We start from the raw sequence: 57671 nt of genomic DNA on the forward strand, positions 1-57671 counted from the left end.
CCGATTTTTCAGCTACTTGATTCATATACCATTCTCCTAATTAGACTCTAGCGCGAGCCGACTGCATCAATGCCAACATCTCCACCATCGCCTGACGAATCCCGACAAAGATCGCCCGCGCCACCATCGCATGCCCAATATTGAGTTCACGCATTTCAGGAATTTGGGCAATCGCTACCGTATTTTGATAATCCAAACCATGCCCTGCATTCACTCGAATCCCTAAACTATGCGCAAGTTCTGATGCTTTTTGAATACGCTCTAATTCACGTAATTGCGCATCTCCTTTAGCATTCGCATAAGTCCCCGTATGTAACTCAATCACCGGAGCACCAATATCCGGTACGCGGCGAATATGCTCTAAATCGGGTTCAATAAATAGTGACACCCGCATACCTTCATCTAATAAACGCTGAGTACAATCCTGAATCCGCGCAAAGTGATGAATCACATCTAGCCCCCCCTCGGTCGTCACTTCCTCACGTTTTTCAGGCACTAGACAAATATCATGGGGCTTGACATCACAGGCAATACGCACCATTTCTTCAGTTGCGGCAATTTCAAGATTAATACGTTTAGTGCAGAGCTGTTTAATGTCATACACATCTTTATCCTGAATATGACGACGGTCTTCGCGTAGATGAATAGTAATCGCATGCGCCCCCGCATCTTCGACTAAACGCATCGCCTCCATTAAATTCGGATAAGGCGTGCCGCGTGCTTGGCGTAACGTAGCGATATGGTCAATATTGACCCCTAATTCGAGTGGATGAGTCATTACAATAATTGCCTTGCATAAAGAGTTTTACCATTGAGGTGATAATACATCATTTGATCGAGTACTTGGCGCAACTCACGGCGTTGTTCGGTATTTAAACTATCCGGTTGCCTTAAAGCGCACAATAGCTGTCCTGAAATAGTAAATCCTTTGTCCTTAGTCACTGCGTGTAGCGGCACTATGCCGTGATTAGGATGGAAGCGATAAACACTTTGCGGATTCAACCTTTCACCGCTAAAGTCATCCAGCTCTAAATTCAGTAATTGATTATGCTGCTCTAAAAAAGCCAGCTCAAATTGATTCAGCAACGACACATTAGGCTGAGTATGTAGGGCTTCTAACAGGGTATGATACAGATGAAATAACTCTGGCAATGCCTGCCCTATTTCTAAACCGCGCAATAAAATTTCAGTCGCATACGTGCCCTGAATCAAGGCAGCCTCTTTTAAAGGAAAACGTTGTATTTCATCGACATCAAATAAAGTAAACACCTCACCACGTCCGCGCCAACGCACATCCAATAAACGTAAGGGTTCAAACACCGCGCGTAATCGATCCGCTTGCGCTTTAGAATATTTAGCAATACAGGTAATTTTGCCGTGTGATTCAGTAAATAAATCCAGCAATAAACTTTGCTCTCGAAAGGGTTTACGGCGTAACACAAAGGCTAGGGATTGAACGTCTTGTGACACAGCACTCGCCTCTTAAGAAATAATGTCATACCCATCAGAGCTAAGTAACAACCTAGGGGTATTGTTTTGGAGAAGTCTAGGCGGCATGGATGCCGCCTTGAAGCGTACAGGGATGTATTTACAGCGTCTTCGGAAAAATAATGCCCCTAGGTTGTTACGACTGTGTATACCTAACTAACGTGAAATACCCAACTGCTGCAAATGCCTTGGGCTATTTTCCCAGTTTTCCTCTAAGCGCACCCAGAGCTTCAACATCACTTTACGCTCTAAAAAATTCTCTATCGAAATCCGTGCCGAGCTACCGATACGCTTTAAGGACTCACCCTTATGACCGATAATAATACCCTTTTGACTCTCACGACTGACCCAAATCGCCGCATCAATCTCAATGATCTTGCCCTTATCCTCAAAACGTTCGACTTCTACCGCCGTAGAATAAGGCAACTCCTGATGCAAATAAGTCATTAACTGCTCACGCACCAATTCACCACAAATAAATTTGGTAGACTGATCGGTAATATCATCATCCTCATAGGCCCACTCACTTTCTGGCATCAGCTCTAATAAAGTGCGCTGTAATTGAGGAGTATTAATCCCTTTAGTCGCTGAAAGCGGAAATACTTCCTGAAAATCACGCTTAGTATGTACCATTTCTAGCCAAGCCAGCAGCATCTCTTTATCCGACACCCGATCCACTTTATTAGCAATCAAAAACACCGAACATTTCACATGAGCTAAACGTTGTAAGACCAAATCATCTTCTTCTGTCCAGCGCATCGCCTCTACCAGCATTAAGACCGCATCGACTTCTTCTAGCGCTGCCACCGCTTCCATATTAATGGTCTTATTCAGCAAACTTTTACTGGTTTTATGAATACCCGGCGTATCCACAAACACAATTTGCACCTCACCCTCGGTCAAAATACCACGAATATTATGGCGCGTGGTTTGGGGCTTATTAGCAATAGCAGATACTTTCGCCCCGATTAAATGGTTCATTAAGGTAGATTTACCGACATTAGGGCGACCTGCAATCGCTACTAATCCGTATTGCTTCATAAAGTTCTCACTATTTCAAAGGCAAGACCCGCAGCATCTTGCTCGGCTTTGCGACGACTATTGGCTAAGCCTTCAGTACGAATTTTCAAGGCGGGAATCACACATTCGGCACGAAATGACTGCTTATGCGCCTCGCCCGTCACATCTAATAAATGATATTGGGGTAAGTCCATACTACGGGATTGTAAATATTCTTGTAGACGGCTTTTGGGGTCTTTTAAATCGTCCTCGGTAGGTAAGTCTCTCAGGCGCTGCTCATAAATTTTAAGCACAAACGCTTGTGCTTCAATCAAATTACGCTCTAAGTAAATACAGCCAATTAAAGCTTCTAAAGCATCCGCTAGAATCGACTTACGCCTAAACCCACCACTTTTTAATTCACCCGGCCCTAAACGTAAAAAATCACCCAAACGAATATCACCTGCTAATTGCGCTAAGGCATTTTCATTCACTAAAGAGGCCCTAAGCCTACTTAAATAGCCCTCACTAGCACGCGGGATGCGTTTATAAAGCTCCGTGGTGATAATAAGCCCTAGCACACTATCACCAAGGAACTCCAAGCGTTCGTTGTTTTTGCCGTCCGCACTACGATGAGTAATGGCGCGTTTAAAACTATCCGTCGCCATTAATGCTTGATCAATTAATTTATCCAGTCGTTCCACACTCACTATCCTAGATGAGAGGGTGGGATATTATTCAATCCCACCTACACGCCCTAACGAAGGCCAAGTACTGCCAATATTCCAATGCAACCACACAAATACCGCTTTACCTACTAAATTTTCTTCGGGCACAAACCCCCAATAACGGCTGTCATTACTATGATCACGATTATCGCCCATCATAAAGTAATGCCCCGCTGGAACCATTAAATCTTGAATCGGGCTAGGAACATTGGGATCAATTAAAATATCGTGTTGTTTGCCATTTAACGTTTCTTTGAAACGTAAAGCCACATTATCCCCCTGATCACCGCCCGGAATAGGAATATAGTCCCCTAACTCAACGCGCTCCACCGGAATACCATTCACACTGAGTACTTTATCGTTAATGGTAATACGATCTCCGGGGACACCTATAACGCGCTTAATAAAGTCGATATTAGGGTCTTGTGGAAAACGAAAGACCGCTACATCGCCTACTTTAGGCTCACCCGTTTCCATAACTTTATTGTGCACTAAAGGTAAACGCACGCCATAGGCAAATTTATTCACTAAAATAAAGTCACCAATTTCTAAAGTCGGCAGCATAGATCCCGAAGGAATGCGAAACGGCTCCATCACAAAGGAGCGTAATACTAAAACGACGAGCAGCACCGGAAAAAAAGATTTCGCGTAATCAACTATAATCGGTTCGGTTTTAGCAGGGGGTTGTTTGCGTGTTTTGAGCCAATAGCCTAACCAAATTAAACCCGATACTACGGTTAACGTGACTAGAATTAACTCTAGATCCAATAAATTCATACTCGTTTCCATTATTAATTACTTATCGCCGACTTTGAGTACTGCTAGAAACGCCTCTTGTGGGATTTCAACATTACCCACTTGTTTCATGCGCTTTTTACCCGCTTTTTGCTTTTCCAATAATTTACGCTTACGGCTCACATCGCCACCATAACACTTAGCCAATACGTTTTTACGTAAGGCTTTGACGGTCGTGCGGGCAATAATATTAGTGCCAATCGCGGCTTGAATTGCTACTTCAAACATTTGACGCGGGATAATATCCTTCATGCGCTCGGTTAACTCGCGCCCGCGTTGCTGGGCAAACGCTTTATGTACCATAAGAGATAAAGCATCGACTCGATCACCATTGATTAAAATATCTACTTTAACCATAGGTGCTTCTTCAAAACGGTCTAGTTGATAATCAAACGACGCATAACCACGACTTACTGATTTCAAACGATCAAAGAAATCCAGTACTACCTCATTTAAAGGCAAATCATAATTCAGCGTGACTTGATTACCGAGGAACTGCATTTGAGTTTGAGTACCACGTTTTTCAATACACAGATTCATGACATTACCCACATATTCTTGTGGGACTAAAATCGTGCCTTTAATAATCGGTTCGCGGATTTCTTTAATACTGGTGACCGCCGGTAACTGTGCCGGATTATGAATCTCTAGGGTTTCGCCTGCGGTGGTGATCACTTGATACACAACAGTAGGGGCGGTAGTAATCAGATCTAGATCATACTCACGCTCTAAGCGTTCTTGCACGATCTCCATATGCAGCATCCCTAAAAAGCCACAGCGGAACCCAAAACCTAAGGCTTGAGAGGTTTCAGGCTCATAGTATAAGGCTGAGTCATTGAGATTGAGCTTTTGTAAGGCTTCACGTAAATCTTCATACGCATCGGACTCTACTGGGAATATACCCGCAAAGACGCGCGGCTGAATCTCTTTAAATCCGGGCAAAGGCTTATCAGCGGGACGCTGCGCATCGGTGAAAGTATCACCGACTTTAGCGCCGTCTAGCTCTTTAATGCCTGCAATGAGAAAACCCACCTCACCTGCACGTAAGATTTCCGTATCCGTCATTTTGGGAGTAAAAATACCCACCCGCTCGACTTGGAACTCACGTCCGGTCGCCATCGCTTTAATTTTTTGCTTTTTGCGAATCTCACCATCTTTAATACGAATCAGCGACACTACACCCACATAGTTATCAAACCATGAATCGACAATAAGGGCTTTTAGAGGAGCTTCAGGATCACCTTTAGGCGGTGGGATACGCTCTACTATTTGTTCGAGCACCTCTTCAATACCAATCCCTGTCTTAGCACTACAAACCACTGCATCATGGGCATCTAGGCCGATGATTTCTTCAATCTCTACCTTGACACGTTCAGGATCAGCAGCAGGTAGATCAATTTTATTGAGTACCGGAACCACCTCAAGGTCTAAATCAATCGCGGTGTAGCAATTGGCAACACTTTGCGCCTCCACCCCTTGAGAGGCATCAACGACTAATAATGCTCCCTCACAGGCTGCTAAAGAGCGCGATACTTCATAAGAAAAATCCACATGCCCCGGCGTATCAATGAAATTTAGCTCGTAGGTCTCGCCTGTTTTTTTACTGGTGTAATTGAGGGAGACACTTTGTGCCTTAATAGTAATACCGCGTTCACGCTCTAAATCCATTGAGTCGAGTACTTGCTCCGACATTTCACGGTCAGTTAAACCACCACAGACCTGAATAAAACGATCCGATAAGGTGGACTTACCATGATCAATATGGGCAATAATGGAGAAATTACGGATATTTTGATTCGCTTCACTCATGCTGCAATGCTAGCCTCAATGCCTGCTCATCAAAAAAGTGATAACACAATACTTCACCTTCGTATTCCACCACAGGAATATCTACATGATAACGTTGGCGAATCATTGGTTCGGCTTGATCAATGTCAGACAGTTTAATGTCAAAATTCAATTCACTTTGCAGACCTTGCAAAGCGGCTATCATATCATCACATAAATGACAGCCGGGGCGATAATACACGGTTACGAGGTTTTTTGCTTGAATCAATCGTGGACTACTCGGTTTAATTTACTTTCAAGGCAATAAAACGCGCCGCGCCCTGCCGATTGACTAATAAGGGAATCATGCGTGCGCGGGGCAAGTTTTGGACTAAAGTGGCTAATTGTGCGCGAGAATGAATAGGTTTGCCATCGATTAGCGTCAGAATATCACCCGCCTCTATTTTGGCTGAAAGAGCAGGCTCACTCACTACTTTATCGACTGCCACTCCCTGTTTGAGCTTCAGCACTTGCTTATCTTTATGATTTAATTCACTTAGCTCCATACCTAATAAGGTGCTAGCTGACATAGGTTCAGGTTGTGCAGGAGGCATTAAATCCTCGACCGGTAATTCAGGAGCGGGTAACTCACTCACCACTAAGCTCAGTGTTTGGCGTTGTCCATCGCGCATAATAGTGAGATAAACTGGCGTTCCTGCGGCAGTCATACCCACTATGGAAGGTAATACCGCAGCATTCGGTACCGGTTTACCATTAAACTCTAAAATCACATCTCCAATATGGAGTATCCCTTCAGCAGGTCCACCTTCGGTCACCTGTGCAACTAATGCACCGGTGGGCTTTAATAAATTAAAAGACTCTGCCAGTTCTTGATCTACATCTTGGATATAGACTCCCAACCATCCGCGTGACACATAGCCCTGAGTTTTAAGCTGTTCAATCACACTCATAGCCACTTTAATAGGGATAGCAAAGGACACCCCCATAAAGCCTCCCGAACGACTGTAGATTTGCGAGTTAATACCCACTACTTGACCGGCTAAGTTAAATAAAGGACCACCAGAATTGCCCGGATTGATGGCTACATCGGTTTGAATAAAAGGTACGTAATTATCGCTCGGCAAATTACGCCCTAAAGCACTCACAATCCCCGAGGTGGCACTGTGATCAAAGCCAAACGGGGAACCAATCGCTAATACCCATTCCCCCACTTCGAGACGATCTGAATTACCCAATTTAACCGTTGGTAAATTTTTAGCACTCACTTTAAGCAATGCGACATCAGTACGTAAGTCACTACCAATCAACTGCGCCTTAAATTCGCGTCTATCACTAAGTTTTACCGTAATTTCACTCGCCTTAGCCACGACATGATGATTAGTCACAATATAGCCATCGGCAGATAAGATAAAACCAGAACCACGCGGATTGGTATCAAAGGGGACTGATTGTCCGCGCTCATCAAAAAAGCGCCGATATAATTCGTCAAATAACTGCTCGGAATTAAGGGGATCGGTTTGATCAGGGGCGAGATTAGTACTTTGCGTCGTAATATTAACCACCGCCGGACTGGCACGCTTTACTAGCTGTGTAAATTGCGGGAGATTATGCGCTCCTACAGAATGGGTAAACAAACATAACCCTAGAATCAACCCAAACCAACGTTGATACATCAAACTGCTCCTGACTGCCTATTCGTGCTCTAATACTTTCGGCTTATTATTATTTTATGCTGTTACTTCAGGTTAGCGCTATGAAAGTGTATAGAGTGAATCTCATTTTGTTTACGCAAAATAACGGGTTGAAAGTGTTCTAGGTGTTTCGACCAACTTGCTAAATAATGAGCCAATCTCAACCCCACTCCTAACCCAATAGCACCTGCCAGCATAGCCCCTATATCGCTATTCCAATCTAATAGGCTAAATATATAAGATCCTAATAAAGCAGCGATTAACAAACCCAACAAGGGTAGTGCATAAGCCAGTAATGAGTAAAATAAAAAAGCTTCACTTTTTAAACCTACCACGACTTGCTCACCCACTTTGGCATACACCGGATTCATTACCTTGACGGCTTGCTGTTTAGGGCGTAGCCATTCGGTTAAGGATAAACTAGAGCAAGTGCTTTTGGCATTGGTACAGGTTTGGCAAGAGTGGCTATCTTGAGGCATTACCCAAGCATAACCCGGTTCATTAGCGATGATGACCGCATGTTGTTCAATCATGGTCAGCGCCCCCATATTGTTGTTATTAGCAAATTGCCCACAGGCTGACTCAGAGGCTGAGATAACGTTTGAGTATTGAGCAATTCTATAGGTGATTAAGGGGTATATTTAAGCCCATCTACAATAGCTTCTAAAGTTGACTCTGGCACTTCCCCCATCAATGTGATCATATAGTTGCCAACTTCACGGGTCAATATATTCATCGCCCCCGAAGTATAGATCGATTGCGCCGCCAAACCCTCATCCTCTCCTTTGCTATCCGCAAAGATAGAAACTGAGGTCATGCCATCAGAAACAATAATTTGCGTTCTAGTGGCAGACTGTTGAATTTCAGCAATTTTCTCAAAGCCTAAGGGTAACTTAGCAAAGCTCCAACTATGGGTATTGTTTTGTTCTAGAGGCACTGCATCTAAGACTGGAGCGGCGGCTAATGCAACTGCATCTACCCTCCCTTCTGACTCAGCAGCGGTAGCGGTAGGCTCTGTGGTCAACTCAATTTCGGTAAACATTAATTGCTCAACCACAGCTTTATTGCGATCCATCAGCGAATACTTTAATAACATGCCCGTGTGTGGATCGATGCAATAGCGATGTAAATAACGCATTGCATCTTTAGGACGTGCTACCACCACTTGGCATTCAATATTAGCTACCCACTCCTGTGCACCTAAATCAAATGAGTAAGCTTTTTGAGTTTGAGGCTGGAGTTTATTATAAGTAGACAAAGAAAAGCTTTTTGCTTCCTCTGGAGTACTAGCTACATCTCGACCCGTTTTAGGATCTAGATAAACTACACTTTCTTCTCCACCTTGTGAGGAGTGCGTAATTCTAAAGGTAGCTAAATTACTATCTTGTTGATAAACCAGCTTACCTTGATAATTCAGTTGCCGCGCCGAGGATTGCATCAGCTCTAATAAATCCAAAGCAGAATCAGCGGCTGCTACCTCAACTGTACTCATACTCAGGCACAAACCTAGCTTGGCTAACAGAGATATTTTATTCACACTATTGCTCATTGGTTGTAAGACACGGCGCGTACTGTGGGAACTACACTGGTAGTCGAAGCATAACGAATATGATCTTTAATATACGATCTCAATAAGGCTTGCGTTTTAGGATCGAGACGGCTAATAGAACGGGCTGTTTTTGCAGAGGGCGCTACAGGAAGTTCAGCCGTATTGAAGGCAACCGCTTGAACGACTACGGGCGTAACGGGAGCACTAACAGCTACCTCAGCCACAGGGTTAGGAGTGTTTGCAGCGTTATTGAACATCAACCCTGCCGCCATGATTACCGCCCCTAAACTAGCGGCTGCCCCGTACTGCATGACCGTGCGCCACATCGGTGTGACTTTGGCTAGGTTGGCTTCTGTTACTATCGGAGTAGGGACAATATTAGGGGTGGCAATCTCATCATCAATAGCCGCATGAATACCGGCTAGGAAATCTCTTTTTTGCACAGGGGCATGGCTCTTACGCAATACCTCACCCGTTAAAGCATAGCGCCTCCACGTCGCTACTAATTCATCATCTTGTTTGAGTTCGTTTAATAGGCGACGGCGCTCAAAATCACCCGCCTCATCATCTAATAAGGCCGATAATAATTCGTATTTAGTCACATTCATTTGCATTTCACCTAAGCTTTCCAGACCACTTTCTTTAATCTTCCAAGAGTGGTTTCAGTACTTTATCAATTGCCTCTCGAGCACGGAAAATCCGCGAACGCACCGTACCAATAGGACAATCCATCACCAGCGCAATCTCATCATAACTCATACCCTCAATCTCACGCAGTAAAATGGCGGTCTTAAGATCTTCGGGCAAAGCTTCGATAGCAGTACTTACCGCTAGTTCAATTTCCTCGCGTAATAACTCATGCTCGGGCGTCCCATACTCTTTTAGAGCAGACTCACCCTCATATTGTTCCGCTTCATCTGCATCAATATCGACACTCGGTGCACGCCGTCCCTCGGATACTAAATAATTTTTGGCGGTATTTATAGCGATTCGATACAGCCACGTATAAAACGCACTTTCACCACGAAAATTTTTTAATCCACGATAGGCTTTAATAAAGGTTTCTTGCGCCACATCAAAGGCTAAATCATCATCACGCACATAGCGATGAACTAGACTAACGACCCGATGTTGGTATTTCAAAACCAGTAGATCAAACGACTTTTTATCACCCGCCTGAACTCTCATTACCAGTTCCAGATCGGTTTGGCTTTGCTCCATTAGGAGGCTACTCCTTAATTACTTATAGTCATAACATCGTAGGCGGGATTGCTAATAGTCAAGAGACAAATAGTAAATGCACTCTAATGCGCAGTGCGCTACTGGTTTGACTCTTATCTGCAAAATCAACATGCTTATTTATAGGCGCTATATGCTAACCTGTCGTCACAAGGAATAGAATACAATCCCCCACCCAGTTGAGGCATAAAATATATGTATGATGTATTAATCATTGGTAGTGGAGCTGCTGGTTTAACACTAGCATTGAGCCTACCTAGCTATTTAAGTATTGCCATACTGAGCAAAGAAGAGGCTACAGAAGGCAGTACGGTTTATGCTCAGGGGGGTATATCGGGGGTAATGGATGAAGATGACAGTTTTGCCGCGCATATTGCTGACACTTTAGATGCGGGAGTTGGCTTATGTGATCCAGAGGCAGTGCGTTTTATAGTAGAAAATAGCCGCCGTGCCGTACAGTGGCTGGTTAATCTAGGTGTTCCTTTCACCCGTGAAAATAATCAATCCAATGCTCCTTTGCATTTGACTCGTGAGGGAGGGCATAGCCATCGGCGTGTGGCACATGCGGCTGATGCCAGTGGAGCCGCTATTGAAACTACTTTACTCACCTCCGTCCGGCAACGTTCTAATATTGAGGTATTAGAGCACCACATTGCTATTGATCTGATCACCACTCGAAAATTAGGCAAACGCGTCAATCGTTGTGTAGGTGCTTATGTCTTGGATAAACAACAAGACCTGATTAAATCCATGGGTGCACAAGTCACTATTCTAGCCACTGGAGGCGCTAGTAAGGTGTATCTATATACCAGTAATCCAGACGGAGCCAGTGGTGATGGCATTGCGATGGCTTGGAGAGCAGGCTGTCGGGTGGCTAATATGGAATTTATGCAGTTCCATCCGACCTGTTTGTATCATCCCCAAGCCAAGTCACAACTGATTACAGAAGCGGTACGAGGTGAAGGTGGTCTATTACTTTTGCCAGATGGTACGCGTTTTATGCCACAATTTGATCCGCGTGCCGAACTCGCTCCACGCGATATAGTGGCGCGTGCCATTGATCATGAAATCAAGCGCTTGGGCATCAATAGTGTTTTTTTAGATATTAGCCACAAATCGCGTAATTTTATTATTCAGCATTTTCCTAATTTGTATGAAATGTGCTTAAGCTTTGGTTATGACATGACTAAAGAGCCTATTCCGGTAGTACCTGCTGCACACTATACCTGTGGGGGCGTTATTACTGACCTCACGGGGCGCACAGATTTAGCGCAATTATATTGTATCGGTGAAAGCGCCTACACCGGACTACATGGCGCCAATCGCCTAGCGAGTAATTCGCTTTTGGAATGTATTGTACTAGGTCAAGCCGCTAGCCAAGATATTACTAAACAGTTTCACGATAAGGTATTCCCTCCCCTCCCCCCCATACCTGCTTGGGATGATAGTCGTGTGATTGACTCTGATGAGAATGTAGTTATTCACCATAACTGGGATGAGGTAAGACGCTTTATGTGGGATTATGTGGGGATAGTACGCACGACCAAACGCTTGCAACGGGCGCAGAATCGTGTGCGCTTATTATTAAGTGAGATTAATGAATACTATGCCCATTTCTCTTTAACCAGTGATTTAGTTGAGTTACGTAACCTAACCTTGGTAGCATCCTTAATTATTCGTTCCGCTCTGATGCGGCATGAAAGTCGAGGCTTGCATTATACACTTGATTATCCTACGCGTGATCCACAATTAGATGGTTTACCTACAGTGCTTGATCCACTTAGTGCTTACTATTGGCACTGAAATTACTGTATGATGCTGCCCCCTAAACTTAAGTACATAGGCTAAGGTATGAATCTCAGTGCACTCACGGCAATCTCTCCCCTAGACGGACGCTATGCTGATAAAACAGCCGCCTTACGCCCTTGGTTTAGTGAGTATGGGTTGATTTATCATCGTGTATTAGTGGAAATTCATTGGCTGCAAGCCCTCGCTGATTGTGCCGACATTCCTGAAGTACCTAGTTTCAGTGCTGATGCTAAGCAGTTTTTACAACAAATCATCGCGCAGTTTAATAATGCCGATGCTGAGCGCATTAAAACTATTGAACGCACTACCAACCATGATGTAAAAGCCGTTGAGTATTTTCTAAAGGAAAAAATCGCAGCTCAACCAAAATTAGCTCAAGTTAGTGAGTTTATTCACTTTGCCTGTACCTCTGAAGATATTAATAATCTGTCACATGCGTTAATGCTTAAAGGCGGCATAGAGCAAGTGATTAAGCCTATATTGCAGGCTACTTTGACTAAGCTCACTTCTCAAGCACACGATTATGCGGCGATTCCTCTGCTTTCTAGAACCCATGGACAACCTGCATCCCCTACCACTTTAGGTAAGGAATTTGCCAATGTGGTGTATCGTTTACAGCGTCAACTCCAACAGTTAGAGCGCATAGAGTATCTGGGTAAAATCAATGGAGCCGTCGGCAACTATAATGCACACTTGAGTGCCTACCCTACTATTCAGTGGGCAGAATTTGCGGAAAACTTCGTCAGCAGTTTGGGGCTAAAGTGGAACCCCTATACTACTCAGATTGAACCTCATGATTATATTGCTGAGTTATTTGATAATGTAGTGCGTATTAACACTATTCTAATCGATCTGAGTCGTGATATTTGGGGCTATATTGCTTTGGGGCACTTTAAGCAAAAGGTCATTGCAGGCGAGGTGGGTTCATCCACTATGCCACATAAAGTAAACCCTATTGATTTTGAAAATGCTGAAGGTAATTTTGGTATTGCGAATGCTCTAATGACTCATTTAGCACAAAAATTACCCATTTCGCGTTGGCAACGCGACCTAACAGACTCCACTGTATTACGCACACTGGGCGTGGGTTTAGGGCATAGTTTAATTGGTTATCAGTCCCTACAAAAAGGCTTAAATAAACTGGAAGTGAATCAAGCGCATCTCACAGCTGAATTAGAGCAAAACTGGGAAGTATTAGCCGAACCCATTCAAACCGTCATGCGTCGTTACGGGATTGAACAGCCCTATGAAAAACTCAAAGCCTTGACTCGTGGGCAAAAAATTACGCCCGCCCTACTCCAGCAATTTATAGCAGGCTTAGCCTTACCAGATACCGTCAAAGCAGATTTATTAAAGCTAACCCCCTCTACTTATTTAGGTAGCGCTATTCAACAAGCACAAATTCGATAGCTTAAATGAACCCCACTTGATCTGAAGAGGTTTTAATTAAATGAATTTAAAACCTCTTTTATTAGGTTTTTATTAAATTGTTTTAACTTTTCTATTGTGCACTTATTTGTTAATAATTAACTAACTCACCTATTACCCTATAAGCCATGGGTCTTATACACGCTCACCCTAAAAGCAAGTCATTTAGCCTCATCCTGCATTAGAACCCCCCTTCCTAGGCATGCTAAATCTACCCCTATTTTGATTAAATGTTGATATTGACAAATATATTTTTTATTAAAAAAGGTTTTATAAAAACAACAAAAAAATCATAGGGTTAAAATTAAAGCTCTCTCACCCTAGCTGATAGTTAATTCACTTTTATTGCTTTAATCATCTAGCTTAATACTTTTTCTAAGCGGGTCTCTTTAAGCATTGATACTTAACAACCATCAGCTAAAGCTGAAGGGTTCGCTAAAAGGACTAAAGTCCGGATACGGGTCGAATAGACCCGTCTAGCCTTCTGTCTTAAAGTTATCCTCTAACCTCGGTTCAAAGTGATGCTCTAAATACGCCTTAATCATCTCAGCACTCAATTCCCCTGAAGTCGCACAAAAATAACCCCGCGCCCAAAAATGCTGTCCCCAATACCGCTTTCTTAAATCCGGGTAGCTTTCAAAGATTTTTGCCGCACTTCGACCCTTAATTCGGCGCATGATCTCGCTCGGTGCTAGCTCCGGTGGCACCGATAACAACAAATGCACATGATCCTTGCTCACCACCCCTTCACTATTTCTATCTCAAAGGCTTGACAGGTTTGACGGATCAACTCCCGTATCTTTAACCCCACATCCCCTTTCAGTACCGGATAGCGGTATTTCGTCACAAATACAAAGTGATACTCAATCCGGTAGACGGTGTGGCTTCCATACCGATACTCCATCTCTCACGACCTCATGCCAACCTTCATCCAGCTAGTATCGCAGATAAATCTGACCGTCTAAAGACGGTGGTTTTAACCTTGAAGACGGACTAATAAAAATTTATCTTTAAATAAGAAAAAAATATGACCTAGTGGTCAACTTGAACTATTAATGTTAAATTAAGGTAAATTTATTTACCATTCACTACTTTATAATAGTTTTTTTGATGCTACCTTAATTTAACTTTTGAACTTTAAAACAAGGGCATCAGGGCTAAATGCCATTTAAATCTTGCTGACAGGGGAATGTTATGAAGCATAACTTAGTTATTCGCTCTACGGTTGTATTATTGCTGTTGGGGTGCAGTATTTGGCACACTGCACAAGCAATAGATGCCGGAGCGGAGAAAATTGATCTAAAACGAGGTCCTGGTGGCGCTGCCTTAACTAAAGGGGACGTAGTAGTAGAAATAAAACGCCAATACGACGGTCGTATTTTATCCATTAGTAAAGATAAGAAAGGAGGTGAGGATTGCCACGTTGTGAAATTGCTTACCGAGAAAAGCGAGTTTAAAACCATCCATGTTACTTGTACTTTCTAAATCAACGGATCTCTCTTAAATTTATTATTGAGCCTAGGTATTCATCTGCGGCCTAGGTTCACTGCCTAGTACTCTTAATGAGGTAAGGCTATTATTTATACTTTATAGCACTATCACTAGAGCGCTGGTTTTAATAACTTATTTACTGTTAATCATCATGTTAAGATCACTACCTAGCTCTAGATTAAGGTTAGATTACGCTATAAATCATGCTTGGTAGTTTTTTATTCTGAATCAAGCGTGTATGATTAAGTTCAATACAGACCTTTCAAGGGGTGAAGGCTGTGTTGAACGAACTATGCCAAAAATAAACTTTTTATTAGTAATAAAGATATCAAGCTATGCGCGTACTTGTTGTTGAAGATATTGCCCTCTTACGGGAAAAAATCGTAGAAGATCTAAAACGGGCGGGATTCACAGTCGATGCTGCGGCTGATGGTGCTCAAGGTCTTTATATCGCCACCGAATATCCTATTGACATTGCTATTGTGGATCTGGGCCTCCCTCATGTATCGGGAATAGATATTATCCGCAATGTCAGAGCCAAAGGTCTTGATTATCCGATTGTTGCCCTGACGGTGCGGGAACGATGGGAATCTAAGGTTGAAGTATTAGAGGCTGGTGCTGACGACTATCTAGTAAAGCCAGTACATGCTGAAGAACTTTCGGTGCGTTTGCGAGCCTTATTACGCCGCAAAACGGGCTGGACTCAAGCAGAACTCTGTTGTCCTCCCATTCGCCTTAACACTTCAGAGCAGCGCGTCTATATTGAGGATCGTGAAATCATTCTCACGGCCTATGAATATCGTGTTCTTGAGTATTTGATGCTACATGCTGGTGAAGTAGTTTCTAAAACACGTCTCACTGATAGTTTGTATGAAGAAGATACTGATCGAGATAGTAATGTCATCGAGGTCTTTATTCGTAGACTACGCCTTAAACTCGACCCTGACGAAATCATTAAACCGATTGAAACGTTAAGAGGTCGTGGTTACCGCTTTACTCTAGAAAGGACTAACCCATAACTATGAGTAGTTCACTGCGTAGCCGCCAGCTAGTCAGTGGCTTTAGTATTATTGTGGTCGGTATTTTAGTGTTGGGGGTATTACTGCACTTAAGTCTTTATGAGCGCAAAAAAGAAGATTCCAGCCAAGAGCTACAACGTACTGCTTTGAGTATTTTAGGTTTTCTAGAGTTTGATCACGGGCGCTTTAAAATAGTGGAGAATCTGGCTCAGGAAGCTTCGCATTTTATCGGTGGAGAGCGCTTTGGTATCACGGGTGAGCGTGAGCACTTTGCTTATATTTATGATCTTACTACACGCAGTATTGTTTGGAGTTCACACTATGAAGACTATGAAAACAACTTAAATGCTAATGTCAAAGCATTAGTGGCTTATTTTGATTTTGATGAAATTCGTAACGATGAAACCTTAAAAAATGCGGGTGCTAAATCCATCGTGCGTATTTTACGCCCCATTGATACCCCCGAAACTAAAACGGATAACCCCTCTTCCTCCCCTAGTACTACCAGAAATAAATATACCAATGACGAATACCAAGTAGCCTTACAGCGCTTTACCTACAACTATGGTGATTATATCTTTGTTGTCGCTCAATCCTTGGAGGCGGTTAATAAAGAGATGAGCGATCTTAGGGTACGTTTCGCGGTACTCTTCTTCGTTTCTGTAGTATTGATTTTAATTGCCCAATTAGCCTCTAGTTTCTGGGTAGTCTCTCCTATTAAAGAATTTGAAGAGGAAGTGCACTCTATTCAATTAGGCGAGCAAGAATTAATCGTAGATGATTACCCCGAAGAGCTCACGCCGATCAAAAACACCATTAATGCCTTGATTAGCCATGAATCAGGACAAAAACAGCGCTACAAAGACTCATTAGACGATCTAGCTCATAGCCTGAAAACACCGCTAGCGGCTATTCGCTCTCAGATTGATGTTGGCAATCAAGACCCTAACCGTTTACAAGCTGTACTAACGGATATAGCCGGTCAAGTCGACTATATGCAGGAAATCATTTCACGTCAGCTCCGCAAAGCTATGGTTACCAGCCAAAGCGCTATCATTATTTCTCAACCAGTCCGCCCCGTGTTATTACGTTTGGCTGAGACGATGAAAAAGGTTTACCGCGATAAAGCCTTTGAAATTCGTATTCTGGTCGATGATTACGCTAAATGCCGCCTTGATGCTGAAGATTTAATGGAGTTAATGGGTAATCTACTCAGTAATGCTTGCCGCTTTTGCGATCAATTGGTAGAAGTCTCTGCTCATATTAGTGAAGGCATGTTGATTATTGATATTGATGACGATGGCATGGGCTTCCCGAGTGAAAACCCTGCAAAACTATTGCAACGCGGTATTCGTGAAGACAGTAAAAGTGAAGGTCAAGGTATCGGTCTAGCTGTGAGTACCGAGATTATTTCAGCCGTGGGTGGAAAAATCGAACTGCTGGTATCCCCTCAAGTAGGTGCACGAGTACGTCTCCACTTACCTATTTAATCCCATTCCATCAGATAAGGACATTAGCGCCAGCCGTTAATGTCCTATAGTTGAGTGAGGTCAGCTACTGATCTGAACCTGCACTGTTAATAACAAAGCGTTCTACTCCCACACCAATCCCTAAACGCTCCGGATAGCTCATATCTGTGACTAAGCTAGGTGGCTGTCTAAACTCACCCTCAGAGGCAACCCGCGCTAAATACAACACATGATGCGGTACTTTCTTGTTCAAAGGTAATACCGCCCAATAACGGTCTTGGGCTAACTGCTCAGTAAGTAAAGGTGTGGTTTCTAGCAACTGACCAATAGGTTTGTCCCGTCCCTCTAGCGTTAAACTCACTACCTCCGGTACAGCACTCACTAAGCGTTGATCTAATACCCAGCCTCCGGGTAATAAATCGACTACCAATGCCTGAGCTACTTCCTCATTGGCATTCAACTGTAAATGTACTACCACTAGATCACCTACTTGAAAGGAGGCTAAAGGTTTTTTCCTACCCGTAATATCATATAAAGTGCGCTGAATTTGGAAAAAATCCTTTTTTTCAGCTAAAGGTGGTTGTGGATAACCCTGCACTTCTAAAGTGGCATGCACCGATGAGTTAGGTTCTGCTTTTACTGCTACTCCGGCATTTAATTCACGCGCTGAAATATCTAAACGATAGGCCCCTTTCTGATTAACGCTTAAGCCCCTAGACTGCAACATAAATTGCGCACTCCACGTAGGTAAACTTTGAGTCGCATTTAACTGCTGCCCTAGCTGGAAAAAAGCCCATTGCTCTTGAGTAGTATAGTAATTACGTACATAGATTTGGCGATTGAGTTCTTTAATGCGCTCCGCTAAAGCAGGAATACTGTGCTGATACTTAAGCAATAAAGCCATCAGCCAAGCCTGATCACGGATAGCACTGCCATAATCACCTAACTGTAAGGTATCATCACGCTTCAGCTCTAAAGCTAAGTCAAATGCTTCTCGGCTACGCTGCCCATCCGTGCGTTGATAAAGTGCTAAACCCAGATGCACTAGAGGTAAACCTGATAGCGCTTTTTTATGATCTTGATCGTACCAAGCCCTGAGATTACCCAAACTCACACGATTCATACGCGATAATACATAAGCACTATACGCTTTAATGGCAAACGCTAAATGCTCAGGATTATCCACTCCCTTAGTAGCTACATTAACTACCCCTAAGGACAATTGAGTTTCTAAATAATCCAAGACCCCATTTAATAAATAATCCGGTACTACAAACCCTTGCTCCTTAGCATCTAATAAAAAGTCAGCGACATAAGCGCTTAACCAAGGGTCAGCGATCATATGACCGCTCCATGCAGCAAAGCCCCCATTGGTTAATTGCAGGCTACTTAACTGTGCCATTGCATTTCTTATGTACAGCTCTCGACTCACTAACGACAAAGGTATTAGCCCTAGATTATTAGCCCAACTAGGATCTAAAAACAGATAAGGGTAATTTTTGCTAACCATTGCCTCTAACGAGACGTAAGGATAAGTGAGTAAATCATCTAGCCCTGCCCGCACACTAAGTTCAGGTGTGCTACTTAACGTCAGGCGTGCGCGTAGTGAGTCGGTTTGTAAATTTTGAATAATGGTTTTGTCTAAGGTAACTGCACCATCCTCACTACTAATGGTATACAAGCGTGAGCGCTGTAAACGCGGATAAGCTGAGCGTACTAATACATTAAATTTACGATGCAGCGTAAATCCCTTACCCTCTAAAGCAAACTCAATAATCCCCTGCCCAAAACGCCGACTGGCTTTAATAGGTAGCACTACAGTCTTAGTAGCTCCCTTATCTAGTACATATTCATGATCTGAAGTCGTGGCTAAATATAGGAAATCATTCGTGCCAATCCGCAAGTTAACGGTTTGGCTTTGGTCGGTTTGATTGACCAAAAGTACTTTTAATTGCGTAGTATCCTCAGCCGCTAAAAAGCTGGGTGCTTGCGTGGTCATTTCCACGGGTGCTTCTAGGGTTAACTCTTGACTCGTAGCGCCTAACTGCTCCTCGCCTAAGGCTACTGCGGTGAGAGTGAACGATCCTGATTCACTCGGCATAGTTAACTTAATATCCGCTTCGCCCTGCTCATTAAAATGAACTGTGCTACTCACTAGATGTTGAATAGTGGGTTGATTAAAGGCACGTTGAGAGTTAAGTAGGTTAGGTATTTGATGACTAACAGAACTGCTATAGGAGCCAGCTTGCTGAGTGGTTAGTAATTTGGCATAACTATCATAGTGCTCCACACCATAGCGCTTAGGGGAGAAATAATAGGTAGCGGGATTCCAAGCTGCCTCTTGCTTATTAGGCATGACCTTACTATTCACCGCCGCCAAAAATACTACGGTACTTTTATCCTTTAAATTATGTGCTTTCACTTTAAAGCTTACTAATTGCTCAGGCAAAACCTTGTTAGGCGCTTCTATAGTGAGCGCTAAATTACGCTCTGAGCGATCTAGTGGCAAATGAATAATCCCTAAAGCTCTATTAGGTGTCACTGCTTGTGCCGGATCGGCTGGGCGTAATAATAAGGCACTAATATAAAGATCATGGCGCTGCCAATTGCGTTGAATCGGAATAGTAAAGGTGGCTCCCTGAGCTGGAATATGTACCTGCTTAGACCATAATAATTGGTCGCCTTCCACTGTTAAGATGGCATCCCCTGCTGAGGGAGGCGTAATAGTGACCTGAGCCACCTCCCCCGCTTTATAAGCCACTTTGTCTAAACTCATTTTGACTTCATAAGGCTCTAAAGCTGCATTAACGCCTTGCCAACGCCATCCCACGTCAAAACGATAGGCGGTTTTGAGTTGGGTGACAGGATCTTCCACTTCTAACCAATACTCACCTGACTCAACCTTAAACTCAACTGTGGTGGACTGATCCTCCGCTAAGTCAAGGCGTTGTTGCTCTAAAGGTATGAGTTGTTCACTGGCTACCTGTTTCCACCCTTCTTCGGGGCTATAATCCCAAGCATAATAACGTTCTGCTTTTAATAAGGTTACTGCTGCATTAGCTGATTTAAGGCGCTGCCCTGCTTGATCCCATTTGGCTAGCTCAAAACGTACCTTGGTATTAGCCTCTAGCGCATTGGCTTTAAACAGAGGTTTAATACCGATTAAAGCATTGGCTGGCCAATAGTTTTGTTGTAGTTGCTGCTCAATTTTATAGCCACTTGGCTCAAATAACTGAGCCGTAAACTGAATCTGGAGCGGGGTATTGATTTTAAAGGCGTTCATATCAACCTCCCAAAACCCTCCACCCGATTGATTAAGCACGAGGTCTGATTCCGCTTGAATAGGGACATGATTTTTATCGCGGGCATCGCCAAAATAGAAGCCGTTAGCTAAGGGTTGGTGTTGTAATTGCATCGTTTGCAATAATTTAACCTGATACCCACTGGCGAGTTGATGATTAAAGGTCTCACCGTGTAAGGCTAAAATGATTTTTTTAGTAGTACTGCTATCGTGTGTTGAACTACTTAACTGTAGAGTGAGCCACTCAGGGGTATAGCTTTGAACTACAAAATGAAATTGATTAAGCGCTTGCTGATCGTCCTCGTTTAAACGTACCTCAACCGACCAAGTGCCATTGGGTGCATCATAAGGCAATTCAAAACTATCGCTAAATAAGCCTAGTTCACTCGCTTGAGCTGTGAGTTTTTGCTCATAAATCACTTTTTGATCAGGGCGTTTGAGTTTTAAATAGGCTTCTTGGGTAGATAAGGGTAAACCATCCCTATCTCTGATAGTAAACAATAACTCGACTATATCTTTAGGGCGAAACAAACGACGGCTGCTATAAAAAAATATATCCACTGCCTGATCGGGTTGACCTAGCGCTATAGTCTTATCTAATTGCAGAGCGGGATCTCGCAAATCAATAAAGGCTAAATCATTGCCCTGTAAAGCCGTAATTAAAAAAGCGCCCTGCGGTATGGTATTAAAATGAGCACGTCCACTACTATCGGTAGTTCTCACAATAGCTGTTTGATTAGCCCCATATAATTGGATGGAGAGATCTTGCACAATTTGCCCACTCGACAAGGTATGGGCAAACACCTCAATTTGCTGAGCATAGCGCCTGACATGCAAGGCTAAATCCGATACCAGAAAATAAGTGACTCGATACGCTTGTTCGCCAAATGTGCCGGGTTGACGCATCACTACAAAATATAAACCGGGTGCTTTTAAAGCTGAAATACTCTCTACCGGCAAAATATTTTGTTTAATCGTATTAGGTTGTGCTTGGGTCAAAAAGCGCGTGCTATACACACTATGAGTAAATTGGCGAATATTATGTAAATCATAAACATTAAACCCCTCACCTAGTTTTAGCTGCTCCATCACAGTAGGCAAATATTGTGGGGCAACGCGCAAGAATTCTAAATCTAGTTCAGGCACATTCAAACTACGAATCGCCAACCCCTCAGTGATACGAGTAGGTAAGATGCTGGCACGAGCACTAAAATCAAATTGCGTTTCTACGATTTTAGTTTGTAATGCTAGATCGACTGGTAATGCCTGCACTAAATTATTGGAGGCTGCCTTCAGACCCGGACGAATTTGCACTCGATAAGGAGTATTAGGCGTGATTGCAGTAAAATAAAGTCGTCTAGGGTTACGATCTAGTTGCCAAGTCCCTTTGACTTGAATGCCATTAGAGGTCGTAGTAATAAAATTAGCATGCTCTTGATACTCATCCAAAGGCTTAGAAAACGTTAGCACTAAAGCCGGTTGATCGGCAATCGTTTGCTCTGTTAAACCGATTACAACTAATTCGTTGAGGAGCGTGTGATTAGTGAAGGGTGGCTTAGTGTCAGCGGAGCTAGTGCTTGCCATCAACCCTAAAAGTAAGGCTAATAGCATAGATAAGAATTTCCCTAGACTCATGCACTGAACCAACCTGCTTTATTATCAAAGCAATGATTATAAAACAGTTAGAGGAAAACGGAACTAAATTGACTATAAAAAGAAAGATGGCGTCCCTACGGGGATTCGAACCCCGGTACTCGCCGTGAAAGGGCGATATCCTAGGCCACTAGATGATAGGGACACTGATTGACTGCTTGTAAACTTTAAAATGGCGTCCCTACGGGGATTCGAACCCCGGTACTCGCCGTGAAAGGGCGATATCCTAGGCCACTAGATGATAGGGACACTGATTGACTGCTTGTAAACTTTAAAATGGCGTCCCTACGGGGATTCGAACCCCGGTACTCGCCGTGAAAGGGCGATATCCTAGGCCACTAGATGATAGGGACACTGATTTATTGTTTATTTCCTTCGCGCGGTGCGAACAACACTACTGTAGCTAATCCGGCAAACGTTATTACAAACCCTACTGGAATCACCATAAATAGAAACTGCGCTAATTGATCATAGTCCATAAACATTGCACTAAATCCGCCTACTAGGCTTAAAAATGTAATGATTAGACCTAAAATCAATCCAATCTTACCCACCAGAACCATAATAACCTCGTTCGGAGATAAGTTGGTGGAGCTAAACGGGATCGAACCGATGACCTCTACAATGCCATTGTAGCGCTCTCCCAGCTGAGCTATAGCCCCACATTAAGGAAGCGCGTATTCTTCCCTAATCACTTATTTCTGTCAAGCGCTAGATGAACTATTTTTTACAAACTCAATAAAGTCACTGATGCGCTTCAAAGTAGTTTCCTGACCTAATAACTTAAGCGTCACCTCTAAAGAAGGAGATGAAGTACCGCCCGTAGTCGCTAAACGTAAAGCAGGTCCTACCTTACCTAGCTTTACTTGGAGCTGCTCACACCCTTGCACAATAGCTTGATGAATCGAATTTGCATCCCAAGTGGTTAATTGAGCGAGATGTTCAGCCACTACCTGCAAATAGTGCGGAGTATCCGGTGATACCTGTTTTTTCACACCTGCCTCATCATAGCTAGAGATAGGCTCATAGAAATAACGACTGGCTGCCACTAGCTCTACTAATGTTTTGGCTCGCTCCCGCTGTGCCTCAATCACTTCAGTAATAGCTGGCCCTTTACTAATATCCAAGCCTTGTTGTTGTAGATGCCATTGCAACTCCTCCGCAATACGCTCAGCCGGTAACGTTTTAATATAGTGCTGATTTAACCACAGCAATTTATCAGGACTAAAATTAGAGGGCGCACGGTTAATGTCTTCGATTTCAAAGAATTGAATTAACTCTTCGCGTGAAAATACTTCTTGATCGCCATGTGACCAGCCTAAACGCACTAAATAGTTCAACAGTGCTTCTGGTAAGTAGCCATCATCACGATACTGCATGACACCTACCGCACCGTGCCGCTTGGATAAGCGTTGTCCATCATTACCCAAAATCATCGGCACATGCGCAAACTTAGGCAAAGTCGCACCTAAGGCTCGCATGATATTGATTTGACGTGGGGTATTATTAATATGATCGTCACCCCGAATCACATGGGTCACTTGCATATCAATATCATCTACCACCACACACAAGTTATAAGTTGGCACACCATCGGAGCGAGCAATAATCAAGTCGTCTAGTTCAGCATTAGCAATGGTAATTTTGCCCCGAACTAGGTCATCAACTTCTACAACTCCATCCAAGGGATTTTTAAAGCGAATCACGGGCTGCACACCTTCTGGTGGTGTCGCCGTCGAATCACGCCAACGACCGTCATAGCGGGGTTTTTCTTTACGAGCCATTTGTGCTTCACGTAGGGCATCTAGCTCTTCTTTGGAGCAATAGCATTTATACGCATGACCTGAATCGAGTAATTGCTGAATGACTTCACGATAACGCTCAAAACGTTGCGTTTGATAAAACGGACCCTCATCATAATCAAGGTCTAACCAATCCATAGCCTCTAAAATGGCATCAATCGACGCCTGAGTAGAGCGCTCTAAGTCAGTATCCTCAATGCGTAAAATAAAATCACCGCCCGTTTTACGCGCATACAGCCACGAGAATAACGCAGTACGCGCACCGCCGATATGCAATAAACCAGTGGGACTAGGCGCAAAGCGGGTTCTAACTTTCATACCAAGCAATCCTGAATAATAAACACGCGGCACAGATTACCAGTTAAAACTCATAACGACCAGTTCAGGTACTAGAAAGACTGGATCTTCATCAATCAAAACAAGAGTTATTAATTGATAAAATAAACGTTGATTGCCTATACATTCAGCAATAATTCATACCTTAGTGGCTATTCTGTACTCAGTTCTTAGGGCTAAAGGGGTTAAGCACCTAGACGAAAAGGTAGGAAAATATCTACCAAGTTTAGACAAATTCCAATAAAAATAAGTCAGCTATTTAGAGCCTTCTATCAATAAGATAGAGGGCTTTTTGCTTTTCGATACGGCTAATTATTAAATGGAGCAGCCTGGCTATATAAGGTTTTTTCATTATTTAAAAACCCAAAAAACCGCGAATAAATAAGCCGATAATTGCACACAAATCCAAGCCATAATTCCGGCTAATACATCATCCAGCATAATCCCCAAGCCACCTTGCACTTTTGCATCAATCAGTTTAATAGGCCAAGGCTTGAGAATGTCAAACGCTCTAAAAAAAATAAATCCTACTATAATCCATAACCAACCTGTTGTAGGTGCTGCGATCATAGTGATCCAAAAGCCAACAAACTCATCCCACACAATCCCGCCATAATCGTGCTCGCCTAAGCGTCTTGCTGACTCACCACAAATCCAAATACCCACCAGCAAAGCTAGTAGCACTACCCCTAAGTAAGTCACTAGCGACCATTGAGCCATCACTAAATACAAAGGAATAGCGGCTAATGTACCAAACGTTCCGGGGGCTTTGGGCGCAAGCCCACTACCTAAACCAAAGGCTAGAAAATGAATGGGAGAGGTGAAAACAGTACGCGCAGAAACAGCAGTCACGAGGCTGACCTTATGGGATTAAAAAAAACAGTGTACTTATTCTGCACGCACAATTAAATCGTCAATTTCCTGCACTTGGCAACGAATACGCCGCATCACCGGCAATAACTCCATAAATAAATCCAGCAACTCTGGATCAAAATGCTTACCTTTTTGCTCCAGCATTAAGGCTATAGTTTCTTCTTCACTCAGTGCTAATTTATAGACTCGTTCATGCACTAGCGCATCATACACATCCACAATCGTCGTAATCCGCGCCGCTATTGGAATATCATGACCTGACAAACCTAAAGGATAGCCCGAACCATCCCAACGCTCATGGTGGCAAAGGGCTATATCCGCCGCCATATCTAGTGAAGAAATACGTGAGTTTTCCAACATTTTAGCGCCAATTTCAGTATGACGTTTCATAATGCTAAACTCAGCCTCAGTTAGCTTACCGGCTTTAAGCAGAATGCGGTCTGGCACACCAATTTTACCTATATCATGCATAGGTGCTGCAATACGAATATCATCAACCTTATCTTGTGACCAATTGAGTGCTTTTGCCATCGTGGCAGCATATAACCCAATGCGGCGTACATGCGCCCCCGTTTCTTCATCTCTGAAACTGGTTAGGCTCACAAGTTTTAAGGCAATTTCTTCTTCACGTTGCTTAATTTGCAAAGTACGGCGTTGGACTTCAGCCTCTAACTCTTCGCGCACTAATAAACCATTACGCATTAACTGGAGGCGTGCGACTTCTTGATAATAATCCTCACCCATACGCTGAATAAACAGAATCGGTTTACCCTCAACCCATACAGCACTGGCTTCTAACACTAACTCGCGTTGTAACTCATCAATTTCAATCCAAGGGCCTGAACGTAAGGGATTAGTACCCGCATGCTCCCAATGCCGCTCAGCATCCGGCATGAAATAATGCAAATAGGAAAATACTTCCGTTAAGGCATAACCTTGAGACTGTTGAGCTAACTTCAGCCATAATTGTATCCAAACGGGTGAGTCTGAAACGACTTGAAATAAACCATCCGGCTGGCGCACGAATATTACCATGTCTAAGGCGCGATAAAGGGCGGGTAACACTTTTGATACGAGCGTAGTCATCTTGGCATACCCTCCTACCTGGTAACCATTTGTTCAGCTAAGACCTGAAACATTGCGTTCACCCCCATGCCCTCTTTCGCACTCGTTTTAATAAGCGGCAGTTGGAAAGCTGCTAAATGCTTTAAGTGCTTTTCTTCTAATAACCATTGATCTTTGAGGTCGCATTTATTCAATGCGAATAGAATGGGTATATCGCCTGCCTGTTCTTTAACACGCTCATATAGCATTAAAGCAGTGTCTAAAGTATTGAGTCTGGTAGTATCAATGACAATAATGCAGCCTGCTGCCCCCCGAATATAGGTAGGCTTCATGGTGGTATAATCATCCTCACCCGCCACATCCCAAATCATGAGCGTGATGTCTTGGTCGCCTATCCAGACCTGTTTTTTATCGATTTTGACCCCTACCGTGGTATGGTATTTGTCGCTATATAGGCTACTGACATAGCGCTTAATCAAACTGGTTTTGCCAACTGCAAATGCCCCCAATAGGCAGATCTTTTTTTGTATCATAGTGATTTGCTCATCTGTTATGAGCCTTAGTGCTTTTCTAATGACTGCAAAACAACTTTAAAAGTCACACTACGTTGCTCATCGGACGTAATGGCTTCACTACTAATAGCCGCAATGGCTGCTACTAATAATGTTTTAGATACTCCAAATTTTGATAATTGATCGATTAGCGCTTGAGCGCGAGCTAAGCCTAGCTGTCGATTAAATACTTCTGTGCCCGTACTATCGGTACTGCCTACTAATGTGACTTGTACACTGAGTTGCTGTTCTAGCGCTAATTGTTCAAGGCGCTTTAGATTATTGGCTAATATTTCAATGAGCGCCATACTCTTTTCTGATAATGCGGCACTCCCGTGCTCAAATAAAACAGACGTACTGCGAATCGTATTAATTAAATGATTTAAAGGCGCTTTGGAATCTAGGCTAATCAACTGGCTAGTATCTAATTGTTCTAACCCTAAGCTATAAATCCATAACTGCTTCAAACGTGCTACCCAAGCCTCCTCTGCATTACCCCTCACATATAAGGTCTGCCCTTGAATCGTCAGCTCTACCCCAGCCGGTGGACTTAAAAGCTGCTGTGCACGCTTTAAAGCAATACTAGGCTCCGTAGTGATATAGGGTTGCCATATAAAACTAGGATTAAATTGTTGACGGATGTCATCACTCAGCGTTAAAGCGCTAGCGGGGACTAGAGGGTCACGTAAACCTTTTACTTGATAACCCTGTTCGGTTAATTGCGCTCCTAATATGACTATTCCGGGTAGTGCATCCCATTGCGCTAGCGTTTGCTCCCATAACTGCTGTTGAGCAAGTTTATGTTGGCGCTCTACATGAGCGTTATAAGCCCAATAGCCTATACCCGCCAGTACTAACGCCAGCACACCATACGCTAGCCAAGGCTGTTTGGTTTTATCTGTCTTATCTTGGCGTTGCGCTTGTAGACACTGCTGCAATAAAGGCTGAGTAGGCGCAAAAGGCTCACTATCACCGGAATAATTTTTTAGTAATCCATCATAACGCTGATGAATAGTCTCTACCATTTGAATCAATAAAGAACGCAATTCTGCCGGAGGCGTACCACGCACGACCGCAGCAATGGCGGCATAAGGTCCTTGCTCAATTAAAACACTTAACTCACCTAAACGTAGTGCATTTAACGAACTCTCATCGGTGAAAGAATCCGCCATAAAGTCTTGAATCGCACTGAGCATGCTACTGACCATATCGGGATCTTTAACAATGGCATTTTTAGAGACGACGTGCTGGAGCAACAAGCTGGTTTCACGATGAATGAGGAACACCTGTTCTACTTGATAGACCAAGGTTTTCATTAAAACGACTTCGGAGTATTTGCGTCCTGTGCGCCATGCATCAAAACGCCACCGAATCGAGCGTGGTGATAAACTTTGCTCTAAGAGCTGATTAAAGGTTTCTAAAGTTTGCGCCAATGTTTCATGAATGGACTTACGAATAGCAGGTCCCATGACTGGGTAGAGTGCATTTGCCACTCGCTGTGGATCATTATGGATAAAATTCTCTACTGCTTTATCCATACTCGGCGTTAACGCTTGTACTAATGCATTATCGGAACTAGAGGAACGCAATTGAATCGCCTCAGCCAGTACCGATGCGACCCGTGCCGTGTATTGATTAACATCTTGAAGCTGATTTTTGAGGGCTAATAACCCAATATAGTCGGAACCCAACAGCAATAATCTTAAGCGCTCTAAATCCTGACTATCTGCGTGCAGGTTAGTAGGCGCACTTAAGGCGGCTTTAGTGTAAGCTCGTTCCGCACTATCGGTAGTCACAACCCTACTCCTTCACACCATCATAGAGTTGTTTGGCGACTCCCTGCAGCATCATAGCTAGCGCTTTACGGTCTGGCTTATCTTGACGTAATTGGTTTAGAGCCTGCTCTAGTTGAGACTGTAATTGCTCACGAGTCGTACTAATACTTTGCTCAATACGCAATACTTCTTTTTGCAGCAAGCCTTGAGATTCGTCTGACGTAACTTTTTGTTTTTTATCTAAATCAGTGAGTTGACGCCCTACCTCATCCAAGCGATCTTTAGTGAGCTGAGTATCATCACGCCGCGCTTTAGTTTCGTCTTGGAGCAAGTCTTTGAGGAGCTGAATTTCGCGCTGTAAATGGTCAAAGCGTCTTTGGGTATCCTCAGTCCAAGCATTCACCGACACGCGTACAAAACGCTCTAATGCGGCCTGACGCTTTTCATTTTCGCGCACTTGCTCGCCAAACAGAATATTTCTAACCATATCCAGATTTTGATCGGTACTACCTGCTGTGACTGTGCTTTCTGGAGAACGGCTAGCACGCATAAAATCTTTATTAGGTTCTGTGGCTAGGGTTTTAGGTGGTACGGTAGGAGTTGCTTCAATCGTACTCATAAGGATTCCTTCACTTCTTTTTATAATGGCCAAAAGTCAAAAATAGAGCCTTTGCGCACGGCAACCTTTGCTTTTAGCTAACCATGTTTCGATAAATCCTAGCAATATTGGTACAAAAGTGGGATTTTTTAAGATATGTGGTTGGGTGTTTGGAACGATCTAAATGGCAATCCTCTGACAGGGTTTAAAAAACCCCCACTACATCACTCACCTTGATGCAATGGGGTGCATTCAATCAATCCCTACTCAATGTGTAGCCGACTTATTTTGCTATGTTTCAATCCACGCCTGTAAGGGCGAACTTGGACGAGATTAAGACTACTGTTGCAGATGCTTTAAACCTTGAAGGAGATTCAATCATCGAGCAGGGTGTTAAGAGCCAAATGCAGTATAACAAGAGTTATTTTATAAATGCAAATAATTCTCATTTACTTGGTTAGCGCTGACAAATTGCTGAATCATCCGGTTGCTCCACGCTAGACACGATGACCTCTAGAAATTGATTTAACTCCTCGACACTTAACACCGATAAGATACGATTCACCACATCAGGATCAACCTTAGCTACCGTTTGCTGACCATTAGTTAATTGCAAGTACAAGCCTACTGCACTCGCTGCTGTATCATCTTCCAAAGCCTGCTCAGTAAAGCGCTGATCTTCGGCACTTAGATCATCAAAAAGCCGATCAAGCGCATCCCAAATACTCGGATCAATAGCCTCACTCACCTTAAACACCATCGCGTTTTGTACTGACTCACGCTCTTCTTGCCAGTCAATAGCGTATTGTTGTAAATGCTGCCTAAATTGATCGGCTGCCTGTGGAGTAAAAAATAAATACTCAATAATATCGCTCATGTTGAGGCTCCTTGATTTTCCTCTTTGGATACCCGCAATAGCACTTTATCCATCCAACGACTGGGCAATACACGTTTTAGGATAGCAAAGAACTTTGTTGGCTTAGTCACACGATAGCGCACTTTAGGCTCTGGGCTTTGCAAAGCATCCCGCACACACTCCAGCACTGCGGTCGGTGGCAAAGTAAACGGAGCGGCGGGCCCTTCTTTGGCTAAACGTGCAATCGCACCTCGATACTGGTCACGGAACACACTAGCGTCAATATCCACATTGTCACGCAGCATTTTTAATGAATTTTTACGAAATAAACTGGTAATCGGTCCCGGCTCAATCAAAACCACCTTAATATCGGTATTAAATAGTTCCAAACGTAGCGTATCGGCTAAGCCTTCTACGGCATGCTTACTGGCATTGTAAGCACCACGAAACGGTAAGCTAATAAAGCCCAAAACCGAACTATTATAAATAATGCGCCCCTCATTGCGCTGACGCATGAGCGGTAGCAGTAAAGTAGTCAATTGATGCCAGCCAAATACATTGACCGCAAATTGATACTCTAATGCTGGGCGACTAATATCTTCCAAAGCACCTGCTTGCCCAAAACCACCATTATGAAATAGCCCATACAGCTCATTATTAGTACGCATCATCAGCTCATAGGCACAGTCTTGAACACTTTTCGCATCCGCTAAATCGAGTGGTATTACCCGAAAACCTTCAGACTCCAAGCGTGCAATATCTTCTGGCTTACGGGCGGTTACATAGACTTGATAGCCCTCTAATTCGCGCAAACCTTGTGCAACACAATACCCAATCCCACTCGATGCCCCAGTGACCAATACATTACGCGTCATCTCGATTCCTTTTACTCATCACACCTTGGTGACGAATGTAACTAGGGTTATTGAATTTTCCTAGTACTAGACCCATTATTCGCAGCAGATCAACTCTTGAGGACGAATAACTATGCCCATTTATGCTTATCAGTGCCAAGCCTGTGGTCACCAAATGGAAGCCTTACAAAAAATTAGTGACGCAGCACTGACCGACTGCCCCCACTGCCACACGGCTAATTTACAGAAACAAGTCACTGCCGCCGCCTTTCGTTTAGGGGGAAGTGGTTGGTATGAAACGGATTTCAAAAAAGATAATAAGAAGAACTTAGCTACTCAAGAGCCAGCTCCTGCCGCTCCCGCAGCCCCTGCCTGTGGAGCTGGTGGTTGTGGTGCTGCGGGCTGTAGTAATGCTGCTTAAACCCTCTACTTAAGCCTTGCTTATTGAGTTACCTTAACAAGCCTAGTCCTAAAATTACTCTTTTTTTATCACTAGGCTTCTATTATGCACTCTAGCCATACGCATTAAGTATCTAATTTTTAACTAAAAGTATCGCGCTAATAATCAAAAACTATATAGCTATAGAGGGCTATTTAGGCTAACTTAATGTGATCTCGTAGTGTGATAGATGACTACTCGTCCCTGACTTTAGAGGCGCTGTAATTAATCACCTACAGATTTGCTATCCACTTAACAGTAATAACCAAGGAATTGCATATGAAAGGTGAGCGTCGCTTAGGTATCGTCATTGGCGGAGAATTTCTCAATGTAATAGGAGATTTAACTGCTCGTGTTTATAACTTTTATCCGTGTGACGGAGGCAGTAGGTCAGGTCTGTGGAAACCAGCTTTGGGTAGAGAGGGACAACTCTGCATTACCGTCACCGGTGAAGCGATTACCTTCTTCCCTAACCATAAGCGTCTATTAGGTTATTGTATCGATGAACGCTCATTAGTATTTAGTTTTGCAGGTGAAGATGGCTATATGCGTTTACCAACAGCTATTCCTTATAGCGGGCAATTTGTTGAGTTTGAACTCAAGATTGATGGTAGTAAGCCGAGTGTTGCTAATGTAGTACCTTTAGGCCAAACAGCGTCTCGAAGTGGAAAGATACTCAACTATGGTGGTCTTGATAAGGCTTGTTTAATCGAAGATACGGCAACAGGCTGTTTATTTTATTTCTGTATTACCTCTAAACAGTTAGCCTCTCAAGCTACTGACCTGGTACAAGACGGGCGAGTCAGTTTTGAACTCGCTTTTTCTGAGGATAAAGATTACCACAATACACGGCTTAGTCCTGTGCGTACTTCTTTGGGTCAAACCCTGTATGTCTACGGCGGATCTGGCGGAAGCTCTATTCCTTACCAATCTCCTGGGGGCTTCAGAGGGGATGTGGTTCCCCGTAACATTGCTCCCGCTCCTTAGGACTAAAACTCCCTTTTAATGAAACCCATAATCGGACCAAGCTTTCAACTCAGCCCCTATATTGCCTAACAGTAATACACTCAAACCCGCTGGTGCTGCCTGTAACACAATTGTTTTATAGCCCTGCACTCCGGCATTAACAGTACCTGAGACAGGGGCTGAGGTGCGGTCATGGATAGAGTCTAAGGTTCCCGCAAAGGCTACCGGGCTAAACGCATCAATGGTCAGTGAGCTTGTGCCCATAGTGTAGGTGCTTTTGAATTCATGCTGCATCTTAAAGCTTAAATCTTTTAGATTCGTGGTGTAGCGAAACTTGATCGACTCATAACTGTGCTGAATCGTGATACCCCCCACGACTCCGGTATAACTCAGATTATTGCTATTCAAGGCAGCATAGTTTTTCTGCTCATCTAAAGCATTCACTAAACTGGTATCCAGCAAGCCATTGATGACATCATAATCACCACTGGTATTAGTACGAGATTTTAAGTCTTTAAAAGTGGTACTTTGTCCTAAAGTCCAAGCCTGTTCATAAGCTAGTTGCACCGGACTACTAAACGCAGGCAAAGGAGAGCTAGCATACCCTACCGCGACATTCACCCCACCCGATACATAGACCGTCTCACCATAGGCGCAGTTATTAAAGGTAATGGTGTATAGATCCCCAGCCGATACCTTTTTATTTAAGTCGTTATCATTGTATTCCAGCGTATACGTACCCTCAGCACACATAGGAACCGTAAATTTAGCGCCATTAAAGCTCGGTGTGACTTTGGTAATAAAACTCAGTAAATCATTCTGCATATGAATATTGGTCATATACACATTCACTACCGCATCCACTTGAGCGCGTGTCAAGCTATTGGGCGAAGGCACAGGTAGCGGAACGGGCGTTGGAATGGGAGTAGGCGTTGGGGTGGGTGTTGGAACAGGAGTCGGTATAGGCGAGTTAATGGGGCGTGGTGCAGAGGAACTAACCGTTCCGCCACCACCACAAGCGGTCAATACACAAACTAAGGGGGCTATGATAATGAGATTAGCTTTAGACATCGCCTTGCTCTATTTTTATAAGTATAATTTATAAAAAGATTAGCAAGGTTAGATTCATAACTCAATTTTAAGTGATTACTGCACTACTTTAGGCTTTAATCGGTAGGCTGCTGTTTTTTCAAGCCTTAGCAAAAATAAATACCGCTTATTATGAAACAGGCAAGTGTGGCTTTAAAATTTCATAGATAGCCGGACGATGAGTGCGTATTTCCTCGACTGACAACCCTTCTAACGAGTGCGGATACTTTAACCATGCCTCGGTTTCGTACAAATAATAATCCGGCTCGCGGTCGATCTGATTACGGCTAGGTTTGTAGTACGGAACCGCTATACGAATATCTTCGGGAGCATTGAGGCGGGTACGACGCTGTAATTCCTTAATAATCGCCTCAATCGAGCGTCCGGTATCAAATACATCATCCACAATCAATAGGTTATCGTGCGCTTGTACGTTTTTGACTAAATAATTGAGACCAAAGACTTGCACCTGTTTGGCTTGCTTATCAATGCCGCTATAGGATGAGGTGCGAATTGCAATGTGATCGGTATGCACCCCGTAAAAATCTAAAAACTCTTGCACCGCAATCCCCATCGGCACACCGCCGCGCCATACCGCGAGCATAAAGGTGGGGCGAAAACCGCTATTGAGTACTTGCACGGCTAGCTCAAACGAGTCTTCGAGTAATTGCTGTGCGCCTAGGTATTGCTTGCTAATCATCGCTACACTCCGAGCTATAAATTGCGCTATATTCTCTAGCCTGTCTGTGCAACGCAAGTCCTACCATGAAAAAACATTTTCTAGATGAAGAAACTCTGCTCCTCGATGCGTTTCGTTTAGGGGTCAAAATTTATGAAAGTGGTTTTCGTCCGACCTTTATCGTCGCACTCTGGCGTGGCGGGAGTACGGTGGGGATTTATGTGCAGGAATGTTTGCAAACCTTAGGAGTGAAAACGGATCATATTGCGCTACGCACTTCGTATCGGGGTTTGCCGCATTATCAAAATATGGTCAATTCGCCTGATACTGAGATTCGGGTGCATGGCACGCAGTATTTGATGGAAAACTTGAATATTCATGACAAGCTTTTGATTGTCGATGATGTGTTTAGTACCGGATTGAGTGTGCAGGCGGTGTTGACTCGGTTGAGTACGCATTTAAAACGCAATATGCCGAGTGATGTGCGCATTGCGACCCCTTGGTATCGCCCGACCTTTAATAAAACCGATTTGCAACCGGATTATTATCTGCATACGACTGAGGATTGGTTGGTGTTTCCGTATGAGATGAGTGGCTTGAGTATGGATGAGATTGAACAGCATAAGCCGTTTTTGATTCCACTCATGAATGAAGTGCGGATTCATGAGACGGATGATTAGCCAAATACTAAGGATTCTAAGTACTAGCCTAAAGAAGCCTTAGTAAAGTTACGATTTATCTTTCATAGTTGACGATAAGTTGTTGAGTGCCCTTGCTTAGAGCATAAGGCTGAGCCAAGATAAAAGAGAGCGTGCCATTGTCCGCCTGATACGTCTGGGTCGCCCCTAACTGACTATCCTCTGCATCCACTTGCTGGTTCTGGTTGATATCATGGTAGAGCTTTACCCCTTTCAGATCCGTGACTTCATGTCCAGACCCACTGCCTTTGATGCTCAGTTGGGAGAGAACAGCTTCTTGATCGGCTAGGTTGAGTTGTAAGGCTTGAACCACTAGAGCACCGGTATAGGTGATCGGGTACTCTGTCTTGAGTAGTTTGCCTACTTGAACAATAGGCACTTGTGTTTGGGGATTGAGGGTCGGGTCATCAGGGTCAGTGGCATTTTTCACGGTCAACGTGAGGTCTTGGCTCAAGCTCTCTCCTGCTTTAGGATTGAGTTGTAGGGTCAAGGCTTGATAGCCACTGGCGTCGGCTATGAGGCTCGTGCTACCGGCTCGGAGTTTGAGTTCATAACGTCCGTCGGCTTGGGTGGTATATTGTTGGTTGTCGAGGGTATAGACCTTGACTCCAGCTAGGGGAGTACCTGCTTTATTACGAATAACGCCTTGGATGACGGCATCTTGTGGAGCGTTGGTGGGGTAGACGCTGACCCAATAGCCATTAGCCAGATTGTTGTGGGTTGCCGTGCCCGGTGCAGGGCTGATTTGTAGGTAGTAGGTCTGTGTTCCTGTTTCAGGGGGTAACCAATAGGCTAGTTCTACACTGTCATGGTACACTGTCTAGGGTGTAGGGGTCGGGGTGGCTATTAGAGAGTAAGGCTAAGGGGTTGCCTTGGCTATCATATAAATGAATGACCGCATCGACTGTCGAGTTGAGACTGTCTACTTTAAGAGTGTACTGACCTCGGCTTGGATCAGCCTCAAACCGAATGAAGTCCTGATCCTTCGAGTCATGGAAGTTATGCCATTGTCGATAGTGGGTCAGGCTACTGAGTGTGCTGGCAGTGCTACGGTCATTATCTCCTTTCACTTCATACGCATCCACACCGACGGTTTGGGTGACGTAACTAGTGCGAGCTACCGAGATACGTTGGTGGGTATCCTTGGCATAGTAGTGGATGGTGTAGGTACCGGCTTGGGTAAAGAGGGAGGGGGTACTTTGCCAACGTCCATTGCCCACGTCACTTAAGGCTAGCTCTTGAGCCACACCGGTTTGATGGGTCAGGGAATCGTATTCAGGCGGGATGATTTCGGCCCACACGGACTCAATAGGCGCTAGACTTACGATTTGATCGACCCATAAGGTGCTTTGGGTGGTGGTGGTCAGGGTGTCGCTGTCAGCAACCTGTCCAATGCTAGGTTCATCGGCGGCGAGGAGGATGTTTAAGCCTAGGGCGTAGTAGCGGGCTTGGGTACGGTCGTCTTTTTCATTGCTCTGGTTATTGCCATTGCTATTGATTTGGGGGCTTTGGTAACGACGCATGGCGGCCTCTGCCCCATTAAAGGCGTCCGCTAGGGTAGCGCCTTGAGTGACTTTGCTCCAGAAGTAGCGGGAAAAGCTCAGATCGCCTTGGTTCAGTAGATAGTTATTTTCCCCTAAGGCACTACTGCTGATGAGGAGCCATCGCTTAGCCTCAGCGGCGGTAGAGGAAGAAACTGCACTTAATGCAGCCAACCCTGTACCCGAACCATTGCCCTCCAAAATCACGGTCAGTGTACCTTGAATGTTGGCTTGAGCTTGGTTTAACCATTGGGTTAAGTCAGTTAAGCTGACCCGTTCGGTAGGATTGATGTAGTAATCCCCTGCGATAATATCACCGGCTAAATAGACCACTAGATCAGAAGTATCTGTAATGCTAGTGCTTTGAGTTAGCACAAACTCTAAACCTTCACGGCTACTGGCTCTATCCACCCCCACCGTACCGACATTACTCGCACTTTGATAGTCAATGCTGGTGTCCGCATAACCTTGTCCTTTCAGTGCTCGATAGGCGTAGTCGGTTTGGGCTTGTAATGCTGGGGTAAGTTGTCCTGTACTATCAACACCCGTAACTAATACGGCTTTGCGACTTAAGGGACTAATGACGTTGAGGGTGGTGACTTGTGGGTAGGAGGTATTACCCGACTGGTCTTGGGCATAGACGGTGATTTGGTAAGTACCGGGTTGTTCAAATCCGTCAAATTGACCTTGGTAGCTACCATCCGCCTGTAACGTGAGATCAAAGCGCGGCAAGTTTTGTACGGGAGTACCTTTTTGAGTGAGGTTGGCATAGGGTGGAGTAATCATACCCCACACGCTTTGAATCGCTTGGTCATCCGCTACGTTATAGGCGGTAATGGTGGCGGTGGTTTCACCTTTGTTAACCGGACTGACAGAAATACGGTCAATGGTGGTATGTTCCCGCATACACAATGCCATTACCAATGGCTTGTTGGGCCAAGTGGGTGTAGTCCTGAGGGGTATTGGTCAGACCATCGCCATTGCTATCGAGTTGTGGGGTTTGTTGGTTTAAAAACGCTTGGGTAATGCTGGTGTGCGTCGCTTGGAAGGCTTCTTCTATAGGTTTACCCGAAAAACTTGGTTCCAAAACAGATGGGAGAAGGATATGGCATCTTGGAAGTAGGCATTTTCCCCAGCGCGGGTGCTAGTAATAACGGTACGCGGATAGGTACTGTTGGTTAAGAGGGGTTGGAAGGAACCCGACTCACACGCATCATAAATCACAGTGACTTTGCCTGGCATGACCGCTTGGAGTTCAGTTAACCACTGGTTGAGTTCACTCGCCTGAAGCACTTCGCCTCCCCCCAGTTGGAAGGTGCCTGCCCCCCCGTGACCGATCATATACAGGACGACATCTTCACCGTCTTTGGCCCACTCCGTCAGCGCAGCTTTGAGGTTAGCACGGGTGGGTAAGCCATCCACATCATCGGGCTTACCATTGCCGTCTAAATCTAATTGCGTATTGCGATTGAGGTACTGGATGTTTTCTTTGGTGTAGCCTTGATTGGCTAGCACCCAAAACGCATGGTTCGCATTCGCCTGCGATTCGTCCCACAGCGCATTCCCAGACTCATCTCCTCCCACTACTAGCACCGCTTTGCTTCGGTCGGGAATTGTTTTAAGCTGCAGTATTTGAAGCCTTTTATTTATAGCTTCAGTAATGTAAATTTTTCCATCATAAATCTGGAGATTTGTTAAATCCGAGTAATTCATGTATCCAACACCACTACTACCCAAATTAACTATTTTTTTTAAAGAATCATCTTCATAACTAAATAAATCAAAATTTTTATCTACTAACATTAACTTCCCACTAGATAAAAATATTTTTTCTGCAATATATACATGTGAGTTTAATTGACTATCGCTATTTAAGCCATTATCATCCCATATATACCCAAAAACCTGATGATTAAATGAATCTCGCAAATAGATGTGGGTTTTATTAGTTGCAACTGAAATGGCTACTATATTATCATAGGCTGAAATAACCTGATTACCATCCGAATTAGAAATATCTATCTCAATTGATATGAATTTATTTTCGGCTTTTATAAACTTGTATAACCTATTATATCCTTTTCCCCCTGATTGAAAGGGTTCACTTGTTGTTAGATAGACATTATCAAACTGATCGCTTGCTATGTATATATCATTACGTCCTTGGAGACCAGACTCAAGAGAGGCCACTACCTCATAGGACATATCATTTAAATAAACAACAGCAATATAAGAATTGTTTGTTTTTTCATCTTTAATAACTAACCAAGCCTTATCGCCAAATCCATAAAAAGAAGCTAAAATAACACATTGATTATTTTGATTAAACAAATTCACACTTTTCAAGAGAGTAAATCTTTGATCAAAACGACTAATACTTTTATTAGTTATAAAAATAAAATCATTACTTTTCTCATCTTTAAACATTCTTTTTGGATACCCAATAGCTGAGTAAATTTCCAACCTTGCCCCCCCCCACTCTGTCGAAGAACTATCATCTAAGTTTATCTTTTTTATAAAATCATTCACCTGATCAAAAATAAACAACTGATTATTTTTTACAAAAGCAGCAATTTGTCTAAGATTAGCAATACTTTTCGAGAGGTTCATCTCTTCTGAGATTTCACTATTAGATAAAAAATACTTTTTCTCACTCAAACTTTGCCCAAGTCTATTATATATATGGAACGTGCCACTGAATGGTATAGAAAAGATCAAGTTATCACTTTCATCAACATCTATATTTGTAATAGCATCTGCATTATTTTCTTTATAATAAGGAGTACTCCAAGACTTATAACTATAATCAACATAACTATATTTTCTTATTGATTTTATTGAAGCCAAATAAAAATCATTACTATTATTTAAGAACTTTATATCGGAAAACTCTTCAGATAAAGGTATTTCAGAAAATTTCTCATTATTAATATAAAGCTCAATCCGATTTGTAAATAATACTGCCAAGACACCATATTTAGATATAGCCACAGAAAGAGGTATAAAATGCGATGAGTTTGTGGATATTGTCTCTACAGTGCAACTATCAATAAATGAGTCAAAATCATCTATAATCGGATTTGTAAAGCTAAGCGACTTTATAAAAGTACCAGAAGAAGAAAAATACTGTAATCTACAATTGAAAGGATCTGTAACATATATATTACCATCGTTATCAATGTCCATGTTAATAAACATACCCTTATAACTTAAGCCATTAGCTTGTAGCCTAAATTTGCCGTCAATAGTACTCTCACTTTTTCCACCCCATCTATTTAAAACATATCCATCAAAAGTTACTCTACTTATTAAACCACTAGTTTTATCCATCACTATAAAAGTATTTGTGCTTTTTTCATATACAACACCACCTACAGCATCAAAATACCAAGGTTGTGCTATATTAGGCCATACCCTATCAAATTGGGTATAATCACCCGCATAAGCTAGCCTTATCAAAAACAGCACACTAAAAGAGAAAATCTTTACATATGTATAAAATTTCATAGATAACCTCTATTCTTTATATAACCCCCCCTTTTTATTCAAATAAAGCTGCTAGGAGTAACTGCCTTTTAAGACTAATTAATATTTATATAAACAAATATTAAATTATTAATTTTTGTTCAGCTAATTTTTATTAAACCTTGGCATGAGTAAACTATCTTTTAATCACTCCTAGAGTTTTCACAAGCAACCAAGCTAAGCCAACTAGTCCCCAAAGTCCATATCTAACCAAAGCACGAAAGACATCATGTTTTCTTAACCAATCAGCAAAAGGAGGCGAATAACGATAATACTGTCGTACAAACCAAGTCCCCCAACGATTAGTCAAAAGATGCTGATCCCTAAAATTTGACAAAATCTTTACCTCCGGTGCTAAAGCAGAACCGTAAGTAGCTGTAGCAATAAAACATCCTCCCCCACCACCACCCGAACTTGGAGTCGGAGTCGGAGTCGGAGTCGGAGTCGGAGTCGGAGTCGGAGTCGGAGTCGGAGTCGGAGTCGGAGTCGGAGTCGGAGTCGGAGTCGGAGTCGGAGTCGGAGTCGGAGTCGGAGTCGGAGTCGGAGTCGGAGTCGGAGTCGGAGTCGGAGTCGGAGTCGGAGTCGGAGTCGGAGTCGGAGTCGGAGTCGGAGTCGGAGTCGGAGTCGGAGTCACTGGCAAGGTTACGGTTTGTCCCGTCAAAGGTAAATTGGTAGGCGATAAATCCTTGCCGGTCTCCTTTTCCTTTAGCACCATTCCTTCTATGTCTACACGGTAGGTCTTATCGGTAGTAGCCAATACCTTATTAGCCACATACATCACTAATAATGGAAAATACCTTCTACCTTTAAAATTGCGCATAAAGACTATCTCCAATTTTTCCATCTAAAACTAAGGATTCTAAGTACTAGCCTAAAGAAGCCTTAGTAAAGTTACGATTTATCTTTCATAGTTGACGATAAGTTGTTGAGTGCCCTTGCTTAGAGCATAAGGCTGAGCCAAGATAAAAGAGAGCGTGCCATTGTCCGCCTGATACGTCTGGGTCGCCCCTAACTGACTATCCTCTGCATCCACTTGCTGGTTCTGGTTGATATCATGGTAGAGCTTTACCCCTTTCAGATCCGTGACTTCATGTCCAGACCCACTGCCTTTGATGCTCAGTTGGGAGAGAACAGCTTCTTGATCGGCTAGGTTGAGTTGTAAGGCTTGAACCACTAGAGCACCGGTATAGGTGATCGGGTACTCTGTCTTGAGTAGTTTGCCTACTTGAACAATAGGCACTTGTGTTTGGGGATTGAGGGTCGGGTCATCAGGGTCAGTGGCATTTTTCACGGTCAACGTGAGGTCTTGGCTCAAGCTCTCTCCTGCTTTAGGATTGAGTTGTAGGGTCAAGGCTTGATAGCCACTGGCGTCGGCTATGAGGCTCGTGCTACCGGCTCGGAGTTTGAGTTCATAACGTCCGTCGGCTTGGGTGGTATATTGTTGGTTGTCGAGGGTATAGACCTTGACTCCAGCTAGGGGAGTACCTGCTTTATTACGAATAACGCCTTGGATGACGGCATCTTGTGGAGCGTTGGTGGGGTAGACGCTGACCCAATAGCCATTAGCCAGATTGTTGTGGGTTGCCGTGCCCGGTGCAGGGCTGATTTGTAGGTAGTAGGTCTGTGTTCCTGTTTCAGGGGGTAACCAATAGGCTAGTTCTACACTGTCATGGGCCACACTGTCTAGGGTGTAGGGGTCGGGGTGGCTATTAGAGAGTAAGGCTAAGGGGTTGCCTTGGCTATCATATAAATGAATGACCGCATCGACTGTCGAGTTGAGACTGTCTACTTTAAGAGTGTACTGACCTCGGCTTGGATCAGCCTCAAACCGAATGAAGTCCTGATCCTTCGAGTCATGGAAGTTATGCCATTGTCGATAGTGGGTCAGGCTACTGAGTGTGCTGGCAGTGCTACGGTCATTATCTCCTTTCACTTCATACGCATCCACACCGACGGTTTGGGTGACGTAACTAGTGCGAGCTACCGAGATACGTTGGTGGGTATCCTTGGCATAGTAGTGGATGGTGTAGGTACCGGCTTGGGTAAAGAGGGAGGGGGTACTTTGCCAACGTCCATTGCCCACGTCACTTAAGGCTAGCTCTTGAGCCACACCGGTTTGATGGGTCAGGGAATCGTATTCAGGCGGGATGATTTCGGCCCACACGGACTCAATAGGCGCTAGACTTACGATTTGATCGACCCATAAGGTGCTTTGGGTGGTGGTGGTCAGGGTGTCGCTGTCAGCAACCTGTCCAATGCTAGGTTCATCGGCGGCGAGGAGGATGTTTAAGCCTAGGGCGTAGTAGCGGGCTTGGGTACGGTCGTCTTTTTCATTGCTCTGGTTATTGCCATTGCTATTGATTTGGGGGCTTTGGTAACGACGCATGGCGGCCTCTGCCCCATTAAAGGCGTCCGCTAGGGTAGCGCCTTGAGTGACTTTGCTCCAGAAGTAGCGGGAAAAGCTCAGATCGCCTTGGTTCAGTAGATAGTTATTTTCCCCTAAGGCACTACTGCTGATGAGGAGCCATCGCTTAGCCTCAGCGGCGGTAGAGGAAGAAACTGCACTTAATGCAGCCAACCCTGTACCCGAACCATTGCCCTCCAAAATCACGGTCAGTGTACCTTGAATGTTGGCTTGAGCTTGGTTTAACCATTGGGTTAAGTCAGTTAAGCTGACCCGTTCGGTAGGATTGATGTAGTAATCCCCTGCGATAATATCACCGGCTAAATAGACCACTAGATCAGAAGTATCTGTAATGCTAGTGCTTTGAGTTAGCACAAACTCTAAACCTTCACGGCTACTGGCTCTATCCACCCCCACCGTACCGACATTACTCGCACTTTGATAGTCAATGCTGGTGTCCGCATAACCTTGTCCTTTCAGTGCTCGATAGGCGTAGTCGGTTTGGGCTTGTAATGCTGGGGTAAGTTGTCCTGTACTATCAACACCCGTAACTAATACGGCTTTGCGACTTAAGGGACTAATGACGTTGAGGGTGGTGACTTGTGGGTAGGAGGTATTACCCGACTGGTCTTGGGCATAGACGGTGATTTGGTAAGTACCGGGTTGTTCAAATCCGTCAAATTGACCTTGGTAGCTACCATCCGCCTGTAACGTGAGATCAAAGCGCGGCAAGTTTTGTACGGGAGTACCTTTTTGAGTGAGGTTGGCATAGGGTGGAGTAATCATACCCCACACGCTTTGAATCGCTTGGTCATCCGCTACGTTATAGGCGGTAATGGTGGCGGTGGTTTCACCTTTGTTAACCGGACTGACAGAAATACGGTCAATGGTGGGGGCCGTTCCCGCATACACAATGCCATTACCAATGGCTTGTTGGGCCAAGTGGGTGTAGTCCTGAGGGGTATTGGTCAGACCATCGCCATTGCTATCGAGTTGTGGGGTTTGTTGGTTTAAAAACGCTTGGGTAATGCTGGTGTGCGTCGCTTGGAAGGCTTCTTCTATAGGTTTACCCGAAAAAACTTGGTTCCAAAACAGATGGGAGAAGGATATGGCATCTTGGAAGTAGGCATTTTCCCCAGCGCGGGTGCTAGTAATAACGGTACGCGGATAGGTACTGTTGGTTAAGAGGGGTTGGAAGGAACCCGACTCACACGCATCATAAATCACAGTGACTTTGCCTGGCATGACCGCTTGGAGTTCAGTTAACCACTGGTTGAGTTCACTCGCCTGAAGCACTTCGCCTCCCCCCAGTTGGAAGGTGCCTGCCCCCCCGTGACCGATCATATACAGGACGACATCTTCACCGTCTTTGGCCCACTCCGTCAGCGCAGCTTTGAGGTTAGCACGGGTGGGTAAGCCATCCACATCATCGGGCTTACCATTGCCGTCTAAATCTAATTGCGTATTGCGATTGAGGTACTGGATGTTTTCTTTGGTGTAGCCTTGATTGGCTAGCACCCAAAACGCATGGTTCGCATTCGCCTGCGATTCGTCCCACAGTGCATTCCCAGACTCATCTCCTCCAACCACCAACACTGCTTTGCTTCGGTCGGGAACATCTTTAAAACTTAATACTTGTAAACGCATATTATTTCTTTCAGTAATAATAGCTTCATGACTGTTAATAGTTATATTATTAACATCTGAATATTTTGAGTAATCAACGCCAAAACCACCCAGTTTTATTTCTTTTACTAATTTGTCCTCTCTAAACTCTAACAAATTGAAATCGCCGTCGATTAAAAATAATGCCCCATCAAAAGAGGTCATGTTTTGTATAGTCGCACCTTTTAAAATATATGCCAGACTAACTAAACCTTCATTACTCCAACTCATTTTCTTTACATCAACTGTACTATCCCCCTGACTGTAAGAAATATAAATCTCATGCTCATTGTTTGATTTCGAAAAAACAATTAGGTTTTGGTAGCCGAGACTCAAAGAATCAGCACCTAATATTTCATACGTATTGGTAATAGTATTTACTTTATATAAGTTAGTTGAGGATGGAAAAAAATCAGAGGGAAGTAAAAATATATTCCCAAAATCATCAGAATCAATATATATTTTATATAACATTGTAGCTGGCTCAATGATATCATTTAAAGCGTAGCTCTTTTCGAAAAGCATATCTTCCAATGAAAAAATAGTCAGATAAACTTTTTTTAAGTTCTTGTTCTCAAGGCCAACTATAACTTTTCCAGAAGAATTGAAAGAAACATCATAAACTTTTGCAATATTTTTTGTTTCAAAAAAACTATGGTTCGATATTATTTTAAAATCGCTATCAAATATTGATATACTTTCATTGGAAACAACTATATATATTTTTCTTTTGTTATCATAAAAAGAAAACAATGGATAGCCAGTAGCATCATAAATATGTGAAATAGAGGCTCCAAACCTTACTTTGCTTTCATCATTTAAATTTACTTTGCTTATAAAAAGATTATTTTGATCAATTAAATATAGAGAGTTTTTATCGTCAAAAAAACCTGCCACCTGCCTATCCATATAAAGAGACGTATTATCCACATAATCATCTTCATTTTGAAAATCCTCTCGACTCTTAAAATATTTCCTTTTATAAACTTCTTGACCGCTTTTATTATATTTATATAATATACCACTCGCTGTAATTGAGAAAACTAAATTACTACTATCATCCACGGAAATATTTGTTACCGGAGTAAGAAGTGCTATACCATTTGCATAGTATGGCATTTGCCATTCAACATATTTTTTATTAGCATATGTATAGTACCTTCCAGTTTCGGCTGAAACCAAATAAAAATCATTGGTGCCATTTAAAAAAACCAAATCTGAGTACTCTTTTTCAAGTGATAATGAGTCTATATATTTTTCATTCTTAAAAAAATCTAATCTATTTGAAAATAAAATTGCTAACAATCCTTCATTTGAAACTGCCACTGACAAAGGTATATCATCAAAACTTATCGTGCTTAGAAAATTTCCACTATAAGAAAATATTTGAACCCTATAATTGAATGGGTCAGTTATATAAATATTTCCTTGAGCATCAATATCCATATTGTTTGCCAGTCCCTCAGAATAACTACCTGCGTATGAGAAATGCCCATTTTCTTTTCCCTTCCCCCCCCACCTATTGATAATATTATTATTTGAAGACAGTCTTGTAATTATTCCATTTGACTTATCCATCACTAGAAATGTTCTACTAGTACTATCAAATATGGCTGCCCCAATTGAGTAAAAATATAAAGGCTGAACAAGGTTAGGCCACATTTTTTGAAACTGCACATACTCGCCCGCATATAAATTACTAAATATAAATAAACAGCTAAATAATAAAATTTTTAGCTTTAGCTTAATATGAAGCCAATAAAATCTGTGATTCATATATATGCCTTTAATATCATAACAGTATCAAAATAATACAGTAATTTAACAATTAAATCTAAAGCAAAGGATAAATAGAATAATTACCTTATCTAAACTGACAATCTACTCCTTTTGATCTTTTTTCAATAGTTAAACTACTTTCCTCTTCAGCCACAGCTATAGAGCATGGTGGCTTTATTTCGTTAGCAAGAAAATCCAAGCGTAAAGTATTCAGCATATTATTTGGATTAACCTCATTAGCAATAAACACCTCACCATCCAATGCTTGAACAACACCTCTAGCCGTCGTAGTTGAGGTAGGATTACGAAGCAAGGTGGACTGTAAATTAAGCTTTCCTCCTTGAGCACCTGTAGAATCCGCACTAATACGGCTCCTATCTAAAACCACTAACTCTACATTATCAAAATTAATATTCCCACCATTTCCAACACCTCCAGAAACAGAGGCTAATATTTTACTATTTTTTAAGTCAATCAGTTTGGCATTCTTTAAATTAATATTTCCACCGGTTGCAATATTAGCTTTCGATGAAATAAAGCTATCTTTTACTAGTACATTAGAGTTAGCTACAATATTAATATCTCCAGCATCACCATATCCATTACCAGCAACAGCTATAGTAGCACCAGAATCTAAAATCAACTGATCAGTATTAATATTAACAGCCCCCCCCTTACCAATTGATCCCGACAAAGTATTAGAGGTAATCAGAGCAGAATCTTCACTAGCATCACCATCATTAAATATATCGCCATTTCCTTTGATTGATAAACTTGGTGTACTAATTGTAATGTTACCTGCATTACCTGATGTATTACGATGAGCTACTGTACTAACAGTTCCATTAGAACTAATATTAAATGATTTTTCTGCCTTAATAGTAATATCGCCAGCATTACCACTATTAAAGTAGGTATTAGAAGTAATAAAAGCATCATCAGCTAACAAGCCTAGCTGAGTATTAATATTTATTTTTCCAGCATGACCTGAGGTAAAGCTATTAGTGCTTAAACCACTACTTCCAGACATAGAATAACTATTGCTATTTATATTAATATTACCCGCATTACCTACTCCATGTGTATCACTACTAATCTGAGATTTGCTTGCTAAGTTAACCCTATCTGCCTGAAGATTAATATTACCTGCATTTTTAGTATCATAAGTACTAGTAGTTATACGAGCATTATCATATAAATTAATAGTTGCACCCAAGTTTTTTTCCAACCTTAGAGTATCCTCAAAAAAATTGACATTATTATTTTTGGCACTACTGATTATATTAATACTCCCCCCACTAAGACCATTTTTTCCTATATCACTTTGAGTAATATCAATATCACCACCAATGATATTTAAACTTTTGCTATTAGACACGTAAAAGTCATCTGCCTTAACTACTATTTTTCCTAGTGGTTGCTCTGTTGAGAAACCAAAGGAAGCTAAAGGCGCAATAGTTAATGTGCTACTAGCCTTAGGATTAGTGTCAAAATAAGCACCATCATTAAACTTTAGATAGTTAGCACTAGAAGCATAAAAAGAACCTTGTACATCTAGTTGTGCATTTTTTCCAAAAATAATTCCTTTGGGATTTATGAAAAATAAATCAGCATTAGGTATATTTGATCTAATCAATCCATTAATGTTACTTACATTACTCCCTGTCACTCTACTAATAACATTACTTACAGAAGGAGAGCCTGAGAAATTTGCTATCTCTCCCGCATTTATGGAAAATTCACTAAAGCTATGAAATAAGTTCCCTCCCATTTGTGTACCTAGTGCTGCATCAATTTGATAGTTAGGCCCAATAAGAGAAGTGGCAGCTCCTAAGGTTCCATCCGTTATAATTTCAGCTTTCACAGTTAAACTAGTAGCTAAAATAATTATTACTGTTATTAATCTCATCAAAAACTACCCCACTCTCCTATTAAAACCAACGCTGCCCATTCATAAATAGAGCGATTTTTCTGAATCCCTCTTTTACTTCGTTGTAAAGCCTTAGCCTTAGTAATATGAGGTTCAGTAGTAATGATATGATAGAAATACTCAGTATAGTGATCACCAAGACTATTATCTGTCTTTCCTCCTTTAGGTCCCAGTAAAACCTCAGGTATATTTAACAACCATAAACTAGCTATAACAGAGTTAACTCCCGATCGAGCGGCCACACCTGCTAAGCCTAAGGTAGCATCAACAGTATTATTACCTCCTGTAGCTGTTTCGCATGCTCCCAGTACAATTAAATCTGGTGATAGGCGCCTAGCAGAAGATGAAACCATCATTTTTTCAAAGTCTTTTACGTAGACTTTGCCGTTGCTAAAATCTTTACCGGTATTATATAGTTGGACATAGCTTTCGTTAAAATCGGGCATAAATAAAGCGTGGGCTGCAATATGTATAATACCAACAGAATTACTAGACAGCTCTCTTAAGACTTCTATTTTTGATGTTTTATGACCTAACAAACTGTTTACCTTTAATTTTTCTTGCCTTAATAATACTAGGTCTTGATTAAACCCGCTATCGCCAGCTTCAGCTAAGGATATATCTTCAGGTGATATAAAAAGAACCTTTTTACCCTTATAAGTTTTTTTATAGAATTTTGATAAATTAGGGGCATAAGAAATAGTATAGTTTTTATTTAGTACATACTCTTTCCCATCCCATAAAGCCTCTATTGGAATAATACCTATACTAGCATCTGGAACAACCACTAGATGACTCAGTTTACTTAACTCTTCCTGAAAGGGTTGCATTATAAGATTATAAAGACGATATGATATAGATTTTAATTCTTTATAGGCTGAATGCTCGTCAGTCTCTACACTATTTTTAATAGTCTCAGATGTAAGCTTTTGTCTAAAAGACCCTACACTCTCAAGAATTCGCTGTTTATTTATAATAGAAATTTTTAAAATCGCATTGTTTTTAAGCAACATTATTAAAAATCGGTTGTTATCTAAACTATGGGTATATAAAACCCCTACACTAGTATCCAAACTTATACCATCATTAGTAAGAGGTATACAGTCATCATCAAAATAGCCCTGTAACTTATAAAGCCTTTGTCTTTCAAGCAATTGCAGCAGTGAGCGCTCATAGATTTTATTGCTTGTTCTTTTTTGAAGCGCTCTTTCTATTAGGCTATTAAATACTTCTTGTCTATTAGTTTCATTTGAAAAGTAACTATCATTGTCGTTATTAGCAACTAAATTCACTAGATTTTCATAACTTTTATCACTCATATTGCTTAAGCAAGATAATACCTCCCGATTAAAGACACCTTTTATTGGTTTATCACTAATAAAATCACAGTCATTAGCAAAAACATTAGCTCCAAGCAAGAAATAAAGACCGAGGTAAAATAAAGCAATAATTTGAGATGATTTTTTGCAATTCATAACTAATTTCTTCCTTGCACAATAAAATCAAAACTTATCCTATTTGATTTTACTGAATCTTTCTGCATAGCGCTAAAGCCTTCAAAATATACTGGCCTAGCCCACGATGTATTTAACTTAATATCCTTATTTAAGTACCAGCTAGTGCCAATACCAATAGAACCAGCAGCTTGTTTACTCTTATTACTTTGATCTATGCCTATCGCATAATCAGCAAAAAGACGACCATAAAAATTGCCATCATAAAGTGATTTAACTCCTAAAGGTGTTTTACTTAGTTGGGGCAATAAGGTACTAGACTCTAGTGTTAGTGATAGCCCGTTATTAAAAGAGCCAATATTTTTACTAATCCCTCGAACACTGCCTATACCACCTAATCCAAATTTTTTAGATGCTAATAAATTATCATTAGTCTTTTGAATATTTAAATTAAGTAAAATATTGGTGTAATCTGTCATGGTCTGACGGTAAGCTAAGTTAGCTTTAAGTATTTTATAATTTGAGCCAGCAGAGTAATCAGAGCGGGGGGTCGCATTAAAAGCATTTAAACCAATATCAACCCCGAAAGAAGCAGAAATAGCATAGTTTGTTAACTCACTTCGCTTTTTTTTCTCCCACACAAGATTGGTTTGTAGAGATGTAATTTTAGATTTACCCTCTTGTTCACCTTCAGAAAAGGAAAAGCCTCTATCTAGTAAATAATTTTCACCCTTACTTAACTCAAGCTTAGATGCCATATCAAATTTTTCAGATTCACTTGTACTGCCAAAAGAGACTAGAGAGTTATACAAGGCATAATTATAATTAAATGAAATTTTTTCGGAAAAACTTTTAATGTTTAATTTATCTAAAGGCTTTTTTATTACTTTTACTTCTTTTTTATCAAGGCTAACGCCCCAAGATACTTTCTTTGAAGGGGAATCATTGTAATAAAAATTTATACCTCTACTGCCTTCAGATATACTTATACCCCCTCCCATTTGATCAAATATATTACGAAGATTATTTAAATCTCCTGATATTGATAATTGAGTTGCTCCAGTTGCTTCTGATTGCTGATTATCTAATGCTAATACCCAATTAGTTTTAGCATCAGTGTTGACAGTTATATCAACCCCAGCCTTACCTAAAGATAATGGTTTAATGGTAGTATTAATAGTCTTGAATGCACCATAAGATTTTAATACTTCTAATTTATGTCGAATATTATTAACATTTAATACCTTTTTATCTTGCCCATCCATTAAGAATCTTATAATTTTAGTTTTAATTCTTTTATTAACACCTATAACATTAATATTTTTGCTAGAGATAACACCTTCCATAATTTGATAACTATAACTGTTATTCTCATTCTTTTTAAGGATTGCACCAGAGTTTACATATCCCAGACATGTATAAAATTCATTTATTTTTTGCCTTGCTAATAAAATTGACAAATCATCATACCCCCCACAACTATTAATAATATTTTTTATTAATTGACTTTCAACCTGTTTATTTCCAAAAAAACTTAATTCTATTTTACTGTTAAGAGTACATTCAGAATTCTGTAATATTTGCCTATTACAATAAGACACTAAATCTTTTTCAAAATTTTCACCACCATAACAAATAGAATTTAATAAAAGATAGAAACTTAATACAATGCTTACAATATTAATTATTATCTTTTTTATGAAAAAACTTCGGTATAAATTGTGCGTACAAAGATATTTGAAATGCACCTAACGCCTCCAAATAAATATTAAAACTCTCAGACGATATATGAGTTCCAATAGGTCCCCACATTAAAAAAAGCACCATTGAACTAAAAAAACACCAAGCAACATTGCCCCATACTAATAGTCTAACTTGAAAACTACTCAAAAGCTCTGAAGACTCTAAGTCCTTATGAGTCAAAATATACAAATACGCTATAGCAGGGGTAAAAAATTTAATTGTCAACTCTGTTAAAATAGCACCAGTAATTTTAATACCAAAACCATATATCATGAGCTGTAAAAGAATAGATACTTGTAGCAGTACAAGTATTAGGGTTAATTTTTTTCTAGTCATAATAAACCATCTAACGATATTTAAAATAATCTTCTATCCATCTACCAATAATTTTCTCTTTTATTTCTACATCACTAATCTCTTGACTGTATGAGTTCGAGTCTGGTTTTTTCCAATCGAAAAAAGTTGGCTCATATTTTGCTGACAATTTAAGACTACCCCCTCTAGAAAACATTTCATTAGAATTTGAAACTTGCAGCTCTAATTTTTCATAATGGGAATTTGTAATAAAACCTTTAACATAAATATCAATTATACTATAAACTGCACTATCATTAACCAATGATGAAATCACATTGCAGTCTGATTCAAACTCATAGTTTTTTAATTTTTCTTTTAAAACCACCTCACAAAACTCCTTAAGGTTTTCTATGTTAAATGTTTTAGAGCTACTTTCTATCTTTTTTAGCTTATCTATTAAGATACTAGTATTTTCCTCTTTTTTCCTTTTTGGGTAGGCATCTTTTTTCTTAATTTCTTGGATAAGTAAAGCAAGTGCATCAATAGTACCATCCTTTATTTCAGAAAATACCAATGATGTATCTCGATCACAGTTTTTAATAACTTTTCCTGACACAATATGAGCTTTACACTTCTTTTCAATTACTACCAGCTCAATTCTCTGTGAATCAATCCCTATCTGCTGACCAATAATGCTAGATACAAGATTACCTAACTCACTTAACTTCCGAGTATGATTAATAATATTTCCTGTTTTTTCATCAAAGTTAATATTTTTAGGAAAGAGATTTATAGTTATAAAGGAAACTTTATCTTTAGTAAGAGTTTCCTGCACCTGGCCCAAATTGAAAACTTTATTCAACCCAACATCGTTCAGTATTTTATGATACTGCGCTTGAGACCTAGAATTAGTTGACGAACCTAGTGAGCTACTAGTTGGTGTATCTATACCAGATGAGACAGAAGGCTCTGAACTCCCGCTACATCCGATTAGAATAGATGTTAATAAAATAGCAAGTCCAAGTAGGGGAGGTTTTCTTGACACAAACATACACCAATACCTTTGTTAGTACTAACTAATTGCAGGTCAAAATTAATGGATTTGAAAATATACTTCATTAATAGACGGATGCACTCAGTAGTTTTTTATATACTTTAATACTCAGGTAGTCAATAATTTATGAAATTTTTTACAAATTTATTTAAGCTTAAAGGTACCATTTAATGAAATATAAAAATAACTAATATGCAATCGATAAATGTCTATTTTTACCAACTAGCTAAGTACTTAACACTATGTAATCGCTTATAGCTACAGCAGAAATAATGACTTTAAAAACAATATTTTACAGAAAATATTGGAAGCGATTACTTTCTATTAGGCACTTACCAAAATAATTATTTAAGGATCTGCTCATGCCACACACCCTCCAACGCTCTATCGAACACCAACGCGCTCGTTTAATCGACCTATTGCACGAAAAACTCAAAAACTACACCGTGCAACTCATCCCCAACCTGCACCAGCGTGACATACTCGACCAACAACTACGCGAGATTTTCCAATCTATCGACTATTGCAAATACGTCTACGTGCTTGATGCTAATGCGGTGCAACTCAGCTCCACGCTCAATCGCTTTGGCGCCGATACTAGCGCCTATCAACGCGACCGCTCGACCCGTCCCTATATGCAACATCGCAGTGATGAAAGCTGTGATTTTAATCTATCTGAGGTCTATATCAGCCAAAACAAAAAACGCCCGTCGTTGACTGCGATTCAAACGATTCGCGGTGAAAATGGCGAGCGTTTAGGCTTTTTAGGCGTGGATTATGACTTACGCGAATTACCGCATTCCGATGTGATTTATGAAGAGCCTAGTCAATGGCGTCAAATCAAAGGCGATCCCGCGATTCGTCAGGGACTATTTGCGCAGGAACGCGTAGAAAGCTTAATGGATCAAAAGATTGACCATGTACTTTCCGTGATTGAGGCTTTAGTGGTGGATCAAGGGGTTTATCATTTTCAAATTCATTTCTCCAGTAGCCGTGTCACATTATGGCATGTGGATAATCCCTACGTATATCGTATTTTAACCATGGCAGAATTAGCCGATAGCAATATTTGTTTAGCCTATCCACGCCGCGCTTATTTTGAACGAGCTATAGTTCCGCATTTAGATATTAAAAAAGTACTCAAACAATTTAAAGCCTTACGTTTTGCCGACGAAACAATTTATTTACGGGTAGCTTCACTGAATATTGTCAATGGACAAGTCGATTTAAACTTTTCTTGTGATGGAACACATTATATTGATAACCGTGAGTTTCTCGCCAAAGGTTTAGAGTTTTGGCTCGGCAATCAATCCAATCAAAGCTCTAATACGTGTGTCGATATAGATTACGCTGCTTTAGATAAAGTAGTGGACGAGTTAGCTAAATACGGCTGTATGAAGGTTAATCAATTACTAGGTCAATTAGAGCGAGACGAAGTTCCAGAAGTATTAAAAGCGTATTCTGCGCCAGAACGTGATTATATCTATCAGGAATTAAAATCCGTGATGGAGGTCTATGAAGGTGGTGTGTGTGGGATTTAGGTAAAGTTTTATATAAAGAAAGCTGCTTATAAGGAAAGTTTTAAGTAATGATCTAGAAAAATCAAATAACGCCCTAGCAGTAAGTACTTGAGCCAAAGTCATCGTGCATTTTCTCCGCAGGCGCTGTGAATACCTCCCTGTAGGCTTCAAGGCGGCATCCTTGCCGCCAAGACTGCTCCCAAAACACACGATAACTTTTAGCTCAGTACTTAATCTATATTTCTGGAAGGTGCTCAAGACAGCAATAAAACTGCCTTGAAATTTACAGAGGAATAGTTGCAACATAAATGGAGGAAATGCTCGATTACTATTACTTAAGCACCTCCTCATTAAGCCTATTATGATATTACTTCTTTTAATAAAGCATCGGCTGCTATAATGCCTAGTTGATTTGCTGCTAATGGGCTATCTCCGGTAATTAATTTACGATCTTGGTAGCATTGTCCACTAATACCCTCATTGAGAATTTCCATACCTAACAATTTTAGTTTTTCCCCTAATAACCAAGGCATAGGTCCCGGAATATAGCCAATATCCACATTCGCGCCTAAATCTAAACTGTCTGGGAACACACAAATTTTATAGCCTTTAAAAATAAAGTCCTGATCAGGTTCATTATGCGCAGCCGCAATTAGACCTGCTGGACCATGACAGAGTGAAATCACATATTTATCACTAGCCACCGCCCATTTAAGTACTTGCTTAACCTCATCACTAAATGGAATCGCATGCATAGCGGCATGACCACCCGGAATAAAAACCCCTAAATAAGGTGAATCCTCACCTAATTGCTTAGCTAATACTTCAGACAATTTAAGTGGCTTCTTAAACTTAGGTAGATATTTATCATACACAGCTTTGACCGTTTCATCTTTGCTTGGAAAAGCCCACATTTCTAATTTAACGGGATTACCCGATAAAGTAGCGACCTCAATTTCAAAGCCTGCCTGATCTAAATGATGCATAGGTAATAAGGTTTCTACTGGATGATTACCCGTTGAGAAAAATTTACCATTACCCATTAATAAATAGCGCTCATCCGAGGCAATCATTAAAACCTTATATTTACCTCCTTGATAAGGTTTGGCAAACTTTAAACCTGCAAAATCAGTTTTTTCTGGAATATAAAGACTCAAAGAATAAGGTGAGGGAAAAAACGCATTGTGCTCAGCAGTATCGGGGTTAGGTTGCTTACTTAGTGCTGTAGTGTTGGCTGTCATAATGTCACTCTTATCAACAAAAAATTTTAGAATTCAGAAGTATAGTAGTATATTTAGAAATGATATGGATAAAAACCCGCTTTTTTTGAACACATTGTTCCAATAATGCAACGATGACACTATGCAAGATTTAAATGCGTTGTACTACTTTACTCAAGTGGTTGACTATAAAGGCTATGCTCCTGCGAGTCGTGCCTTGGAAATTCCGAAATCGACTTTAAGCCGTAGCATTGCCAAGCTCGAAACGGAGCTAGGTATTCGTTTAATTAATCGTACCTCGCGCCAGTTTTCAGTGACTGAAATCGGCTATGAGTATTACCTCAAATGCTTAGAAGTGCTCTCAGCGGCACAAGCAGCTCAAGCCGTTATCGAGCAGCATCAAACCTCACCACGCGGTATCATTCGCTTAAGTTGCCCCACTGCCCTACTAAACTTTGTAGTGGCGAGTATGTTAGCGCGATACATGCTGCGCTATCCCGAAGTGGAACTGCATATTGAAAGTACTAATCGTCAAGTCGATGTGATTCATGAAGGGTTTGATATAGCGTTGCGCATTGATAGCCTGCCCCTCACTGACGATGGTTTAGTGACTAAATTGCTGTCTAATGATCCGCAAGAATTAGTGGCTAGCCCGCAGCTTCTAGAGCGTTTAGATAAGCCTATCACGCCCGAATCTCTCCATCGCTTCCCTAGTCTAGCAGTAGGTTGTCCGCGTAAGCTCTATCAATGGCATCTAGAACATACTGAGTTAGCATCGCAAACTATTCAGCATACACCGCGCTTAGTCACCGATGATTTGATTACTATTCGGCGTGCCATTTTGGAGCATTTAGGGATTGCCCAATTGCCGCGCTTGGTGGTGTTTAAAGATTTGCATTATGGTTTGATGCAGCGTGTCTTGCCCGACTGGACACCTCAAGGTAATGTCATTTATGCCGCATTTCCTTCGCGGCGGGGCTTACTACCTTCAGTGCGTAGCTTATTGGATTTTTTGGGTGAGAGCTTTCAAGCCCTAGATTTTAATAATTTATACGAGGGCTATGTGAAGCGCGGTGACGAAGATGCGTGTTTGCTTGTAAATGCTTAGAATGAGCCTTTTTAACCACAGGCCGAAAAGTATGGATTACAGTGCTGATTTAGAGCGCATCGCTTTACAAGAACAACGTTTACGCTTTACCCAATTTAACGCTGATATTGCTTGGGACTTAGGCAATCGTTTACGGCAAAAGGCGTTAGAGCGTCAACAGGCTTTAGTCATTGATATTACCATTAATGGCTTTCAACTGTTTTGCTGCGCTATGGCGGGAACTACTCCTGAAAACACCGATTGGGCGCGACGCAAACGCAATGTGGTGAATCGCTTTCAGCGCAGTTCCTATGCAATGGGATTACACCTAGCGCATAAACAAGTGGATTTAATGGATAAATACGGCTTAGCTACCAGCGATTATGCAGCGCATGGAGGCTGTTTTCCGATTCGAGTCAGTGATGTGATGATCGGTACAGTGGTAGTTTCTGGTTTACCGCAGCGTGAGGATCATAATTTAGTGGTAGAAGTATTATGTGAAATGCTCAATCAACCATTGGAAACCTTGCGCTTGGACTCACTCAGTTGAATTAAAGTACCCAGCTAAAAGTAATCGTGTGTTATTACTTTGACTCAAGTACTTAAATCATCCTTGCAAGCCTATTCCCAACAGAATTTGGCGCAAACTCTGTTGGTGTTTAGGGTCAATCCTTAGCGATACTGACTCGATTGAACTGGCTTAGGAGGAAACTGGCAGCAAGGAGGTAGTTGAGAGTTAGCTTGCATGGTTTGAATTAAATGGTGCACTTGAGCATTCACCCGTGCTTGATGCTGTTTTCTACGCTGACTAGGCAATAGACCTAATAACGTTTCCATTACTCTAAAATTCATACCTATCCCCTCATCATTGTTTATTTATTAGTGGATTAACCTGAGCTATTCAAAGCTAGAGCAAGCTCTAGCGAATAGCGCCTAATAAACCACCAAAAATATTTTTCTTGGCTACACACATAAAGCATCCCTGTGATTGGGCGGGTAAATGTGGTGTACCTGAGGGAAGATTAGGATTATAGAGCGGCATACGGTTAGCGCTCACTTGAAACGATTGCCCACCATTATAATTATGAGTAATACGAGCCTGATTATTAGGTTGGGTAGTAGCCGAACCCCTGCCAATTTGCAAAGAACCTAACATACTCATTAATTGATCTAAAAAATTATTCATGATACGCACCTTGGAATTATAGTATTAATCTCCTATAGGCAGTGCCACTGCTCTAATAGAATGTGTTTAGTGTGCGTGAAAACAATAATGTAAATGAAAATAATTCTGATTAGTGGGCGCAAACCCAAGACGATTTAGAACCCGTCTTAACTCATCTAGGGCTTGCTTTGAAACAACTGTATCAGCTTATTTTGAATAGGGTTTGAGCAAAACCGACCAACTATCCACTAGCTTAGCG

The 57671-nt window shown here is 41.8% G+C and carries 51 protein-coding genes, 4 tRNA genes and 1 pseudogene (2 of these 56 cut by a window edge); 11 read left to right on the top strand and 45 right to left on the bottom strand.

The window, feature by feature from the left end; translation table 11 throughout:
* From IPL34_RS18285 to rpoE, 13 genes are all read right to left on the bottom strand, one after another.
* A protein-coding gene (locus IPL34_RS18285; protein ID WP_296842935.1) for an AAA family ATPase crosses the window boundary here: on the bottom strand, positions 1-25 show its start. The gene continues 1316 nt to the left of window position 1, outside the view; 25 of the gene's 1341 nt are visible here — the first part of the coding sequence; its start codon is at positions 23-25; its stop codon lies beyond the left edge, outside the window.
* A gap of 15 nt (positions 26-40) precedes the next feature.
* Positions 41-778 carry a pyridoxine 5'-phosphate synthase gene (locus tag IPL34_RS18290; RefSeq protein ID WP_296842936.1) on the bottom strand — a complete coding sequence of 246 codons (738 nt, stop codon included), beginning with the start codon at positions 776-778 and terminating at the stop codon, positions 41-43.
* Complete coding sequence (gene recO / locus IPL34_RS18295) at positions 778-1470, bottom strand: DNA repair protein RecO (protein WP_296842937.1); 693 nt, start codon at positions 1468-1470, stop codon at positions 778-780. The genes IPL34_RS18290 and recO overlap by 1 nt, the downstream gene beginning before the upstream one ends.
* Before the next feature lie 174 nt (positions 1471-1644).
* Positions 1645-2529 carry a GTPase Era gene (gene era / locus IPL34_RS18300; protein WP_296842938.1) on the bottom strand — a complete coding sequence of 295 codons (885 nt, stop codon included), beginning with the start codon at positions 2527-2529 and terminating at the stop codon, positions 1645-1647.
* Complete coding sequence (rnc, locus tag IPL34_RS18305) at positions 2526-3191, bottom strand: ribonuclease III (protein WP_296842939.1); 666 nt, start codon at positions 3189-3191, stop codon at positions 2526-2528. Before rnc ends, era begins: the two co-directional genes overlap by 4 nt.
* Positions 3192-3221: 30 nt before the next feature.
* Positions 3222-3992 (bottom strand): signal peptidase I, encoded by a 771-nt coding sequence (lepB, locus tag IPL34_RS18310; RefSeq protein ID WP_296842940.1) that lies wholly within the window; start codon positions 3990-3992, stop codon positions 3222-3224.
* 18 nt (positions 3993-4010) lie between these two features.
* Complete coding sequence (gene lepA, locus IPL34_RS18315; protein WP_296842941.1) at positions 4011-5819, bottom strand: translation elongation factor 4; 1809 nt, start codon at positions 5817-5819, stop codon at positions 4011-4013.
* A complete protein-coding gene (locus IPL34_RS18320) occupies positions 5812-6066 on the bottom strand; it encodes a glutaredoxin family protein (RefSeq protein WP_296842942.1) in 255 nt (84 codons plus the stop codon). Before IPL34_RS18320 ends, lepA begins: the two co-directional genes overlap by 8 nt.
* 16 nt (positions 6067-6082) lie before the next feature.
* Complete coding sequence (locus IPL34_RS18325) at positions 6083-7471, bottom strand: DegQ family serine endoprotease (protein WP_296842943.1); 1389 nt, start codon at positions 7469-7471, stop codon at positions 6083-6085.
* 62 nt (positions 7472-7533) lie between these two features.
* Complete coding sequence (locus tag IPL34_RS18330; RefSeq protein ID WP_296842944.1) at positions 7534-8022, bottom strand: SoxR reducing system RseC family protein; 489 nt, start codon at positions 8020-8022, stop codon at positions 7534-7536.
* Positions 8023-8117: 95 nt separating this feature from the next.
* Positions 8118-8981 (bottom strand): MucB/RseB C-terminal domain-containing protein, encoded by an 864-nt coding sequence (locus tag IPL34_RS18335; protein ID WP_296842945.1) that lies wholly within the window; start codon positions 8979-8981, stop codon positions 8118-8120.
* A gap of 53 nt (positions 8982-9034) precedes the next feature.
* On the bottom strand, positions 9035-9646 hold the full coding sequence (locus tag IPL34_RS18340; RefSeq protein WP_296842946.1) for a sigma-E factor negative regulatory protein: 612 nt from the start codon (positions 9644-9646) through the stop codon (positions 9035-9037).
* A gap of 34 nt (positions 9647-9680) precedes the next feature.
* A complete protein-coding gene (rpoE, locus tag IPL34_RS18345) occupies positions 9681-10259 on the bottom strand; it encodes an RNA polymerase sigma factor RpoE (protein ID WP_296842947.1) in 579 nt (192 codons plus the stop codon).
* Positions 10260-10472: 213 nt separating this feature from the next.
* Between rpoE and nadB the strand changes: the two genes are divergently transcribed.
* Both nadB and purB read left to right on the top strand, forming a co-directional pair.
* Entirely contained in the window at positions 10473-12080 is a 1608-nt protein-coding gene (gene nadB / locus IPL34_RS18350) for an L-aspartate oxidase (RefSeq protein ID WP_296842948.1), read from the top strand.
* 48 nt (positions 12081-12128) lie between these two features.
* A complete protein-coding gene (gene purB / locus IPL34_RS18355; protein WP_296842949.1) occupies positions 12129-13496 on the top strand; it encodes an adenylosuccinate lyase in 1368 nt (455 codons plus the stop codon).
* 494 nt (positions 13497-13990) lie between these two features.
* On the opposite strand, the pseudogene tnpA reads toward purB, so the two are convergent.
* Positions 13991-14418, bottom strand: a pseudogene (tnpA, locus tag IPL34_RS18360) (IS200/IS605 family transposase).
* Between the two features lie 290 nt (positions 14419-14708).
* Between tnpA and IPL34_RS18365 the strand changes: the two are divergent.
* From IPL34_RS18365 to IPL34_RS18375, 3 genes are all read left to right on the top strand, one after another.
* A complete protein-coding gene (locus tag IPL34_RS18365; protein WP_296842950.1) occupies positions 14709-14999 on the top strand; it encodes a hypothetical protein in 291 nt (96 codons plus the stop codon).
* A gap of 341 nt (positions 15000-15340) precedes the next feature.
* Positions 15341-16024 (top strand): response regulator transcription factor, encoded by a 684-nt coding sequence (locus IPL34_RS18370; RefSeq protein ID WP_296842951.1) that lies wholly within the window; start codon positions 15341-15343, stop codon positions 16022-16024.
* A gap of 2 nt (positions 16025-16026) precedes the next feature.
* Positions 16027-17514 (top strand): ATP-binding protein, encoded by a 1488-nt coding sequence (locus IPL34_RS18375; protein ID WP_296842952.1) that lies wholly within the window; start codon positions 16027-16029, stop codon positions 17512-17514.
* A 64-nt stretch (positions 17515-17578) separates the two neighbouring features.
* Here IPL34_RS18375 and IPL34_RS18380 read toward each other — a convergent pair whose 3' ends face one another.
* The 14 genes from IPL34_RS18380 to IPL34_RS18445 all read right to left on the bottom strand — a co-directional run bounded on the left by IPL34_RS18380 (position 17579) and on the right by IPL34_RS18445 (position 31178).
* On the bottom strand, positions 17579-22429 hold the full coding sequence (locus tag IPL34_RS18380) for an MG2 domain-containing protein (RefSeq protein WP_296842953.1): 4851 nt from the start codon (positions 22427-22429) through the stop codon (positions 17579-17581).
* 87 nt (positions 22430-22516) lie between these two features.
* Positions 22517-22592 (bottom strand) — tRNA-Glu (locus tag IPL34_RS18385).
* A gap of 28 nt (positions 22593-22620) precedes the next feature.
* A tRNA-Glu gene (locus IPL34_RS18390) sits at positions 22621-22696 on the bottom strand.
* Positions 22697-22724: 28 nt separating this feature from the next.
* Positions 22725-22800, bottom strand: a tRNA-Glu gene (locus tag IPL34_RS18395).
* A gap of 6 nt (positions 22801-22806) precedes the next feature.
* The gene (locus IPL34_RS18400) at positions 22807-23010 is read right to left on the bottom strand and encodes a hypothetical protein (protein ID WP_296842954.1); all 204 of its coding nucleotides are present in this window, start codon (positions 23008-23010) and stop codon (positions 22807-22809) included.
* Between the two features lie 23 nt (positions 23011-23033).
* Positions 23034-23109: transfer RNA gene (locus IPL34_RS18405), tRNA-Ala, on the bottom strand.
* 42 nt (positions 23110-23151) lie between these two features.
* The gene (gene gltX / locus IPL34_RS18410; protein WP_296842955.1) at positions 23152-24567 is read right to left on the bottom strand and encodes a glutamate--tRNA ligase; all 1416 of its coding nucleotides are present in this window, start codon (positions 24565-24567) and stop codon (positions 23152-23154) included.
* A 369-nt stretch (positions 24568-24936) separates the two neighbouring features.
* The gene (locus IPL34_RS18415; protein WP_296842956.1) at positions 24937-25437 is read right to left on the bottom strand and encodes a phosphatidylglycerophosphatase A; all 501 of its coding nucleotides are present in this window, start codon (positions 25435-25437) and stop codon (positions 24937-24939) included.
* Positions 25438-25473: 36 nt separating this feature from the next.
* Entirely contained in the window at positions 25474-26544 is a 1071-nt protein-coding gene (locus tag IPL34_RS18420; protein WP_296842957.1) for an HD domain-containing phosphohydrolase, read from the bottom strand.
* Positions 26545-26558: 14 nt separating this feature from the next.
* Positions 26559-27056, bottom strand: a complete 498-nt coding sequence (locus IPL34_RS18425) for a Rab family GTPase (protein ID WP_296842958.1) — start codon at positions 27054-27056, stop codon at positions 26559-26561.
* A 26-nt stretch (positions 27057-27082) separates the two neighbouring features.
* Complete coding sequence (locus IPL34_RS18430; protein WP_296842959.1) at positions 27083-28870, bottom strand: OmpA family protein; 1788 nt, start codon at positions 28868-28870, stop codon at positions 27083-27085.
* Positions 28871-28874: 4 nt separating this feature from the next.
* A complete protein-coding gene (locus tag IPL34_RS18435) occupies positions 28875-29468 on the bottom strand; it encodes a hypothetical protein (protein WP_296842960.1) in 594 nt (197 codons plus the stop codon).
* A 436-nt stretch (positions 29469-29904) separates the two neighbouring features.
* Positions 29905-30324 carry a hypothetical protein gene (locus IPL34_RS18440; protein ID WP_296842961.1) on the bottom strand — a complete coding sequence of 140 codons (420 nt, stop codon included), beginning with the start codon at positions 30322-30324 and terminating at the stop codon, positions 29905-29907.
* Positions 30321-31178: an SDR family NAD(P)-dependent oxidoreductase gene (locus IPL34_RS18445; protein ID WP_296842962.1), complete on the bottom strand. Its 858-nt coding sequence runs from the start codon at positions 31176-31178 to the stop codon at positions 30321-30323. Before IPL34_RS18445 ends, IPL34_RS18440 begins: the two co-directional genes overlap by 4 nt.
* A gap of 112 nt (positions 31179-31290) precedes the next feature.
* Here IPL34_RS18445 and IPL34_RS18450 point away from each other — a divergent pair, with 112 nt between their 5' ends.
* Both IPL34_RS18450 and IPL34_RS18455 read left to right on the top strand, forming a co-directional pair.
* A complete protein-coding gene (locus IPL34_RS18450) occupies positions 31291-31578 on the top strand; it encodes a zinc ribbon domain-containing protein (protein WP_296842963.1) in 288 nt (95 codons plus the stop codon).
* A gap of 297 nt (positions 31579-31875) precedes the next feature.
* Positions 31876-32583, top strand: a complete 708-nt coding sequence (locus tag IPL34_RS18455) for a hypothetical protein (RefSeq protein ID WP_296842964.1) — start codon at positions 31876-31878, stop codon at positions 32581-32583.
* Between the two features lie 15 nt (positions 32584-32598).
* Here the strand turns inward: IPL34_RS18455 and IPL34_RS18460 are convergent, their stop codons facing one another.
* Together IPL34_RS18460 and IPL34_RS18465 are read right to left on the bottom strand one after the other, a co-directional pair.
* Positions 32599-33633: a hypothetical protein gene (locus IPL34_RS18460; RefSeq protein ID WP_296842965.1), complete on the bottom strand. Its 1035-nt coding sequence runs from the start codon at positions 33631-33633 to the stop codon at positions 32599-32601.
* Positions 33634-33781: 148 nt separating this feature from the next.
* Positions 33782-34351: a phosphoribosyltransferase gene (locus tag IPL34_RS18465; RefSeq protein ID WP_296842966.1), complete on the bottom strand. Its 570-nt coding sequence runs from the start codon at positions 34349-34351 to the stop codon at positions 33782-33784.
* Positions 34352-34416: 65 nt separating this feature from the next.
* On the opposite strand from IPL34_RS18465, the gene IPL34_RS18470 reads away from it, so the two are divergent.
* Positions 34417-35010 carry a phosphoribosyltransferase gene (locus IPL34_RS18470; RefSeq protein ID WP_296842967.1) on the top strand — a complete coding sequence of 198 codons (594 nt, stop codon included), beginning with the start codon at positions 34417-34419 and terminating at the stop codon, positions 35008-35010.
* Between the two features lie 55 nt (positions 35011-35065).
* Here the strand turns inward: IPL34_RS18470 and IPL34_RS18475 are convergent, their stop codons facing one another.
* The 11 genes from IPL34_RS18475 to IPL34_RS18525 form a co-directional block, all read right to left on the bottom strand.
* Positions 35066-35845, bottom strand: coding sequence for a carboxypeptidase-like regulatory domain-containing protein (locus IPL34_RS18475; RefSeq protein ID WP_296842968.1), 780 nt, complete (start codon positions 35843-35845; stop codon positions 35066-35068).
* Positions 35835-37475 (bottom strand): hypothetical protein, encoded by a 1641-nt coding sequence (locus tag IPL34_RS18480; RefSeq protein WP_296842969.1) that lies wholly within the window; start codon positions 37473-37475, stop codon positions 35835-35837. The genes IPL34_RS18475 and IPL34_RS18480 overlap by 11 nt, the downstream gene beginning before the upstream one ends.
* Positions 37453-37656 (bottom strand): hypothetical protein, encoded by a 204-nt coding sequence (locus IPL34_RS18485; protein ID WP_296842970.1) that lies wholly within the window; start codon positions 37654-37656, stop codon positions 37453-37455. The genes IPL34_RS18480 and IPL34_RS18485 overlap by 23 nt, the downstream gene beginning before the upstream one ends.
* Positions 37626-40076 (bottom strand): C13 family peptidase, encoded by a 2451-nt coding sequence (locus IPL34_RS18490; protein ID WP_296842971.1) that lies wholly within the window; start codon positions 40074-40076, stop codon positions 37626-37628. The genes IPL34_RS18485 and IPL34_RS18490 overlap by 31 nt, the downstream gene beginning before the upstream one ends.
* Before the next feature lie 154 nt (positions 40077-40230).
* Complete coding sequence (locus IPL34_RS18495) at positions 40231-40914, bottom strand: CFI-box-CTERM domain-containing protein (protein ID WP_296842972.1); 684 nt, start codon at positions 40912-40914, stop codon at positions 40231-40233.
* 78 nt (positions 40915-40992) lie between these two features.
* Positions 40993-44394 (bottom strand): carboxypeptidase regulatory-like domain-containing protein, encoded by a 3402-nt coding sequence (locus tag IPL34_RS18500; RefSeq protein ID WP_296842973.1) that lies wholly within the window; start codon positions 44392-44394, stop codon positions 40993-40995.
* 1633 nt (positions 44395-46027) lie between these two features.
* On the bottom strand, positions 46028-47851 hold the full coding sequence (locus IPL34_RS18505; RefSeq protein WP_296842974.1) for a filamentous hemagglutinin N-terminal domain-containing protein: 1824 nt from the start codon (positions 47849-47851) through the stop codon (positions 46028-46030).
* Positions 47851-49347, bottom strand: coding sequence for a CHAT domain-containing protein (locus IPL34_RS18510; RefSeq protein WP_296842975.1), 1497 nt, complete (start codon positions 49345-49347; stop codon positions 47851-47853). The genes IPL34_RS18505 and IPL34_RS18510 overlap by 1 nt, the downstream gene beginning before the upstream one ends.
* A 2-nt stretch (positions 49348-49349) precedes the next feature.
* Positions 49350-51074: a ShlB/FhaC/HecB family hemolysin secretion/activation protein gene (locus tag IPL34_RS18515; RefSeq protein WP_296842976.1), complete on the bottom strand. Its 1725-nt coding sequence runs from the start codon at positions 51072-51074 to the stop codon at positions 49350-49352.
* Positions 51007-51405, bottom strand: coding sequence for a hypothetical protein (locus tag IPL34_RS18520; RefSeq protein WP_296842977.1), 399 nt, complete (start codon positions 51403-51405; stop codon positions 51007-51009). Before IPL34_RS18520 ends, IPL34_RS18515 begins: the two co-directional genes overlap by 68 nt.
* A 10-nt stretch (positions 51406-51415) precedes the next feature.
* The gene (locus tag IPL34_RS18525) at positions 51416-52411 is read right to left on the bottom strand and encodes a hypothetical protein (protein WP_296842978.1); all 996 of its coding nucleotides are present in this window, start codon (positions 52409-52411) and stop codon (positions 51416-51418) included.
* Positions 52412-52782: 371 nt separating this feature from the next.
* Here IPL34_RS18525 and IPL34_RS18530 point away from each other — a divergent pair, with 371 nt between their 5' ends.
* The gene (locus tag IPL34_RS18530; RefSeq protein ID WP_296842979.1) at positions 52783-53961 is read left to right on the top strand and encodes a PDC sensor domain-containing protein; all 1179 of its coding nucleotides are present in this window, start codon (positions 52783-52785) and stop codon (positions 53959-53961) included.
* Between the two features lie 338 nt (positions 53962-54299).
* Here IPL34_RS18530 and hchA read toward each other — a convergent pair whose 3' ends face one another.
* Positions 54300-55181: a glyoxalase III HchA gene (gene hchA / locus IPL34_RS18535; protein WP_296842980.1), complete on the bottom strand. Its 882-nt coding sequence runs from the start codon at positions 55179-55181 to the stop codon at positions 54300-54302.
* A 121-nt stretch (positions 55182-55302) separates the two neighbouring features.
* Here hchA and IPL34_RS18540 point away from each other — a divergent pair, with 121 nt between their 5' ends.
* Together IPL34_RS18540 and IPL34_RS18545 are read left to right on the top strand one after the other, a co-directional pair.
* A complete protein-coding gene (locus tag IPL34_RS18540) occupies positions 55303-56268 on the top strand; it encodes a LysR substrate-binding domain-containing protein (protein WP_296842981.1) in 966 nt (321 codons plus the stop codon).
* A gap of 31 nt (positions 56269-56299) precedes the next feature.
* Positions 56300-56797, top strand: a complete 498-nt coding sequence (locus tag IPL34_RS18545) for a heme-degrading domain-containing protein (RefSeq protein ID WP_296842982.1) — start codon at positions 56300-56302, stop codon at positions 56795-56797.
* A 122-nt stretch (positions 56798-56919) separates the two neighbouring features.
* On the opposite strand, the gene IPL34_RS18550 is transcribed toward IPL34_RS18545, so the two are convergent.
* The 3 genes from IPL34_RS18550 to IPL34_RS18560 all read right to left on the bottom strand — a co-directional run.
* Positions 56920-57099, bottom strand: a complete 180-nt coding sequence (locus IPL34_RS18550; RefSeq protein ID WP_296842983.1) for a hypothetical protein — start codon at positions 57097-57099, stop codon at positions 56920-56922.
* A 67-nt stretch (positions 57100-57166) separates the two neighbouring features.
* A complete protein-coding gene (locus tag IPL34_RS18555; RefSeq protein WP_296842984.1) occupies positions 57167-57433 on the bottom strand; it encodes a hypothetical protein in 267 nt (88 codons plus the stop codon).
* A 186-nt stretch (positions 57434-57619) separates the two neighbouring features.
* Positions 57620-57671 carry the 3' end of a DUF4344 domain-containing metallopeptidase gene (locus tag IPL34_RS18560; protein WP_296842985.1) on the bottom strand. The gene runs 701 nt beyond the window's last position, so the window shows 52 of its 753 coding nt (coding positions 702-753); the start codon falls outside the window, past its right edge — the gene reads right to left on this strand; it ends in the stop codon at positions 57620-57622.

Source organism: Thiofilum sp., from assembly GCF_016711335.1.
In the GTDB taxonomy this organism is placed as follows: domain Bacteria; phylum Pseudomonadota; class Gammaproteobacteria; order Thiotrichales; family Thiotrichaceae; genus Thiofilum.

Coding starts and splice junctions, on each gene's coding strand:
- IPL34_RS18290 (WP_296842936.1), bottom strand. CDS start 778: ATGACTCATCCACTCGAATTAGGGGTCAATATTGACCATATCGCTACG.
- era (WP_296842938.1), bottom strand. CDS start 2,529: ATGAAGCAATACGGATTAGTAGCGATTGCAGGTCGCCCTAATGTCGGT.
- lepB (WP_296842940.1), bottom strand. CDS start 3,992: ATGAATTTATTGGATCTAGAGTTAATTCTAGTCACGTTAACCGTAGTA.
- lepA (WP_296842941.1), bottom strand. CDS start 5,819: ATGAGTGAAGCGAATCAAAATATCCGTAATTTCTCCATTATTGCCCAT.
- IPL34_RS18325 (WP_296842943.1), bottom strand. CDS start 7,471: ATGTATCAACGTTGGTTTGGGTTGATTCTAGGGTTATGTTTGTTTACC.
- IPL34_RS18330 (WP_296842944.1), bottom strand. CDS start 8,022: ATGATTGAACAACATGCGGTCATCATCGCTAATGAACCGGGTTATGCT.
- IPL34_RS18335 (WP_296842945.1), bottom strand. CDS start 8,981: ATGAGTACAGTTGAGGTAGCAGCCGCTGATTCTGCTTTGGATTTATTA.
- IPL34_RS18340 (WP_296842946.1), bottom strand. CDS start 9,646: ATGAATGTGACTAAATACGAATTATTATCGGCCTTATTAGATGATGAG.
- rpoE (WP_296842947.1), bottom strand. CDS start 10,259: ATGGAGCAAAGCCAAACCGATCTGGAACTGGTAATGAGAGTTCAGGCG.
- nadB (WP_296842948.1), top strand. CDS start 10,473: ATGTATGATGTATTAATCATTGGTAGTGGAGCTGCTGGTTTAACACTA.
- purB (WP_296842949.1), top strand. CDS start 12,129: ATGAATCTCAGTGCACTCACGGCAATCTCTCCCCTAGACGGACGCTAT.
- IPL34_RS18365 (WP_296842950.1), top strand. CDS start 14,709: ATGAAGCATAACTTAGTTATTCGCTCTACGGTTGTATTATTGCTGTTG.
- IPL34_RS18370 (WP_296842951.1), top strand. CDS start 15,341: ATGCGCGTACTTGTTGTTGAAGATATTGCCCTCTTACGGGAAAAAATC.
- IPL34_RS18375 (WP_296842952.1), top strand. CDS start 16,027: ATGAGTAGTTCACTGCGTAGCCGCCAGCTAGTCAGTGGCTTTAGTATT.
- IPL34_RS18380 (WP_296842953.1), bottom strand. CDS start 22,429: ATGAGTCTAGGGAAATTCTTATCTATGCTATTAGCCTTACTTTTAGGG.
- IPL34_RS18400 (WP_296842954.1), bottom strand. CDS start 23,010: ATGGTTCTGGTGGGTAAGATTGGATTGATTTTAGGTCTAATCATTACA.
- gltX (WP_296842955.1), bottom strand. CDS start 24,567: ATGAAAGTTAGAACCCGCTTTGCGCCTAGTCCCACTGGTTTATTGCAT.
- IPL34_RS18420 (WP_296842957.1), bottom strand. CDS start 26,544: ATGACTACGCTCGTATCAAAAGTGTTACCCGCCCTTTATCGCGCCTTA.
- IPL34_RS18425 (WP_296842958.1), bottom strand. CDS start 27,056: ATGATACAAAAAAAGATCTGCCTATTGGGGGCATTTGCAGTTGGCAAA.
- IPL34_RS18435 (WP_296842960.1), bottom strand. CDS start 29,468: ATGAGTACGATTGAAGCAACTCCTACCGTACCACCTAAAACCCTAGCC.
- IPL34_RS18440 (WP_296842961.1), bottom strand. CDS start 30,324: ATGAGCGATATTATTGAGTATTTATTTTTTACTCCACAGGCAGCCGAT.
- IPL34_RS18445 (WP_296842962.1), bottom strand. CDS start 31,178: ATGACGCGTAATGTATTGGTCACTGGGGCATCGAGTGGGATTGGGTAT.
- IPL34_RS18450 (WP_296842963.1), top strand. CDS start 31,291: ATGCCCATTTATGCTTATCAGTGCCAAGCCTGTGGTCACCAAATGGAA.
- IPL34_RS18455 (WP_296842964.1), top strand. CDS start 31,876: ATGAAAGGTGAGCGTCGCTTAGGTATCGTCATTGGCGGAGAATTTCTC.
- IPL34_RS18460 (WP_296842965.1), bottom strand. CDS start 33,633: ATGTCTAAAGCTAATCTCATTATCATAGCCCCCTTAGTTTGTGTATTG.
- IPL34_RS18465 (WP_296842966.1), bottom strand. CDS start 34,351: ATGATTAGCAAGCAATACCTAGGCGCACAGCAATTACTCGAAGACTCG.
- IPL34_RS18470 (WP_296842967.1), top strand. CDS start 34,417: ATGAAAAAACATTTTCTAGATGAAGAAACTCTGCTCCTCGATGCGTTT.
- IPL34_RS18480 (WP_296842969.1), bottom strand. CDS start 37,475: ATGCGGGAACATACCACCATTGACCGTATTTCTGTCAGTCCGGTTAAC.
- IPL34_RS18490 (WP_296842971.1), bottom strand. CDS start 40,076: ATGAAATTTTATACATATGTAAAGATTTTCTCTTTTAGTGTGCTGTTT.
- IPL34_RS18495 (WP_296842972.1), bottom strand. CDS start 40,914: ATGCGCAATTTTAAAGGTAGAAGGTATTTTCCATTATTAGTGATGTAT.
- IPL34_RS18500 (WP_296842973.1), bottom strand. CDS start 44,394: ATGAGTTGGAGTAATGAAGGTTTAGTTAGTCTGGCATATATTTTAAAA.
- IPL34_RS18505 (WP_296842974.1), bottom strand. CDS start 47,851: ATGAGATTAATAACAGTAATAATTATTTTAGCTACTAGTTTAACTGTG.
- IPL34_RS18510 (WP_296842975.1), bottom strand. CDS start 49,347: ATGAATTGCAAAAAATCATCTCAAATTATTGCTTTATTTTACCTCGGT.
- IPL34_RS18520 (WP_296842977.1), bottom strand. CDS start 51,405: ATGACTAGAAAAAAATTAACCCTAATACTTGTACTGCTACAAGTATCT.
- IPL34_RS18530 (WP_296842979.1), top strand. CDS start 52,783: ATGCCACACACCCTCCAACGCTCTATCGAACACCAACGCGCTCGTTTA.
- hchA (WP_296842980.1), bottom strand. CDS start 55,181: ATGACAGCCAACACTACAGCACTAAGTAAGCAACCTAACCCCGATACT.
- IPL34_RS18540 (WP_296842981.1), top strand. CDS start 55,303: ATGCAAGATTTAAATGCGTTGTACTACTTTACTCAAGTGGTTGACTAT.
- IPL34_RS18545 (WP_296842982.1), top strand. CDS start 56,300: ATGGATTACAGTGCTGATTTAGAGCGCATCGCTTTACAAGAACAACGT.
- IPL34_RS18550 (WP_296842983.1), bottom strand. CDS start 57,099: ATGAATTTTAGAGTAATGGAAACGTTATTAGGTCTATTGCCTAGTCAG.
- IPL34_RS18555 (WP_296842984.1), bottom strand. CDS start 57,433: ATGAATAATTTTTTAGATCAATTAATGAGTATGTTAGGTTCTTTGCAA.